The sequence below is a fragment of the Blautia sp. 2227st1_G12_2227SCRN_220401 genome (assembly GCF_039062885.1).
Lineage (GTDB): Bacteria > Bacillota > Clostridia > Lachnospirales > Lachnospiraceae > Blautia_A > Blautia_A fusiformis.
The window spans coordinates 57672-98320 of sequence record NZ_JBCLNI010000013.1; the positions used below are offsets into that span (position 1 = coordinate 57672).

Sequence of the window (40649 nt, forward strand, 5' to 3'; positions counted from 1 at the left end):
TCCCAGAAACGGATGATAATCGGCAAAAAAGGAAAAAGATTTAATTTAAAAGCAACATCTCCTTTTTCCAGTTCCTTTCCGGAAAGTGATATACAGGCATTACGCAATTCAATGGTTTTTCTGTTAAAAAAGTCAGCGGTATTCTGAAAAAATCCTCTGTTCGGCGAGAGATTTCCTGTTCGGACAGAGGAAAGGCTGTTTATATTTACAAATTCATGTGACAGATGGCATCTATCCTTTGAATAACATAAAACATCATAAATAGTCATTGCTTCATTATGATTGGCTTCATGAACTGTTTCAAAATCATTATCTGACCACTGAACACTTCCCGTTTTTCGGTTAATACGATAGGTACGGTTAATAAAAGTAATATATAACCAGTCAGAATTGTAATCTAATGAATATTTATGTATCATTGTAGCCTGATCATATTGCAGGAAAACATGTGCCATTGAAATTTTTGTTTTATCATAATTATTGATAGCTTTCGTCATATATTTCTCCAAGAATATTTTTGTTGTAGTTATTTACAAAATAGACTAATCGGTCTATAAAGTCAATACATTTTGCGTAACAAATAAAAATTAATGATCATGAAAAATAAATGACTAAGACTTCCCATACCTTATGATGGCAGATGACAGAATCCCGGCAGTCAACTGCTGCAAAACAGTATATAACAGTTGACAACAGTATTACACTGTTATATACTGTTTACAACAGGAGGAAACATATGAAGATTATAATCAATAATACATCGATGGTACCAATTTATGAACAGATCATGGAGCAGATCAAGGCGCAGATCATCTCCGGAGAGTTAAAAGAAAATGATATATTGCCGTCCGTGAGAACAATGGCAAAGGAACTGAAGATCAGTGCACTTACTGTGAAGAAAGCATATGACAATCTGGAAGCAGAGGGCATGACAGTCACAGTTCATGGGAAAGGAACGTATGTAGCGGCTTCGAATACACAGCTGATGGAAGAAGAGCGCAGGAAAGAGGTTGAGGCGGATCTGGAAGCAGCAATTCAGAAGGGAAGGCGCTGCGGAATGAAGGAGGAAGAGATCCGTTCGTTGTTTGAACTCATCATGGAGGATGAATGATTATGTTGGAGATCAAAGGAGTAAAGAAAAGCTACGGTGAATTTCAGTTAGACTGTTCGTTAAATGTAGAAAAAGGAAGAATCACCGGTCTGGTTGGAGAGAACGGAGCCGGTAAGAGTACTTTGTTCAAGGCAGTGCTCGGACTCATTTCTTATGATGCCGGTGAGATAAAGATCCTGGGAAAAATACCGGAAGAGTTAAGTGAAAAAGAGAAAGAAGAGCTGGGAGTTGTCCTGGCAGAAACCGGATTCAGTGGATACTTGAAAGGGAAAGATGTTGAGGCAGTCCTTGCCAAATTATATCCAAAGTTTGAAGCAGAAAAATTTCATCAGATGTGTGAAGAATATCAGATTCCGTTGGATAAATTTATAAAAGAGTACTCAACAGGAATGAAAGCAAAGCTGAATTTGATCATTGCATTGACACATCAGGCAGAATTCCTGATGCTGGATGAGCCGACAGCAGGGCTTGATGTCGGAGCGAGGGAAAGGATGCTGGATATTTTAAGAGAGTATATGGAAGAAGAGCCGGAGAGAAGTATCCTGATCAGTTCACATATTTCTTCGGACTTAGAACATCTGTGTGATGACATTTATGTGATACATAAAGGAAAGATCATACTTCATGAAGCGATGGATACGATTCTTGAAAAATATGCAGTGTTGAAGGTCAGTGAGGAACAATATCAGGCAGTGGATAAAAGGTATCTTTTGAAAGAGAAAAAAGAGTTTTTTGGAGTTGCCTGTCTGACGAACGAGAAGCAGTATTATATAGAAAATTATCCGGAAATCGTAGTAGAGAGCGGATCACTCGATCAGGTGATCCTGATGTTGACAGGGGGCGAAAGATGATGAAAGGAATCAGAGGGCTTTTGGAAAAGGATTTTCGATTGTTTTTTCGACAGGGTGGTAATCTTTTTTTGGTGTTAGTGTTTGTAGCATTGTTTTTTATACTTACAGGAAAAACGGCAGCTGCTTTCATTGCAATGTATATCCCATCTGTTCTGGCGATATATTCAGGTAATACGATCAGTTATGATGAAAATGGCCATGGTTACACATATTTATTTTCTTTACCCGTAAATAAAAAAATATATGTCAGAGAAAAATATATTTTTTCCTTTATCATGACAGCATGTGGATGGTGCATTGGAATGATCTGTGCAGGAATTATGGTACTCATAAATCCTGAAGAGGTGTTTGATCTGGAAATGCTGGCAATGGAGTTGATCACATTTTTTGTGTTTCAGGCAATTGCGGGAATTATGATCGCGATCAGGATAAGGTTCGAAGGAGAGAAAGGGCGAATTGTGCTGCCAATTGCAATTTTAATTATTTTTGCAATTTGTTATACAATTGGATTTTTTGTGAAGGCTAACTTGGGATTAAAAGAAATTATTCTGCATGTGATAGGTGGAATAGGGGATCTTGAAATTGCGATTGCCCTTATTGTGCTAAGTCTGCTTATATGGTTTGCTTCGTATAAGTATAGTATGAGCGCCATGAAGAAGAAAGAGTTTTAAGATAGGTGTGGCAAAAATAATCCATTAAAAATAATGATTATAAAGATGTAATAGCTACCAAAAATATGAGAAAAACTTTGTGAAAAAATAGGCTTGTGTTTCGTAAGAGTCCCTTGTAAAATAGCGGTCAAGGATGAAAAGAAAAGGAGACTCTTATGGGAACCAATGAAAAAGATATGACTGCCGGATCTCCCGGAAAACTGATCATAACTTTTGCCATACCGATGATGCTTGGAAATATTTTTCAGCAGTTTTATACAATGGCAGACACCATGATCGTCGGACAAGTGGTAGGAGTTAAGGCACTGGCGGCAGTAGGTGCCGGTGATTGGCTGGTATGGCTGGTGTTGGGGATCATGACAGGTATCACACAGGGTTTTTCTATTCTTGTATCTCAGTATTATGGAGCAAGGGAAAAGGAAAATCTGAAATGTGCAGTAGCGAAAAGCTATATCATGACAGCATTACTGTCTGTGGTCGTACTCGCAGTAAGTGAAGGTACAGTTTATCATGTTCTTTTATTTTTACAGACACCGGATAATGTCATTGATCTGACAATGCTATATTTGCGGCTGATCTTTGCAGGAATCCCGATCATAGCTGCTTATAATATATTTGCAGCGATCCTTCGGGCACTTGGAAACAGCAGATCTCCGTTGATCGCAATGACAGTGGCAGCAGTGATCAATGTGGGACTGGATCTGTTATTTGTGGCGGTTTTTGGCTGGGGTATAGCCGGAGCAGCAGTGGCAACCGTTATCGCACAGGGATTTTCAGCCTTGTACTGTTTGATCGTATTACGTAAAATCCCGGATATCCGCCTGGAAAAGAAGGACTTTTACAGGCAGCCCTCTATGAGCCTGCGGCTTTTGGAACTGGCGGTTCCTCTTGCGATACAGAATGTGATCATCTCCGTGGGAGGACTTGTGGTACAGTATGTGATCAATGGATTTGGTTTTCTGTTTGTGGCGGGATTTACGGCATCGAACAAGCTGTATGGGGTTTTGGAGATGGCTGCCGTTTCATATGGATATGCTATTACAACCTATGTAGGCCAGAATCTTGGTGCAAAGAAATATCAGAGGATTCGAAAAGGCGTGCGCAGCGGCACTTATATGGCAGTGCTCACTTCGGCTTTCATTTCCGGCATGATGGTACTGTTTGGACGTAATGTACTGTCCCTGTTTGTATCCGGTGAACCGGATCAGACCCGACAGGTATTGGATATAGCATATAAGTATTTGTTTATCATGGCTGTCTTTTTGTGGGTGCTGTATCTGCTGTATGTGTATCGTTCCGCTATCCAGGGCCTGGGTAATACTTTGATTCCGCTTGCCAGCGGCATTGCAGAATTTATAATGCGTGTCAGTGTTGCGCTGCTGCTGCCAAAACTGATCGGTGAAGATGGAATATACTATGCAGAGATCTGTGCATGGAGCAGTGCAGCTGTTTTATTATTCGTAAGTTATATGATCATTATACGGAAATATAAAGAAGTCACCGTTCATACATAATGTTATTTACTTAAGGGATCTATAATAATACAGGCAGAAAATATCCGGGTTTCACTATGAAATGTTCAGATATTTTATATTTGACAAAAAACTATTTATATAAAAAGAAAAGTATGATATTATAATATTTATTCATTGCAACTATGAAAATTGAATAGTCAGAAGGGTGTACAAAGTACTTAATAAGGAATCTGGTGAAATGCCAGAACAGCCACCGCTACTGTGACAGGGACGAAAACCAAAATATCACTGGAGAGATCCGGGAAGATGGTAAGTAGGAAGAACTGGAGTCAGGAGACTTGCCTTTTTGACAGAAGAATTCTGATTCGGATGGGATACAGAAGGAATAAGCTCTGCCTGAGGTAGAGGTTTGTTTTTTGTGCTGATATGATGCTGGATCATATCAGCTTTTTTTATTTTAACCGAATAAACAGATGAAAAATGAGGAGAAATGAAAATGGGAAAAGTAATTGCAAAGCGTTTTATATTTATGATTCCGGTAGTGCTGGCGGTTACATTTATTATTTTTATGCTGAGTTTTATATCGGCAGGTGATGCGGCCAGAGTGCTGGCGGAGAAAAAATATGAGCATCCGTCACCGGAGCAGGTAGAAGAAGTACGGCATGAGGAAGGACTGGATCAGCCGGTGCTGGTACAATACGGGAAATGGCTGGATCAGGCACTTCATGGCGATTTTGGAAAATCATATTCTACCAGAAAACCGGCTTTTGAGGAATTAAAAAGATATTTTCCACAGACATTTAAACTGGCAGTTACTTCGTTTTTATTGTTGATGATCGTGTCAGTCCCTCTTGGAATTTTGTCGGCAATTTATGAAAACAGAGTTCTGGATAAAGTCATTCGCATTTTGTCGTCCCTCAGTGTATCTATGCCGTCTTTCTGGATCGGTCTGATGCTGCTCTATATATTTGGAGTAAAGCTAAAAGTGATTTCCGTGATCGGAGGAGATGCCGGAGGCATCCCGATTCTTGCGGCATTTGCCATGGATATCAGTTTCTTTGGAATTATGACGAGATTGATCCGTACCAATATGATACAGGTGCTGAAGCAGGATTACATACGTGCCAGCAGAGCTAAGGGATTGTCATCTGTAAATGTAATTTTGCGTCATGGTCTGAAAAATATCCTGATTCCTGTGCTGACACGTCTGGTATCAATTGTGATCGGTTTTTTCTGTGGCTCAGCTGTGATAGAAAGTATTTTTTCAATTCAGGGAATCGGAAATCTGGCATTGAAATCCGTGATCTCAAAAGACACTCCGGTGCTGCAATGTTTTATCTTTATTCTGGCTGTTGGCATTGTAGTATTAAATTTTCTTGTGGATATCGCCTATTCTGCGATTGACCGGCGAATCCAGTTAAAGTAAAGGAGAGATCATAGAATGGGAAGCAGAAGAAAGCAGAAAACAGAAAAAAGCATGATCCAGAATCTGTACTGGAAACAGGTATTCCGGTCACCGAAAACAAAAATAGGATTGATGGTGGTCATAATTTTTGCATTGGCAGCTATTTTTGCACCTGTATTAGCGCCGCATGATCCACTGCTTGTGGATGTTTCGATAAAATTAAAGAATCCGTCGGCGGCATATCCTTTAGGTACTGATCAGCTGGGACGATGTATTTTATCAAGACTTCTCTGGGGTAGCCGGTATTCACTGAGCTATAGCTTTACGGTGCTTCTGATCACTGTATGTGTCGGGGTGCCGATCGGACTGTTTGCCGGATATGTAGGTGGAAAAATCGATTCCATAATTATGAGGATTATTGATGTATTTATGGCTATGCCGGTCTTTATTGTGGCACTTGCCATTGCAGGAACCGTAGGAGCCAGCGGCGCTCATCTGATCCTGTCCTTATCGGTCGTATCCTGGGCAGAATATGCAAGGCTTGCCCGAGCATTGACACTTCAGGAAAAAAATAAAAATTATATGACCGCACTAAAAGCCGGTGGCTGCGGCCACGCAAGGATCATATTTAGGCATGTATTGAGAAATATCCTGCCATCTGTGATCGCACTGGCAACAATGGAAATCGGTTCGATCATTCTGTCAATTGCCGGTTTTTCCTTTATCGGCCTTGGTGTGCAGGCACCGACACCGGAATGGGGGATCATGCTCAGTGACAGTAGAAGTTATATTCAGACTTATCCAAGACTGATGTTTTATCCGGGCATACTGATCATGATCATTGTTCTGGCATTTAATTATTTGGGGGAGGGAATACAGAATGGAACAGCCCAAAAATGATGTCCTAAAGGTAAAAAGACTACATGTGGAGTTTCAGACATCTCACGGAATGGTTCATGCAGTAAAAGATGTCAGCCTGGAAGTAAAACGCGGAAGGATCCATGCTCTGGTGGGAGAAAGCGGAAGCGGCAAGTCAGTTACCTCTCTGACGATCATGAATCTGCTTGCAGGAAATGGAAAGGTGATATCCGGAGATGTGACACTGAACGAAAAGAGTCTTCTGAAGTTATCAGGAAAAGAAAAACGACAGTTATACGGAGACAGGATCGGAATGATCTTTCAGGATCCGACCGCTGCTCTCGATCCGCTCTTTACAGTTGAACAACTGCTTCTGGAAGGACTGAGAAAACATCGCAGAATGAGCAAAAAACAGGCAAGGGAAGCAGCGTTGGAAAGTCTGCGGATGATGAATCTGCGTGATCCGGAAGAACTGATGAAGAAAAAACCTTACGAATTGTCTGGTGGTATGTGCCAACGTGTTATGATCGCCATTGCCATGTCCATGAAACCGGATTATCTGATCGCAGATGAGCCGACGACAGCCTTGGATGTAACCGTACAGAAGCAGATCCTGGAAGAAATCTATCAGCTATCCAGGAAAGAAAATCTGGGCGTGTTATTTATTACGCATGATCTGGGTGTGGTGGCAGAGATCGCAGATGATGTTTCGATCATGAAAGACGGCGAAATAGTGGAAAACGGAACGGTTGAAGAGATCTTTTATCATCCGCAGCATTCATATACAAAAAAACTGTTGGATGCAGTTTTATAGGGGAAAAGTATGAGTACGTTACTAAAGACAGAACATTTAAAAAAATATTATGGCAAGAAAAAAATTGTGAAGGCAGTGGATGATGTAAGTCTGGAAATCCATGCAGGATCATCCATGGCCCTGATCGGTGAAAGTGGAAGTGGTAAAACTACATTCGGAAAGCTGATCGCCGGCCTGGAGAAACCTACAGATGGAAAATTCTGGTTTCAGGGACAGGAAATGCAGGATTTGTCTGAAAAGCAGTTTCGTCCATATCGCAAGAATCTTCAGATGGTCTTTCAAAGCAGCAGCGGGGTATTTGATCCTGGTTATACCATTGGAGAAAATATTCTGGAAATTTTGAAATTACATGAAAAACTGCAAGAGGGTGAGTATGAAGAGCGAGTAAAGGAGGCTTTGATCCAGACGGGGCTTGATCCGGATATCCGCAACCGTTATGTTGGACAGATTTCAGGAGGTCAGTGTCAGAGAGCTAATATTGCGAGAGCATTGGTATTAAGACCGGAACTTGTGATCTGTGATGAACCGGTATCCAGTCTGGATTATTCCATACGAAAGCAGATCCTGCATCTGTTAAATGAGCTGCAGGAAAAATATGAGATGACCTATTTACTGATCACTCACGATCTGTCCAATGTTCCATATCTCTGCAAAGAGGTGGCTATTATGTATCAGGGACGCGTGGTCGAGTTTATCGATCATACGGACAGCTTAAAGGAGACTGCCGTGCATCCTTATACAAAAGATCTGTTTGATTCTATTCCGGTAAAAGAACCGAAAATGCGAAGAATCGGATCGCAGGAAAAGAAAATATTTTCAGATACCATTCCGGAACAGGGCTGCCCATACCAGAACCGGTGCAGAAGATGTACAAATATATGCAGAGAGCATATACCGGAATTGACAGAAATTGAAACAGGACATTTTGCGGCATGTCATATGTTGTAAAATATAAAACAAACAAAGGAGAGGAAGAAATGAAGAAAAGACGTGTAGCAAAACTGATAGCATTGAGCATGGTGGCGGCAACTTTACTGACAGGTGTCAATGTACAGGCAAAAGAGGAAAAAGTAGTTACGGCAATGACATCCATTGATCTGACTCCTGAACTTTGTGACCCTATAAAAAGTGGTCCGGACTTTCGTCTTTATGAAATGATCTATGATCCACTGGTGCGTTATGGAGAAAATGGAGAAATTAAACCGGCATTGGCAGAATCTTGGGATATCAGCAAAGATGGCACAACCTATACGTTTCATTTAAGAAAAGATGTGAAATTCTCAGACGGTACAGTGTTTAATGCAGACAATGTGATGTGGAATTATAACAGATGGGTGGAACAGGATGTGACCGGTAACTTTTCAGCCAAACTGGAAAATGTTACAAAGGTAGATGATTATACTGTAGAATTTAAGTTCGCAGAACCATGCTATACCCTGCTGATCGAATTCAGCTATCCAAGACCATTCCGTTTCACCTGTGAAAGTGCACTGGATGAAGACGGAGAATTTTGTCAGGAAGTGGGTACCGGAATGTGGATGATCGACAGTTATGAAAGCGGTCAGGAGGTTGTCCTGGTACCAAATCCTAATTATTACGGTGAGAAACCAAATATTGATAAAGTAGTTCTGAAACAGGTGGTAGACGGTGATGCCAGAGTGATGGCACTTCAGAGTGGAGAGGCAGATCTGAATCTTCAGGATATTCCATCCGAAAGCTTCAGTATTATCCAGGCAGATAAAAATTTATCGACAGAACAGCAGGTTTCCACACTTTCTTACTATTTGATCGAAAATTATGATACACCGGCGCTTCAGGATGTAAACGTACGTCAGGCACTGAATTATGCAACAAATAAAGAAAGCATTGTAAATGATCTGCTGGATGGTTACGGCAATCCGGCAACCGGACTTATGTCTTCGACAGTTCCTTATGTAACAGAAGAAAACAGCAAGGGCTATCCATATGATCCGGATAAAGCAAAGGAACTGTTAAAGGAAGCAGGATATGAGGATACAGATGGAGATGGTATTGTAGAAAAAGACGGAGAACCACTGAGCCTCAGACTGGTATTCCAGACTGAAGAATATGCTTCATGGAAATCTCTTTGTGAATTCCTGAAATCTGAATATGAGAAGGTTGGTGTAGGTATTGAACTGGTAGAAAAAGAATCCGCAGCTTACTATGATGAGATCTGGAACACCAGAGATTATGATCTGTGCATTTACCGCAGCTATGAAGATTCCTGGATGCCTCATGGATTCCTGAAATCAATGTTCTATGCGGAAGATGGAGCAAAGGCAGTAAACTGGTACGATGAGGAGCTGAACAAAGATCTCGGAGAAGTATTAAAGACACAGGATGAAGAAAAGCGGACGGAATTATACGATAAGATCCTCACACGTATCAATGATCAGGCAGTAACAGTGCCGCTGTATTATCCGAACCGTGATTATATCTATAACAATACCAGACTGACCAATGTAGAGCTTGCACCGACTGCCTATGAAGGCATTAACTGGGCAACACTGGATGTAGTGGAGTAAAAAATGTTTGAAAAGATCGAGAATAAATGGACAGAAGATTCCGGTGATTATGATGATATGATCCAAAAACAATTGAGTAACAAAAGAACGGTATCTTACTGGACAAAAGAATTGAAAAGACTTCTTGGACCTGAGCCCCTTCGTATTTTAGAAGTGGGCTGCGGCCCGGGTTTTATGAGCATCATAGCAGCGCGTCTGGGACATGATGTAAAAGCGATCGATGGTTCATCAGGAATGGTAGAAAAAGCCAGAAGGAATATGCGGCAGTATCATCAGCAGGTGGAAATCTGTGAGGAAGATGGTGTAACTTTGCCATTGGAACAGGAACAAAGCTATGATGTGATACTTTCCAGAGATGCGGTGTGGACATTATATGATCCGGAAAAAGCTTTTAGGCGCTGGAAGGCGGTATTAAAACCAGGTGGAAGGATCATTTATTTTGATGGGGATTATCGTACCATTGAACCCACGTTAAAAAATAAGATTCGTATGAAAATTGCTGATTTTCTTATTTATGTTACAGAAAGAAAAACATATGGATCTGACGTGAAGGAAAACAGCGGAATTTATGAAAAGCTGCCATTTACATCGCAGAAGCGTCCGGAAGCGGACTTTCAGATATTAAAGAAGGTACGCTTTGCCAGGATCCAGATCAGAGAGAACCGCTGGTTAAACAGACCATGGACGATGGATTTCTGGAAATACGGATATCAGGGAAAAAAATTTATTGTAGTAGCCACAAAGAAGGAGAAGTGACATGCAAAACGATAAGATCAAAGAGTACTGGGAAGGAGAAGCCGGCATTTACAGCGAAGGGATCAAGGCAGAACTGAAAAGTGAAACAGCAGAAAACTGGAAGAATCTGATTCTGGAGTATGCGCCGGAAAAAGAACATCTGGAAGTACTGGACGTAGGCTGCGGGCCGGGATTTTTTGAAATTATGCTGGGAAAAGAAGGACATCATGTGACCGGGATCGATATTACTGAAAATATGATCCATGAAGCAAAGGAAAATGTAAAGGCAGCAGGTTTATCCGCAGATCTGATGACTATGGACTGCCACAATCTGAATTTCCCGGATGAGACATTTGATATGGTTATCTGCAGAAATATCACATGGACGCTGGACGATCCACAGAAGGCTTACAAGGAGTGGCTGCGTGTACTGAAAAAAGGCGGACGTCTTTTGGTATCGGACGCCTGCTGGTATCTGCATCTTTATGATGAAGAAAAGAAAAAGATTTACGAGGCACATGATGCTGCTATGTGGGAAAAATATGGAAGAGGTATCCATGCTCATGAAGATGCGGAAACAGGGAAAGAGCTCAGCAGTAAGCTGTTTATGAGTGATAAAAAGCGTCCGGCATGGGATTTGGATTACATGATGGAGATCGGCTTTTCCAAAGTGTTTGCCCTGAAGGACATCAGTGATATTTCCAGAACTTCCATGGAACGTGAGCTGAACAAGCTGACACCTCAGTTTTTAGTGGGTGGAGAAAAATAAGCGGACCGGCGTTAAATAAAACGCTGGACCCGCTCCATTGTGGTTTTTAGAATAAAGATATCCGTCAGTACATCACCGGTTTCCAGAGAATGGTTGGCGTTTTGGGTGAGAAAGAGAGGTACATCTTTCTGCGCTGCCAGTTCCCGGATGGAATTGGTTTCGGCCCAGGGATCTGCGGTGCCGTGGAAGGCGATGCTTCCGGCAAGTGGGAAGGAAAAGGTCTCTGCAAGAGGCGTGAACAGGATGCTTTTTACAGTCAGATCGTGTCGGGAAGCATAGGCTGAGGAGATGACTGTACCAATGCTTTTGGAAATAAACAGAATGCTGCCATAGGAATTCCAGTCGATGCTGCCTAAGGAGCGTTCTGTTTGTTCCAGGGCAAGGTCAAAGGCCTGTTTCATTTTTTCAGGATCTCCTTTGACATTTTCCGGGAGGGTGCCATAGGATACAGTGCGGATTTTGTAACCGTGTTTGCTGGCAAGGCGGCTGGTATAGTACAGAAGCGGCTTGTCGGCAGTGTATCCGATGCCCGGAAAAACAACTGCTAATTTCGGGGCATTTTTATCTGCTCCGGCTGTATGAGCGGAAACTTTTGCATAGAGCATCTGCAGTTGAAGCTTTTCCTGAAGTTCCTTTAAGGTAATGGAGATCGTACAGGAATCGGATGGAAGATAATCATAATCAGTAACAACGCCGTCCTCTTCCATGGAATAAACAATGTGTGAGGAACCCATGAGCTCCATGTCTTCTTCAATATCTGAAAGTAATTCTTCGTATGATTTCATTTTAATTCAAACCTTCTTATTTAAAAAATCGTTTATTTTTACAGATTCTTCTATTATACTGGATTCATTGAATGACAGCAAGAGGTTACTGTTCACTGGCAATGTCCCGCGAGGTGTTTTTGTGAGAGAAGTTAAACCTTGCTTTTATCCTGCCTGCACGATATACTAATATAATACATATCTGATTAATGGAGGGTTTTACAAATGAAAATTGCAGCAACATACGACAACGGAAATATTTTCCAGCATTTTGGAAAAACGGAGTTTTTCAAGGTGTACGAGGTAGAGGATAACAAGGTTGTTTCCAGTGAAGTGATCAGCTCCAATGGCACCGGACATGGTGCACTTGCAGGACTTCTTGCAGAGCAGGGAATCAGCGTTCTGATCTGTGGAGGAATCGGCGGCGGAGCACAGAGTGCACTTGCTGAGGCTGGCATTGAGTTATGTTCCGGAGCACAGGGAGATGCAGACACAGCTGTGGATGCTTATCTGAAGGGCGAGCTGGTATCCACAGGTGTGAATTGTGATCATCACCATCATGAGGATGGACATTCCTGCGGAAGCCATGAGAATGGACACTCCTGCGGCGGTCATGAAGACGGACATTCCTGCGGAGGCTGTGGCGGAGGATGTGGTTCCCAGCCATCTATCACAGGCCCTAATGTCGGAAAAACCTGCCGTACACATTACAGAGGAACCTTTAATGACGGAACACAGTTCGATTCTTCCTATGACCGTGGCGAGCCACTGGAATTCATCTGCGGAGCAGGACAGATGATCAAAGGCTTTGATACGGCAGTTGCAAACATGGAGGTTGGCCAGGTGGTAGATGTTCATCTGATGCCTGAGGAAGCTTACGGTATGCCGAATCCGGATGCGATTTTTACACTTGAGATCGAACAGCTTCCGGGTGCTGAGGATCTTACTGTAGGACAGCAGGTATACCTCTCCAATCAGTATGGTCAGCCGTTCCCGGTTAAAGTTAACGCAAAAGATGAAAAAACCATTACTTTCGATGCTAATCATGAGATGGCAGGTAAAGAGCTGAATTTCAGAATTGAATTAGTAGAAGTGAAATAAGAAGGAACAGTGGGAGGTGCTGTATGGGAGCATATGGCATCTCCTTTTTTGTCTGAAGGGAGGAAGCTTTCCTTATGAGGATCGCTATGATACCATTTGGATTACTATCCGGTTTTATGGACAGCAAAGAAATCCGGATCACAGAGCTGGGTGAAGATGGATTTCGATTTCGGCTGGCAGAGGAATGCCCGGAACCGGAGCAGTTTCTGATCTGTTTTTACGATATGAAAAAAGCCGGGTACAGGAGAGTGGAGATCCGGAGGTTTGGGATGAGTGCAGCAGAGGAGCAATGCCTGCAGGATCAACAGCCAGTTGAAAAGAAAACCGGAAAATATTTTTACAGGGAATATTCTGTGAGAGTGGAACAGAAGGATTATGTACAGGAGGTTCGGCGTCTGGCCGGAGAGTACAACCGATATATCCGTCTGAAGCTGGATGGAGACGATGGAGAGCTGGCGAAATCACTGACCGGTTATCCTGCGGAGCTGGATGAGATGCACTGCAGGAGTCTGGAAGAACAGAAGAGACAGTGGTTTTTCAGAGAGGGTGAAAAGGCTTCCGGAAATCCACAGGATACAATGGGTGAAGAAGAATTAAAGCTTTTGGATAATACAGAGTTTGCCCTGGAATTAAACTGCACTTCCCTGTATGAAGAATATCTGCGCCAGCCGCTGCAGGCTTTTCTGGCGTCTTACTGGCAGAAGAATTATCTCACTCACAGTTATTTTGCAGGCCGGACACCGGACAGATTTTATATTGGAAATCAGTTCTGCCATAATCTGTTTCCGACAGAAGAGCAGCTTTTTTCTATCATGGATAAAATGTATTCGGAGGGATCAGAGATCACACTGGTATTTTCTTATATCCGGGAATTTATGCTTTCGTCTGTGGGAAAGCTTCTGGAAAAGGTGGATAACTGGTGCTGTATTCATGGGTTGAATGTGGAAATCGTAGTCAATGACTGGGCCATGATGGAAATGCTCTGTGGAAAAAAATCTCGCCTGCGTCCTGTTCTGGGGACATTGCTCAATAAACGAAAAAAGGATCCGCGAATGAAATATAAATCCGGTGATACCTTATTATTTCAGCAAAACAGCCTGAATGCGGGGTTTTATCGGGATTTTCTGGCTGAAGAATTTCATATCCACAGATACGAATGGGAGTCCTGCGGATATCCACAGGAGTTTCCGCCGGGAAAAAACAGTCTGCATCTGCCTTTTTATCAGACAAACACTTCGCAGTACTGTCCATTGTATGCTTTGTGCACCACTGGGGATCGTGGTACACAGCAGCTTGCGGAGCACTGTCCGAAATTTTGTGAAAAATACGCACTGCTTTATCCGGAACATTTACACATGGCAGGGCGGTATAACTCCCTGTTTGGTGTGGATAAAACACTTCCGGAGTCAACGGAAATGTGGAAAAATATAAAAGGCACAAAGCCGGATCGCATTGTTGTTAATATATGACAGGTGATGAGCAGGCTTCGAAGGTGGATCGCGAATATCCGTTTGACAAAAATACATTGCGGAAAAAAGGAACAGGACATGGAGAACAGTATGAAAATAACAGCCGGGTTAGGCTCCATAGATGAATATGAACGTTTCGTGCAGGCAGGAGCAGATGAATTTTTCTGTGGCTATGTACCCTTTTCCTGGGCGGAAAAATACGGCACAGTAATGCCGTTAAATCGCAGGGAGGTTCTCTGCTGTAATGTTCAGCTTGGAGCATACAGTGAGCTGGAGATCCTTTCCCGGATGGTAAAAAAATATAAAAAGCCGGTGCATCTCACCTTCAATTCCCTGTATTATCTTCCGGAACAGTATCCGGAGATCGGAGATATCATAGAAAAGTGCATGGGAATTGGATTTCGAAGCTATATCATTGCAGATCCGGCGCTTCTTGTTTATCTGAAAAACAGGGGGATTTCCTGTGAGATCCATCTCAGCGGAGAGACAGGGGAAGTGAACAGCGAAATGCTGAAGATGTTCCGGCGCTTTCCTCTGAAGAGATTGATCTTTCATCGGAAAAACACGTTCCGGGATATGCAGTCTGTTATTGCATCTCAGAGAGAAGTGGAAAAACAGGCCGGGATCCGACCGGAGGCGGGAATGGAGTTCGAGGCCTTTGTGCTGAATGAAATGTGCCAGTTTACGGGAGCATTCTGTAATTCTCTTCACTGTGATGAGATGGGATATCTTTGCAGGGTGTCCTATTGGCTTGGAACTGTACGGAATGGTGATGCTGTTCCGGAAAAAATAATGGCTCTTCAGGAGCAGGCGTGGGATCAGGAACCGGATCTGAAAGCATATGATGAATTCGGATATCTTTGTGGTGAGACAGGCTGTGGACTGTGTGCACTGTATCAGCTGAAGCAGGCAGGGATCACGCATCTGAAGCTGGTTGGCCGGGGAAACTATGTGGATCACATGGAAAAAGATATCCGGAATTTGCGAAAAGCGTTGGAAATTCTGGACGCTGCAGAAAATGAGAGGGAATTTCAGTATACATTAAAACGGACAGTGTTTCCGGCGGGGTGTAGCGGAAGATGTTATTATCAGTAACAAAAAGGGAAGCTTTTTTGAGTTAGAATAAATGATAAATGGGATGAAAACCAGAATCAGGAAAAGACATGGTGCAGATTGCAGATTTGACGGTCCTGGGAAAAAGCTATTTCCGGATTATTTGGGATCAATGGCGTGTGTCCTTCCTGAGTTCAGAGATCATTACATTTGCTGTGATCCTGATACTGGCGAGATCCGGGCGGAAAAAGAATGTATTTTCAGGAGAAAGGATATAAAATGAATTTCGAGCGTGTAAAAAGAGAAGAAGCAGATACAGTTCTGAAGCTGTACCGTTCATTGCTGGGGACGCCCTATTGTGTGTGGACAGAGGAGTATCCTTCAGAAAAAGAAGTGGAATTTGATCTTTCCAGAGATGCGTTGTTCTGTATGCGGGACGATGCGGGAAATATCGCAGGTGTGATCTCCATTGATGATGATCCAAATGTGGAATGTCTCACATGCTGGTCAGAAACCATGGTGCCGTCAGCGGAGGTCTCCCGGGTGGGAGTATGTCAGGAATTCCAGAATCAGGGGATTGCCGGGAAACTTCTTAAGGGTGTGATGGAAGAACTGAAGAAGCGGGGCTATAAAGCTGTACATCTTCTTGTTGCGAAGGACAATGTAAAAGCACTCCGTTCTTATGATAAGCTGAATTTTGAGAACGTGGGAGAGTGTGAACTCTGGGGACATATGTACTGGTGTTATGAGAAAGCATTATAAAAAATGAAAAACAGGTATCTTTTTGCCGGGCGGTAGATCGACCACCAATGTCAGATCGATAAGTGGTGGTCAATACACAGTCAGCAGAGAAGATACCTGTTTTTTGTTTGAAAGCAGATCAGATCCTCCGGCAGCTGTCCCTTTCGATCAGCTGGTGAGGTACAATGATCTTTGTGGCTGGAAGGCTCGGATTTTCGATATGACTGATCATCTGCGTGGCTGCTTCCATTCCAAGCTGCCCGGAGTTAATATCAATGGAGGTCAGCTGAGGCGAAGTCAGTCTGGCAAAAAGTGAGTTGTTAAAGGAAAGAATAGACAGATCCTCCGGTATGGAGATATCTGCTTCTATACAGATCCGCTCCAGGGAAAGCGCCAGAATATCATCACTGACAAGCACAGCTGTAGGGCGCTCCTCACTTAAAAGCAGCTTTCGAAGCTCCTGAAACTCATTCTGGGAAGCGGCAGGAACCTCTATACAGTATTCGGGCTGTACGGTTAATCCGTGGCTGATCAGCGCAGTCATGTAGCCGGTTTTGCGGTCTGCGGAAAAGACCAGGGAATTATCTACACCCAGATAAGCGATCTTCCGGTGGCCCAGAGCATAAAGATACTCCGTTGCCTCCTGTCCGGCCAGAAGGTTGTCATTATCGATATAGATCGTATGATTGGTGTATTGTGCCGGTTTTCCGATCAGGATATAGAGAAGTCCTTCACTGAAAAGAAAATCAATAACAGAATCATTCACACGGGAATAAAGAACAATAAATCCGTCAACCTTACCGCTTCTGGACATGGAACGTACTGCGTTAAGGATCTCTTCTTCATTCTGACCGGTAACAATGGTGCTGATATACTGATGTGCGTTACAGTAGTGGCTGATCCCCCGGATCGTCTCAAGGTAAAAGGAATTCTCGTATGTCTCCTTTGGGGATGGAGGCAGGATGATACCGATGGAGCGGGAAATCTGTGCTGCCAGGTTGCTGGCCTGGAAATTCGGCTCATAGCCAAGCTCCGCCATGGCTCTGCGTACACGTTCCTTGGTTTCTTCACTGATAGATGGATTATTTTTGCAGGTTCTGGAAACGGTGGACGGGGATACCCCGGCCAGAGCTGCCACATCTTTGATGGTTACTGCCATAAATTTGCCTCCTCACGGATATGCCGGATCAAAGCGGAAGTATGCCTCTGATCCGGCTTTTTTTATCTCAGTCTGATAGAGATATTGTAGTTCATAACAAGGATACTGTCAAACATATTGCACGGAAAATTGCATGAAATTGCGTAAAAACAGATGCACAGAAAATCAGGTAGTGAGATGCAGACAGATTCTGTTTGACATAATGAAAAACTGCACAAAATCAGGATGTAAAAATTGTAAGAAAGGTAGAAAAGACAAAAACGCATTGCACTTCATGCAAAATGGACGTATAATTTACGCAAACGATTGCGTAGATTATATGAATATGTATCCGTGAGAGGATAATAGATAAGATGCTCTGAGATGCAGGGCTCAACATAAGGAGAGAAAAGATATGGATAAAAGAGCAGCCGGCATTTTGATGCCGATCACAAGCCTGCCGTCAGAGTACGGCATCGGATGTTTTTCAAAGAGTGCCTATGATTTTGTGGACTGGCTGAAGGAAGCGGGACAGAGCTACTGGCAGATCCTCCCGCTGGGACCTACCAGTTACGGAGATTCTCCGTACCAGTCCTTCTCCACTTTTGCGGGAAATCCGTATTTTATCAGCCTGAAGGCACTGGTGGAGGAAGGCGTCCTTACAAAGGAGGACTGTGATAAGGTCAGCTGGGGAAGAAGAGCAGACAGCGTAGACTATGAAAAAATCTACAAAGGCCGTTACAAGCTTCTCCGCAAAGCTTACGAAAACAGCAACATCAGCGAGAATCCGGATTATCAGAAATTTGTTGCAGAAAACAGCTGGTGGCTTTCCGACTATGCACTTTTTATGGCAGTAAAGGATCAGTTCGGCGGTGTTGAGTGGACAAAATGGGCAGAGGATATCCGCCTTCGCTGGGCAAATGCCATGGACTACTATCGCAGAGAATTATATTTTGATATTGAATTCCAGCAGTATATGCAGTTCAAATTCTATGAGCAGTGGATGAAACTGAAAAAATATGCCAACGAAAAAGGCATTCAGATCATCGGAGATATCCCGATCTATGTAGCTATGGACAGTGCAGATACCTGGGCTCATCCGGAACTTTTCCAGCTGGATGAGGAGAATGTGCCGGTGGCTGTAGCCGGATGCCCGCCGGACGGTTTTTCCGCAACAGGACAGCTTTGGGGAAATCCACTGTACCGCTGGGATTACCACAGAAATACAGGATATCAGTGGTGGATTTCCAGACTGAGCTACGTATTCCGCCTTTATGACGTGGTAAGGATCGATCATTTCCGTGGCTTTGACGAGTATTTTTCCATTCCATACGGTGCAGAAAATGCCATTGGCGGTCACTGGGAAAAAGGTCCCGGGATCGATTTGTTCCGCAAAGTGGAGCAGGCCCTTGGCTGGAAGCAGGTCATTGCGGAGGATCTTGGCTATGTGACAGATTCCGTGCGTCAGCTTGTCCATGACAGTGGATTCCCGGGAATGAAGGTCCTGGAGTTTGCGTTTGATTCCAGAGATTCCGGTTGTGCCAACGATTATCTTCCGCACAACTATCCGGAGAACAGTGTGGCATACACAGGAACCCATGATAATGAGACCATCGCCGGATGGTGGAAGAGCATTATGGCAAAAGAGCGTAAGCTTGCCAGGGATTATCTCTGTGATAACTATACACCGGATAAAGAGCTGCATAAATGCTTTATCAGCCTGGTTATGAGAAGCAGTGCAAAGCTCTGTGTGATCCCTATGCAGGATTATATGGGCCTGGATAACAGCTGCAGAATGAACCAGCCTTCCACAGTAGGAAAGAACTGGAAGTGGAGGATCCGCAAAAGGGAGCTGACTGTGAAGCTTCAGAAAGAGATCCAAGGTATTGCACTTCGCTACGGACGTATGAACTGGTCTGATTAAAAGAGAGATCCAAGAGACATATTCCATTTAAACGGGACGTGAAAGAAAGTAGAAAGATTTTAGATAGAATCGTAATTTTTTATGTGATATAATGCTGTTTCGTGGAGGCAGCTGTCAGTAAAAGGTAAGGCTGACAGCTGCCTTATTGTATTTTTAGATCTGCGGTAAATGATAAAGTGATACATTTATATATGCAGAAGATCAGAAGAGAGTGTCTGATCTGTAGCAGTGGATAATCCTGAATAACGGAAGATTTTTTACAATAAGGGGAGAATTATGACAGGAAAAACACACGCGGCAGTCGGACTCGGAACAGTGCTGGCAGTTACACAGCCCTCTACGGTTTCCGGTCTGGTACTTGCGGCAGGAACAGGAATGCTTGGAGCATTGATCAGCGACATTGATGTAGGAACCTCCAAATCCCATAAGGATGCGAACCGGATCACGCTGATCGCGGTACTGCTTGTGGCAGCAGAGATCGCATTGAATTATTTTTATGATTTTTCTATCTGGGAAAAGGTCCGCAATAACCAGTCTATGGCGCCGGTTGCCATGGGAGTTATTATTTTTATTGCAGTCTGCGCCTTTGGAAAAAATCAGCCGCACCGGTCATTTATGCATTCGATCATGGCTATGGCCATTTTAAGTGCAGCCATATCCATGGTGTCCGTGAAGCTGGTCCTTTATTTTGTGGTTGGATTCGCATCACATCTGGTGCTGGACTGCTTTAACCGGAAACGGGTACGGATCCTGTATCCGCTGCCGGGCGGCATTGCGCTGGATTTCTGTAAGGCAGGAGGCTTTGTGGATTCCCTGCTTTTTAAGCTTGGATCTGTAGCTGTGATCTTTGAAATCGTATATCTGGCTGTGCAGATGGGAGAGAACTGGAAGCTTTTTCGAATGTAGAGGATGTTTTATTTACCGATTACGGATAATTTTATATGGGGCAGATATTGTTAAGCCAAAAAAGGAGCAGATTTTCCAAATACGGAAGATCTACTCTTTTTAACCGAATCAAGGGAGTTCCCTGTTTCAATTACGAATATCCGCCTGACGGTTTATAAGTGTGATCATTTATTCTTTCTGATCCTGCAGGCGCATGCTGTGTAAAGTACGTCTGTGGAAGAGTTCAGTGCTGTCTCACAGGAATCCTGGATCACGCCTACGATGAAACCGACACCAACTACCTGCATGGCAACATCATTGGGGATTCCGAAAAGGCTGCAGGCCATCGGGATCAGAAGAAGAGAACCGCCGGCAACTCCGGAAGCACCAGCCGCACTTGCAGCAGCCAGGATGCAGAGGATCAGAGCGGTCGGGAAGTCTACGCTGATACCGAGTGTATGTGCAGCTGCCAGAGCCATGATGGAAATGGTGATCGCTGCACCACCCATGTTGATGGTCGCACCAAGAGGGATGGAGATGGAGTAGGTATCCTCATCAAGTCCGAGATCCTTGCACAGCTCCATGTTTACCGGAATGTTGGCGGCAGAGCTTCTTGTGAAGAATGCTGTGATACCACTGTCCTTCAGGCAGCGCAGAACCAGCGGATATGGATTCCGGCGTGTGCAGATGAAAGTAATGATCGGGTTGATCACCAGTGCGACAAAGAGCATGGTTCCCACCAGTACACAGATCAGACGGCCATAGCTTAACAGTACACTAAGTCCCTGCTCGGAGATGGTTGTGAAGATCAGGCCCATGATACCAAATGGAGCAAGGCTGATGATCCATCTTACGGCTGTGGAGGTTGCATCGGAAATGTTTTCGATGACAGTCTTGGTAGTTTCACTTGCGGCCTTCAGTGCGATACCGAAGATGATGGCCCATGCAAGGATACCGATATAGTTGGCGTTGACAAGTGCGTCAACCGGGTTGGAAACAATGTTCATCAGAAGGTTTTTGAGGACCTCTGCAACACCGCTTGGCGGAGTGACGTCGGAAGTATTTGTACTTTCGGAAAAAGTCAGCATGATCGGGAACAGGCGGCTGGAGATCACAGCTGCCAGTGCTGAGAGTATATTTCCCAGAAGATAAAGTACAACAACGAATTTCATGTTTGTTTTCTGGCCTTTTCCCATGTGGCACAGAGAGCTCATTACCAGGAAGAACACCAGAAGCGGAGCAATTCCACGAAGAGCACCGACGAACAGATCACCGAGAATGGAGATCACAGATGCCTGAGGGATCGCAAGTCCGAGAATGATACCAACGATCAGACCACAGATGATGCGCTTGATCAGGTTGATGCTGTTCCATTTTTGAATCAGTTTTTTCATAACTAGTTTCCTCTTTCCTATTGTGTGAGTGTGCTAAAAAAATGCTGAGCCGCAAAGCAACGATCCAGTGTAAAGGGCGGATCGTTCTAAGCCGGTATTACTGCATCGCGTAAAAGCACAACAGGATAATTATATACAATTATGTCCGCCTTGTAAAGACAAATGTACATAAAACGCGAGAAAGATATAAAAAGCGCCAGATCAATGCTTCGTCTGGCGCTATATATTTGAAGTATCAGGTCCGAATTTTCCGGAAGCTTACAGCAAAGAACAGAACCTCCGCAAAGCCTGTAATTCCCCATGAGAAAATATACAGGAGATAAAGTGAGGAAATGGTTTGGAAGTGTGCGAACACCGTATAGAACCAGATGACACGGAATACACAGGATCCCAGAATGATGATGATGGTCGGTGGGATACTTTTTCCGATGCCACGGGAAGCGGCGATACTGCAATCCATAAAACAGCTGAAGGCATAGCTGAAGCCCATGATCCGGATCCTCTCCATGCCGGCATCGATGACTGCCGGTTCTGTGGCAAACAGTGACAGAAACTGCGGACCGAAAACAAGAAGCAGTCCACCAAGGATCGCGCCTGCGATGAAGGCATAGGTAAGGCTGATCCCATAAGTTTTCAGCATACGTTTTTTATTTCCGGCACCCCAGTTCTGACCGATGAAGCTTGCGCATGCAGTATAGAAAGCAAACATGACGTTGTAGATCAGAGAGTCTGCATTTGCGGCAGCGGCATTTCCGGAAACCGTGACTGCATCGAAGGAGTTGACACCGGCCTGTACGAACAGATTTGCAATGGCAAAAATCCCATTCTGCAGACCTGTGGGAATACCAAGAAGCAGTACTGCTTTACAGGCCTTCGGGTGAAGACGGAGCTTACGCAGGGATACCCTGCATTCGTCTTTTCTCCGAAGGAGGTGGATCATTACCAGCGCTGCGGAGATATACAGTGCGATCGCGCTGGCAGTTGCCACACCTGCGGCGGCCATATGACAGACGATAACGAAAAACAGGTTCAGAAGAACGTTGATCACTCCGGCAATGGAAAGATAGATCAGCGGTCGCTTCGTATCGCCGCGGGCACTTAATACGCCGTTACCGAAATTGTATACAGCCATGGCCGGCATACCCAGAGCATAAATCTTCATATATAAAACAGCCTGGTCCATCAGCTCCGGTTTCGTATTCATCATGGACAGCATCTGTCCGGAAAACAGAAGACAGACGACACAGACCAGAAGTCCTGCGATGGCACAGAGAAGAAGAGATGTATGAATCGTTTCTTCGGTACCTTTTCTGTTTTCGGCACCCAGCTCGTGTGCTACACGAACATTGACTCCGGCGCCCATGCCGATCAGGATTCCGGTAAATAAAGTGACCAGCAGAGTTGTGGAACCCACAGCTCCAAGTGCCATGTAATCTGCAAATCGCCCTACAACCGCAACATCACTTAAATTAAAAAGAACCTCCAACACCTGGGACCCCATCAGGGGAAGGCTAAAGAGGAGGATATTTTTCCAGAGAGAGCCGGAGGTCATCTCAATGGAAGACGTTTTCTTTTTTTCATTTTCACACATAGTTTACCTCATAAAAATTATAAAAAATTCCTTCATCCAAGGTATACAATACTATGTTGGAATAGGTTTGTAAAGAGGGGAAAATAGTTCTTTTACCAGGCGCAGAGGTTTGTTTTTATTTATAGATTCTACATTGATTTCAGTACGAACAATGATATAATAAATGAGAGCAATAAGAAAGTATTTTCAGAAATATTGGAAATATAAAATACAGCAGACCAAGGAGGAACTCAATACAATGAAAATCGGAAATGATATTTATTATGTAGGAGTAAACGATCATCAGGTAGACCTGTTTGAGGGACAGTATGTAGTGCCAAACGGAATGTCCTACAACTCCTATGTGATCAAAGATGAGAAGATCGCAGTTATGGACACTGTAGATGCCGGCTTCACAGAAGAGTGGCTGGGAAAAGTTGCAGAGGTTCTGGATGGTGCGAAACCGGATTATCTTGTAGTCCAGCATATGGAGCCGGACCATGCAGCAAATATTGAGAATTTCATGAAAGCATACCCGGATACAACTGTTGTTGCCAACACAAAGACCTTTACCATGATGGAGAATTTCTTCCGTGGAATGGATCTGGAAGGAAAGAAACATATTGTAGCCAACGGTGACATCCTGACACTTGGAAAACACGTCCTTACCTTTGTATTTGCACCGATGGTTCACTGGCCGGAGGTTATGGTTACATATGACAGCACAGACAAAGTTCTGTTTTCCGCAGACGGCTTTGGCAAATTCGGAGCTCTTGATGTAGAAGAGGACTGGGACTGCGAAGCACGTCGCTACTATATCGGAATCGTCGGAAAATACGGTCCGCAGGTACAGAAGCTTCTCAAGGCAGCAGCAACTCTTGATATCCAGACCATCTGCCCGCTTCACGGACCGATCCTTACCGAAAATCTTGGACATTATTTGGAGAAATATGATATCTGGTCTTCTTATAAAGTAGAGAGTGAAGGAGTAATGATCGCCTACACATCTGTATACGGACATACAAAGAAAGCAGCAGAGCTTCTTGCACAGAAGCTGGAGGAAAAGGGCTGCCCGAAGGTTGTTGTCTGCGATCTTGCAAGAGAAGACATGGCAGAGGCAGTGGAGGATGCTTTCCGCTACGGCAAGCTGGTACTGGCCAGCATTACATACAACGGAGAAGCATTCCCGTTTATGCGTACATTCATCGAGAACCTGACAGAGCGTAATTACCAGAACCGCACCATCGGCCTCATTGAGAACGGAAGCTGGGCACCGACTGCAGCTAAAGTCATGAAAGGAATGTTCGAGAAGAGTAAAAATATCACATGGCTTGAGAACAATGTAAAGATCATGTCCTCCCTCAGCGATGAGAATGTGGCAGAGATCGATGCAATGGCAGAGGAGCTCTGCAAGTAATTTCTGAATACCAGAACAGCTTATAAAAAATAAAGATATAACATAATAAAAAGACGTGGACCCGTAAGACCACGTCTTTTTTATTTACCGAGCAACAGTTACGTTACATCCTCTTACACCACATAAATCCATAAGCCGGAAGCTCCACGTCCTTAAGCTCCAGTGTCTGGTCAGTGATCAGATCGCGGAAGGTTCCTTCCTCCTGCATCCAGGCAGTTTTTTCACTGTCACTGAAATTGAAGATTCCGATGAAACGTTCGTTTCCTTTCTGGCGGAGGATGCAGAGAATGCTGTCATCATGAACATCGTATGTATATACATCACAGTCCTTATCAAAAACAGATTCCTGGCTGCGGATCTGCTCCATGCGGCTAAGAGTCTGGAAGATCTGTCCCTCAACGGAGGATTTGGAGTTTCTTTTTTCGGCAAGCTCCCACTGGAAAGCACCACGGTGGATATAGCGGGAATCTGCAGCCTTATCCGGATCCTCTTTATAGGAATAATCATTGAGACGTCCGATTTCATCGGAGCTGTAAAGCATCGGGATCCCGGACTGGGTAAGCATATATGCGTGAAGCATCAGATCCTCGCGGATACCCCTTTTCAGCTTCTCGTCATCTTTTTCAAAAAGAGCAGCCTCGATCCCGCACATGGAAGCAGTAGTTCCGCAGAAACGAGCATCCTGAGTTACCGGGTCATCATTATAGAGCTCTCCGCGGCTGTCGCTTCCCGGGTGCTTTCCTGTAAAGAAATCATTCAGGTAACGCTTATGAGATGGCTCATCCATGCCCCAGTCTTTCAGAGTGGCGAAATCAAGTCCCCAGCCGATATCGTCATGGCAGCGGAGATAATTCAGGAAGGTGTACTGCTTCGGAAGGCTGTTTACAATATCCATCTGTTTTTTCAGAAGTCGGATATCACGAGTGGCAATGCTGTTCCAGGTTGTAGCCATGGTTGTTACATTGTAAAGCATATGGCATTCCGGTTTCTCTACGGTTCCGAAATAGGGAACAACCTTCTCCGGCTCCATAACGACCTCACCCAGAAGTACGACACTTGGGCAGACGATCTCGGCGATCATACGCATCATACGAACGATCGTATGCACCTGCTTCAGGTTACGGCAAGGAGTTCCCAGTTCCTTCCAGATATACGGAACCGCATCGATACGGATCACGTCCATTCCCTGGTTTGCAAGGAAGAGGAAGTTGTACATCATCTCATTGAAAACACGGGGATTGCCGTAGTTCAGATCCCACTGGTACGGATAAAAGGTAGTCATGACATAGTGACCGATATCCGGAAGCCAAGTAAAGTTCCCCGGAGCAGTGGTTGGGAATACCTGTGGTACGGTCTTTTCGTACTCGTCCGGGATCTCACGGTTGTTGTAGAAGAAGTAACGGCTCATATATTCGCCGTCACCCTGGCGTGCTTTTTTGGCCCACTCATGATCCTCGGAAGTGTGGTTCATAACAAAATCCATACACAGGTTCATTCCGTTTTTGTGGCATTTATCTGCAAGGGCAGCCAGGTCCTTCATAGTACCAAGGTCCGGGCGGACTTTGCGGAAGTCGGCTACTGCGTAACCACCGTCGGAACGGCCCTTCGGGGTATCCAGGAACGGCATTAGATGAAGGCAGTTCACGTTGCATTCCTTGAGATATGGAAGCTTGGCAGAAACTCCCTTGATGTTGCCGGCAAAATTGTCAATGTAGAGCATCATGCCAAGCATATCCTTCTGGCGGAACCAGTCCGGATTTTTTTCTCTTTCCAGGTCGCGGTTTTTGAGCGCGCGGCGGCGTGCTGTAAAATACTGGTACATCTGGTCGCAGAGCTCTGCAAACATATCGTCATTGTGATAAAGCTCTGTGTACAGCCATCGAAGCTCGTCGTGATGATGGTTTAAACGTTCCTGAAAAATTTCCTGATCTTTTTTCATGATTTCCTCCCTGAATAGATATTTATAGATGCCGGGAAACCTGTAAAATATTTCCCGGCGGTAATGGTTATCTGACATTTTTCCACAGAATTATAGCATGAAGTTTCCGGTACATGAATATACGGGTTGTTATGGAATATGGAAAAATGTTGTAAGTATTTTCAGTCTCCGGTTGTCTGTCGTCGTATCAGAACCGGAGTGATCTTTTTGTGGATCGGTTTTTGAAGCGGTGCCGGTTTTCTTTTCTTCATTTCGTTCATCTGTTCCACAAGCAGTTCCATGGTAGTCTGTGCGATCACATCAATCTGCTGTCCAATAGTAGTGATCGGAATGATGGACTCCGCAGCAATGGGTGAATTATCGAATCCGATGATCTGATATTCATCCGGCAGACAGTTGTATTTCTGGAAGATCAGATTGAGAAATATATTTGCGTAAGTATCATTGGATAAAAATATGCCTTTTTTCTGACCGGAATATTTACTGTCAATATCCTGAAAGATCACACGCATCTGTTCAAAAAGCTCCTGATAGGAATCACCGGAAACATTAAGGTTCAGTTCATAAGGAACATGATATTCCCGGCATGTTTCCTCAAAGGCACGGATACGGTCATAAGCCGGAATATTCTCAGGTACATGGACATTGATGTGGATCAGTACATCACACTGATTACGTATCAGCAGAGAAGTAGCCTGCATGCCGCCCATGTAATTGTCTGTTGTAACGCTGCATATATGTTCTGCTTCACGTTCAATGGCGATCACAGGAATATTATAGGAAGCCAGTTTTTCAGAGGAAAGAGTATGGCTGAGAACAATAAGTCCTTCAATCTTATAAGCCATCAGCTCGTCCAGATACTGCATTTCTTTCTCCGGGCCGCCATCACTGACAAAAACCAGAAATTTGTAATGATAATCGGAGTAACTTCGAAGAAGCTGTGTCAGCATTTCGGAATAATAATGAAGATAAAGGTTCGGGACAATGATCCCTACAAATTCGCTTTTTCCATTGGCAAGAACCCTGGCAAGCTTGTTTTTTCTGTAGCCGAGCTCATCAAGGGCTTTTGCGATCTTTTCCTGATTTTCCAGGGTCAGAGAATCCGGATGATTGAAATATCTGGAGATCGTAGTCTTGGAAAAACCAGTGTATTCTGCAATATCGGCAAATGTTACCTGTTTTTTAGCCATAAAAAAATAGTCTCCTTTTAACAGCAGAAAGTTATGGTACGGAATGCAGATGTGATCATATAAGAGAAATCTGCAGACCGTACAAGATAATTGGATTGATGTAATTAAGTATAACAATACAGACGTTAAATAGCAATAAAAAAATAACCAGTTAAGTTACCGGTAACTTTTCTTGAATAAATTAACAAAAAAGGTTGACAGAAGCTATGTCATATAGTAGTATCAAATTATAAAGTAACCGGTTACTTTACCGGTTACTAAACAAGAACGAAAGAACAAAAAAGGGAGGAAAAGAGAATGAAAAAAGGTTCTGCGAAAGCTGTTCCGGCAGGAAAAAGAACTGCTGCAGAAAAGCTTCAGTATGTGAAAAAGAACTGGCAGCTGTATGTGTTTTTTCTGCTGCCTGCACTTCTTCTGACGATCATCTTCAAATACGTGCCCATGGGTGGCGTACTGATCGCTTTTGAGGACTACAATGTCATTGATGGTGTATTTGGAAGCAAATGGGTAGGACTGGAATACTTCCGGAGATTTCTGGCATCACCGGATTTTATGAATTATCTTGTGAACACTCTGAAACTGAGTATTTACGGACTACTGTGGGGATTTCCGATTCCGATCATCCTGGCACTTCTTCTGAATCAGATCCGGAGAGCTGGGATCAGGAAAAAAATTCAGCTTCTGATCTATGCGCCGAATTTTATTTCCGTTATCGTACTCTGTGGTATGGTTCGTATGTTTCTTTCACCGGTAGGTCCGCTGAATAAACTGATCGGTTCCGATGCCAACTGGATGACTATGCCGGCAGCATTTCGTACCATTTACATAGCCAGCGGAATCTGGCAGACAGCCGGATGGGCATCCATTATGTATACTGCAGCACTTGCCAATGCAAGTAAGGATCTGGAAGAGGCAGCAGTGGTGGATGGTGCAAATATCCTGCAGCAGATCTGGTATGTACAGCTTCCGGCTATTAAAAACATCATTGTGATCCAGTTTATCCTTCAGGCCGGAAATATTATGAGCATTGGTTTTGAAAAAGCATATGCACTGCAGACAGATATGAACCTTCCTGCATCTGAGATTCTTTCTACTTATGTATACAGAATCGGTCTTCTGAATGGAGATTATGGATATTCTACAGCAGTGGGGCTGTTTAATTCAGTGATCAATGTAATTCTTTTGATCTTTGTAAACTGGGTAGTCAAGAAACTGAATGACGGAGAGGGATTATAGGAGGTGCTGTTATGGCAAAAGCAAAGAAAAAGAAATATTCGGCATCTGATAAAGCCATTTTAGGAATCGGATACGTACTTCTGGGTGCATTTGTACTTTCCATTCTGGTTCCGCTTTTATATGTTGTGATCGCATCCTTTATGGATCCGAATGTGCTGAACAGCCAGGGGATCAGCTTTGATGTGCGGAAGTGGACGATCGATGCGTACCGCAGAGTTCTTGAAAATAATATGATCTGGAGAGGCTTTGCAAACTCATTTTTTTATTCCCTGGTGTTTACCATTATTTCAGTTCTGGTAACTCTGCTGGCAGCATATCCAATGTCCAAGAAAGAATTTGTGGGAAGAAATTTCTTCAATGTTATTTTTCTCATTACCATGTTTTTCGGTGGAGGAATGATCCCGACTTTTATCCTGATCAATCAGTTGCATCTGGTAAATACAATCTGGGCAATCCTGCTTCCGGGTGCGTTTAATGTCTGGAACATGATCCTTGCCAGAACCTATTATCAGTCTATCCCCAAGGAACTCAGAGAGGCATCTGCCATTGACGGTGCCACGGAAATCGAGCATTTTTTCAAGATTATGATGCCGGTATGCAAACCGATCATCGCAGTGCTTGCACTGTGGTCCTTTGTAGGAATGTGGAACAGTTATTTTGACGCTATGATTTATTTGAATGATGCGAAACTGCAGCCATTGCAGCTGGTACTTCGTTCCATCCTTGTACAGAATACACCGCAGCCCGGAATGATCGCAGATATCCAGAGTACTGCACAGATGGCAAAGGTAGCGGAACTTCTGAAATATGCTACGATCATTGTATCAAGTTTACCGCTTCTGATCATGTATCCATTCTTCCAGAAATATTTTGACCAGGGCATTATGGTTGGTTCTGTAAAAGGCTGATGACAGGAGGTTGATAATGATGAAAAAAAGAATGAAAGCATTATTGGCAATCGGGCTTTCTGCAATTATAATGGTATGCAGTGCCGGATGTGGAAATGGAAAAGAACACATGAAAGCAGAAACAGATCCGGATATCCCGGTGGAAGATGTGTCCTTTCCTCTGAAAGAAAAAGCAGAGCTGTCTTTTATTACCAGTGCACCTGCAACATCTACACAGGAACCTAATGAAAGAACGATTTTTAAAAGACTGGAAAAGCAGACCAATGTCCACATTGACTGGACCTGTTTTGTATCGGATCAGTTTGATGACAAAAAAAATCTGGCGCTGGCACAGTTCGGAAATCTTCCGGATGGACTTTTTAACGCAGGGATGAGTGATTATGATCTTCTTCGTTATGCCAAACAGGGAATCATTATTCCGGTAGAAAATCTCATTGATAAATACATGCCGAATCTTAAGGCTGTATTTGAAAAATACCCGGAATACAGAACAATGTGTACAGCACCGGACGGACATATTTATTCTTTCCCATGGATCGAGCAGCTTGGTGCGGGGAAAGAAGCCATTCAGGCAATTGGAGATATTCCCTACATTAATAAAAAATGGCTGGATTATCTGAAGCTGGACGTTCCGACTACAACTGAGGAACTGGAACAGGTTCTGGTCGCTTTCCGCGACAATGCAGATAAACTGGAAAAGAAATTCAACATTGAGGGTGGTGTGATCCCGATGTCCTTTATCATCAATAATGGTGATCAGGATCCTGCAATTCTCATCAACGGATTCGGAGAAGGATATGGTGACACCGGTGATCATTTTGCAGTGAAAGATGATGGAACCGTTATTTATACAACTGTACAGGAAGGCTATAAAGAAGGTATTCAGTGGCTCCATCAGTTGGTAGAAGAAAAGCTGGTGGATCCGGAGGCTTTTACCCAGGAATGGTCAACTTATGTTGCAAAAGGTAAGAACCACAGATATGGTCTGTGTTTCACCTGGGATATTGCAAATATTGATAACAATGAAGATTATGTAATGCTCCCGGCGCTGGCCGGTCCGGATGGTCTTGTAAATATCACAAGACAGAATAACAGTGAAACCAGTGGCTTTGACAGAGGAAGATGTGTTCTGACTACAAGCTGCAGAGACACGGCACTGGCAGCTGCATGGATCGATCAGATGTATGCACCGATCCAGTCTCCGCAGAATAACTGGGGTACTTATGGTGAGAAAGACTCCTTCAATATCTTTGAAATGTCTGAAAATGCAGAAGGTGGACAGATGCTGAAGCATATGGATCTTGGAGACGCATCTCCGGTAGAGGTTCGTGAAGCACAGTCTGTTAACGGACCGCTGGCAGTTCTTAATGATTATTATGATGTATATGTAACAGAGCCTGCAGATGCAAAATGGCGTCTCGACAATATGCATGAAACATATCTTAAGGATATGAACAGTAAATATGTGTATCCGAATGTATTTATGAGTATTGATGATACCAATAAGGTATCTCAGTACGACACGGATATCAAGAAGTATGCGGAACAGAAAAAAGCAGACTGGATCCTGAATGGCGGCATCGATAAAGAATGGGATTCCTATCTGAAAAAGATGGAGCAGTATGGACTGTCTGATTATCTGGCAATCAAACAGAAATATTTTGACCAGTATCAGAAGTCTCTTAGTGAGACAGAGAAATAAAAACAGAAAAAGATACCGGTCAGAAACATAAAAAAGAAAGAGAGAGCAGAGTATGAGTGAAAAACTTGAAAAAGCACGTCTTTATGAAATAGAGGAAGCAAAAAATATCCCGCAGGAAGAGAAACCGGCCTTTCATGTATCTGCACCGGTTGGCTGGATCAATGATCCCAATGGATTTTCTGTTTTTAAAGGAAAGGTACATCTTTTTTACCAGTATCATCCTTACAGCCGTGACTGGGGCCCTATGCACTGGGGCCATAGTGTGACGGAGGATATGATCAGATGGGAGCAGCTTCCTGCAGCGCTTGCACCGGATCAGGAATATGATCGAGAGGGATGCTTTTCCGGAAGTGCTATTGAAGCGGATGGAAAACAGGCTTTGATCTACACAGGAGTTACAACAGAAAAGCTGCCGGATGGAAAAGAAGAAGTCCGGCAGAATCAGTGCCTTGCCTGGGGTGACGGAAAAGATTATGTAAAGGTAGAGAAAAATCCGATAGTCACCGGGGATATGCTTCCGGAGAAATGCAGCAGAGTTGATTTCCGTGATCCGAAGGTATGGGAAGATAACGGAACATACCATATGCTCGTAGGATGCCGCAGCGAAGAAATTCCGGGACAGGTAGTTCTGTTTTCCAGTAAAGATCTGAAAGAATGGAAATTTGAAACAATTCTTGCTGAGAACTCCACAGGAGAAATCGGCGTTATGTGGGAATGCCCCGATTTCTTTCCGCTCGGGGATAAACATGTGCTGATCTGTTCTCCGCAGCATATGCGGGCAAAAGGGTATGAGTTTCATAATGGACATAATTCCCTGTATTTTACGGGAGATTATGACAGCGAAAAACATACATTTGAAAAAGACGCACCGGTAAGTCTGGACTACGGACTTGATTTTTATGCGCCGCAGACAACCCTTCTTCCAGATGGAAGAAGAGTGATGATCGCCTGGATGAAATCCTGGGATAGCTGTGTGATCAAGGAAAAGCAGAGATGGCAGGGAATGATGACTCTTCCGAGAGAGCTGGAATATCGTGACGGAAAGATCTGGCAGAAGCCGGTCCGGGAAATTGAGAATTATCGGAAAAACCGTTGCTGTTATGAGAATGTAAAAGTGGGTGAGAGCTTAAGCCTTGAAGGCGTCCGTGGCCGAATGATCGATCTGACTGTGGAACTGCAGAACGCAGATGGCATCATGGATGGAAGCAGGAACTCCGGAAATCCAAATCAGGAAGCATTGGATGTGTACAATGAGTTCCGGATCGAGCTTGCACGCAATGAAGAATATACAACGGTCTTTACCTATGATCGAAAAAGACAGATACTGGAGATCGACAGAACCTGGAGCGGGGTGCAGCGTGATGTTGTATGTACAAGAAAGCTCCAGATCACAGATGACAGACAAAATCTGAAGCTGCGTTTTATCCTGGATCGAAGCTCCATAGAGCTTTTTATCAATGATGGAAGCAAAACTGCGACTACCGTGATCCCAACACCGGTAGAAGCAGATGAGATCCTGTTTCACAGTGACGGAAATGCGGTGATCCAGGTTGAGAAATATGATATTGTGTTGTAGAAGCCTCTCAAATATTGACAATTTCTCCGTTTTTGTATAACATAGGGGAAGTTGCTTACGCCGGATCAGGAGTTATTCGTATCTTCTGATCCGGCATATATTTACAGGAGAGGAACACAGGAATGTTTTATCAGTTAAAAATCACAAGAAAAGGAACGAAACCGCCGGTATGGAGACGCTGTACTGTTGCGGCTGACGTTACATTTGCAAAGATGGCAGCCATGCTTGAAAAACTGGTTCAGTATCCGGCAGGCAGCCTATATGAGATTGAATTTTTTCAGAAAAAAGTACAGATCCGTGAGAATGGTGACGGAGAAGCAAAGAATAATTTCACATTATTAAATGCAGGCGAGACAGAGACTGCAGAGCTTATGGATTCCGAGAAATGGTTTACCTTCCGTCAGTATGGCGCGGATAAGGAAGCTCCGGAATACAGAGTTGATATTGAGAAGAAAGACGAGGGAACAGCAGAAGCTCCTTCTATTATAAAAGAAGTAAAGGGTGAGGATGATCCGTACTGGACAGAGGCACCGGAGCTGGGATGCACTGCAGCAGTTGAGACAGAGGCGGAAACAGCCAAAGCATCGGAAGACATTGCTGCAACAGTAGCAGCAGTAGAGGCAGCAGCCAGAGCTGCAAAAGCAGATGAGGCAGCCACAGGCAGCAGAAGAAATCCTACAGTAAAAGATTTCCTCATGTCCTATCGTAAAGAAGACCTTCTCAGCATTGCAGGTGAGCTTGGACTTCACTGCAGGGGAATGGAGCAGGAAGAGATCGCCGCAAAGGTTGCCGCAGAGGTTCTTAAACCGGAGGTTATGAAAGCAAGCTTCCTCGTAGCAGACGATCAGGAGGTACTGGCTTTTGAGGCGGCTATTCAGAGAAAATGCTTCCATGTTGCAGAGGATGAGTGGAATACATTAGAGCGGCTGAACGATATGGGCTACCTTGTTTCCTACAGTGATGATTACGCAGAAGTTCCGGCAGAGGTTGCAGCTGTTTACGACCAGATCAATACACCGGAATTCCGGACACTTCGCAGCCAGGTAAACTGGCTGAAGGATTGTCTTATTATGGTAAGCTATCTGTATGTATCTGCACCGGCAAAGACCGTATATGAGATGTTTAAGCAGAGAAAAGGCTTTGACATCGGATATGACAGCTTCATCGAGCTGTATCATACCATTCCGGAGAAGGCCTGCATCTGTGAGCTTGCGGAGGATCAGCTGATCCTGAAATCCGCACTGGTCAATAACATCTACAAGGATATCGAGAGACGTCAGGGCGGACGGAAATTCTATATTCCGTCAGTAGATGAGATCCTGGATTATTCCGAAAACGGTTATCCGACAAAATCTGCTTCTTACCAGAGACTGGGCAGATTCCTGCTGGATGAGATGAAGGTTTCCGATGCAGTGAAGGATCAGGTACTGTTCTTTATTTACAAAGAATGCTCCATGGATGGCAGAATGTCAGCGATCATGGAAAACCTGAACCAGAAGGGGATCCAGTTTAACGATGAGCAGCTTGAGAAATTTACAAAGCTGATCATGGAGGCAAACAATAACACAAGAATGCTGGAATTCCGCGGTTACACACCGAATGAGATCTCAGGAGCAGTATGGCCGTTTGCCACAGGCAAGCCGCACACTGCAATGCCGAACAGCTTTGTGCCGACAGCAATGCCGATGCAGCCGGCATCTGCAAGAAAAATCTATCCCAACGATCCGTGTCCGTGCGGAAGCGGTAAGAAATATAAGAAGTGCTGCGGAAGAAGATAGTTCCGCAGGAAATTTACAGTGGTTCCGGAGCTGATACAGTTGAGTTTTTGAGATAGTATCGCCGGGATATCATACAAATTAAATATAAGACAGTTCGTTTGTACCATCCTGTCTATAAATAAAACCAGGGCTGAAGAAGATGTGAGAATCAGGGCAGACTCGTGGCGGGTCTGCCCTTTTTTTACTTTAACTGGATCAAGGCCGGGAATCCCGGTTTTTTTTATTTATGGAAATATTCGGGTGGTGTGACAGATCCAGAAGGAGGAAAAATTTATGTATCAGTTAAAAACAGAAGCAGATTTCGATTCGGCACACTTTCTGTCCGGTTACACCGGCAAATGTTCCAACATCCATGGTCATCGCTGGCATGTGGAGATTGAGATCGAAAGCCGGAAGCTGGAGAAAAACGGTCAGGGGCGAGGGATGCTGGTAGACTTCGGAGATCTGAAAAAGGATCTTCGGGAGCTGGCAGATTCCATGGATCACACGCTGATCTATGAAGAAAATACATTACGTCCGAAAACGCTGGAAGCACTGGATGAGGAAGGCTTTCATCTGGTGAAGGTTCCCTTTCGCCCTACAGCAGAGAATTTTTCAGAATATTTTTTCAGGAAAATGGAAGAAAAGGGCTATCCTGTAAAAAGAGCTGTTGTTTACGAAACACCAAATAACTGTGCAGCTTACCGGGAAACGGAAGAAGAAACGGAGGCGGTATGGCTATGAGTACCTATCAGGTTGTAGAGAAATTTGTCAGCATCAACGGAGAGGGCAGACGGGCAGGAGAGCTTGCCGCTTTTATCCGGTTTAAGGGCTGCAATCTTCAGTGCAGCTATTGTGATACCAGCTGGGCAAATGAGCCGGGATGTGAGAGTGAAAGGCTGACAGAAGAAGAGATTCTTTCCTGGATCCGTGAAACAGGCGTAAAAAATGTGACACTTACAGGCGGGGAACCACTTTTACGGAAAGGCATGGAGGAGCTGATCGAGGCAATCCTGGAGGATCCATTCCGGCGGGTGGAGATTGAGACCAATGGAAGCGTAGATCTGAAGCCTTATCATATATTAAAAAAACGTCCGTCCTTTACCATGGATTATAAAGCACCGGACAGCGGCATGGAAAAAGAGATGCTCCTTTCCAATCTGGAGCTTCTGGGCAGTGAGGATACGCTGAAATTCGTGGTCAGCAGCCGCAGAGATATGGAAAAAGCTCTGGAAATCCTGGAAAAGTACAGGCTGGTCGGAAAAACGGCAGTTTATTTCAGCCCTGTTTTCGGCAGGATCCAGCCGGTGGAGATCGTGGATTTCCTTATGGAAAAAAAGCTCAACGATGTAAAGCTTCAGATCCAGCTTCATAAGGTGATCTGGGACCCGCAGAAACGGGGAGTATGACAGGAAAACATATCACAATATAACAAGAAATACCGCAGAAAAGGAGAACGCTATGAAAGCACTTGTACTTGCAAGCGGCGGTGTGGATTCCACCACCTGCCTGGGGCTTGCCGTAAACAAATATGGAAAAGAGAATGTAATTGCATTAACAGTAGCTTACGGACAGAAGCACACAAAAGAAATCGAGGCTGCCAGAAAAACAGCAGAATATTACGGAGTGGAGCATCTTTATCTGGATCTGGAGCCGATCTTCCGGTACAGTGACTGCTCGCTGCTGAAGCATTCAAACAGAGAGATCCCGCACGAAAGCTATGCAGAGCAGCTGAAGGAAACCGATGGCTCACCGGTTTCAACCTATGTGCCGTTCCGGAACGGATTATTTCTTTCCTCGGCAGCAAGTATTGCGCTGTCAAAAAACTGCAGTGTGATCTATTACGGAGCACATGCGGATGATGCAGCCGGAAATGCATATCCGGACTGCAGCAGTGCGTTTCACAATGCGATCAACGAGGCGATCTATCAGGGAAGCGGCGGCCAGCTGAAGGTTGAGGCGCCTTTTGTCAGCTGCACAAAGGCAGAGGTCGTAAAAACCGGTCTGGAGCTGAATGTTCCTTATGAACTGACCTGGAGCTGTTACGAAGGCGGCGAAAAGCCCTGCGGTGTGTGTGGAACCTGTATTGACAGAGCAGAGGCATTCCGGCTCAATGGAGTGAAGGATCCGGCACTTGACAGATAGATCGGATCATAAATATCCGTTTGACCATAGAAAGGAAAAAAATATGAGCAGAGAAAACCTGGAAAAAGAAGGGATCACCCTTCTCGGAAATCAGAAAGTAAAATATCCGGACAATTATGCTCCGGAGGTACTGGAAACATTTTTGAACAAGCACCCGGACAACGATTACTTTGTAAAATTTAACTGCCCGGAATTTACAAGCCTTTGTCCCATTACCGGACAGCCGGATTTCGCGACGATCACGATATCCTACGTACCCGGTGAAAAAATGGTGGAGAGCAAATCTCTGAAGCTGTATCTTTTCAGCTTCCGCAATCACGGAGATTTTCATGAGGATTGCGTGAACATCATTATGAAGGATCTGATCCGTCTCATGGATCCGAAATACATTGAGGTCTGGGGAAAATTTACGCCGAGAGGCGGCATTTCCATTGATCCATACTGCAATTACGGAAAAGCCGGAACCAGATGGGAGGAGATTGCCTGGAAACGTCTGACAGAGCATGACATGTACCCGGAAAAGATCGATAACCGGTAGAAAAACTAAAAGTCCCTGTTTTCACTGCGAAAAGCAATGAAAGCAGGGGCTTTTTGTTTAGGTGCGCCTAGCGGCGCAGGTTTATCTTTATGACAGCCGGATGCACTCCGATTCTGTGTCAAACAGATCAGCGATCACATCGTGCACGGTTTCGATCTTATCTGCCATATAGGCCTTTGCTCCGCAGAACAGCAGGCCGTTTTCCACGTCGCCCTTTACGGCGGCGATCAGCTTGTCTGTAATGCAGTAAGGGATCTCGCCGGGGGAACATTTGGCAAGGCAGCGGTGGCAGGGACTGTGCGGGATCTTTTCTCCGGCCATGACGTGCTGCATGAAGGGATTCATAATGGCACGTCCCGGCATACCTACCGGACTTTTTACAATGGCAATGTCGTCCTTTGCGGCGTGGATCAGGGATTCTTTCAGCCGGATGTCTGCGTCACATTCTTCCGTTGGGATAAAACGGGTGGCGACCTGAACGCCGTCCACACCAAGATCAAGGACATGCTTTACATCCTCGTGCGTGGCGATGCCGCCGGCAGCTACTACAGGGATTTCCGTGCCGAATTTTGCGGCATAGCTTTTTACAGTCTGGACGATCTTTCGGATCTCATTGTCGTAGGCTTCCGGTGTATAGGAATCCAGCTCTTCCTTGTGGAAGCCCAGATGACCGCCTGCCTGGGGACCTTCGATCACCACAAGGTCTGCAGTGCGCTTGTACTTTCTTTCCCAGTATTTCAGGATAACCTTTGCAGATTTGTCCGTTGAGACGATGGGGGCAATCTTTGTTTTGCTTCCGCTGACAAGAGCAGGGAGCTCTGTAGGAAGTCCTGCACCGGAGATGATCAGGTCAGCGCCGGCATGGACAGCGGCTTTTACATGAGATGCGTACTCCTTCAGTGCAACCATGATGTTGTAGCCGATGATACCGTCAGGAGAAATCCTGCGTGCTTTTTTCATCTCGGACAGGATAGCCCGCTGGTTGGCTTCTTCGGTATTCCGGTCGAAATCCTTTTCCCGGTAGCCGATCTGAGCGGTGGAAATGATTCCGATCCCGCCTTCCTTTGCAACGGTGCCTGCCAGACGGCCAAGGCTGATGCCGACACCCATTCCACCCTGGATCAGGGGAAATCTTGTAAGTTTATCACCGATTTTAAAATTCTTCATAATGATCAGATCCTCACATTCATTTGCGTTCTTTAAATGATTTTAATATAAAATAGTTTTATCATCAAAGTATATCATAACAGGGGAATTTGTCAATGTAAATGTCGGTGAATCAGGGAAGTCCTCTGCTTCAATTGCGAATAGCTGTTTGACCAGATTCTGTTAAAATCCACTTTGTTGACAGAACAGAAAATATCAGGCAAATTCACAGTGATATCAGCTTTACAGAAAACTGTAAAGTGAATTAGAGGAAAAGGGAGGAACAGGTATGCGAAAAAAGACGAGTACCATCATGGCCTGGCTGCTTGCGGCGTCCGTGACAGTCACATCTCTGTCAGCGGGAACAGTGACGGCCTATGCACAGGAGGAAATGCCGCTGGCGGAAGCCGGAACCGCGACAGAGAGTGCGGAAGAGTTTGGCGACAGCAGTGACAGCATTGCAGATATTGCGGAAGAGGGCAATATTGAAGCTAAAGAAAAGGGTGAGCTGACAGCATTATGCTGTGTAGTTTCACCCTTTTTATGTGTGATGAAATTTTTAAACTGTAAAGCAGTAGACTGTGTCCGGAATCCCTCTGGCAAAATCAGAATTTAAACAGATTCAGACCGATCTCCTGACTGAACTCACGGCCGATCTCTCCGTCGATCACCTGGATCTGGATCTCGGCAGTAGCGCTGATGATGGCACGGTTCAGATGACCGCCGTGTACATGGCCTTCCTCGTCACCGGCTGCGATATGGAGATGAAGATAAACGTCACCGTCTTTGCGGGTAACGGTACCGGTAAGTGATACGATCTCAAACGCTCCCTGGAACTGAATAGAGTGGTATTCCTTTGTCACTGTGTTGTATACGCCTGCAGTGAAATCATTGATGGCGCCAAGGCCTGTGACCTGTGCAAGGCGGATATTCTCTTTTTTTGCAACCTTGCCGATCTCCTCCAGGATCTCTTCCTTCGGATCAAGACGAAGATAGATCGTGTTTCCAAAACGTCTGTATTCCATGATAAAAACCTCCCTTTGTGTGATATTTGCCCTAAACAGCGGCGGATGTTTTTATCCGCTTGTCAATAAGTATAATACATTTTATTTTTTTTCGGAAGACCTGGGAAAGAGAATGCCGGAGTCTCATGCCTGTGCGAGAGATTTTTTTTGACGTCTGCTCTTAGCATTGGAGGCTGGCGGGGATACGTTTGAGGTTTCGTTAGGTGGATGTGGTTGAGGGACGCCAGAGGAAGGTGACATTGGCCCGGGAGTGGATGCAGTCGGGGATGTTTTTGCGGTTTTGTGGGTGGATGTGGTTGAGGGACGTCAGAGGAAGGCGGCATCGCTCCGGGAGTGGATGAAGTCGGGGATGTTTTTGAGGTTTTGAGAGGTGGATGTGGTTGAGGGACGCCAGAGGAAGGTGGCATCGCTCCGGGAGTGGATGCAGTTGGGGATGTTTTTGAGGTTTTGAGAGGTGGATGTGGTTGAGGGACGCCAGAGGAAGGAGGCATCGCTCCGGGAGTGGATGTAGTTGGGGGTGTTTTTGAGGTTTTGTTAGGTGGATGTGGTTGAGGGATGCCAGAGAAAGGTGGCATCGCTCCGGGAGTGGATGCAGTCGGGGATGTTTTTGAGGTTTTGAGAGGTGGATGTGGTTGAGGGACGCCAGAGGAAGGTGGCATTGGCCCGGGAGTGGATGCAGTTGGGGATGTTTTTTGAGGTTTTGAGAGGTGGATGTGGTCGAGGGACGCCAGAGGAAGGTGGCATCGCTCCGGGAGTGGATGCAGTCGGGGATGTTTTTGAGGTTTTGAGAGGTGGA

General features: G+C 44.7%; 36 protein-coding genes, 1 pseudogene and 1 riboswitch (1 of these 38 only partly in view). Of the genes and pseudogenes, 28 read left to right on the top strand and 9 right to left on the bottom strand.

Annotated elements, in window-relative coordinates; translation table 11 throughout:
* Positions 1 to 509 carry the 5' portion of a DUF3786 domain-containing protein gene (locus ABCM67_RS08510; protein WP_147603686.1) on the bottom strand. 142 nt of this gene lie to the left of the window's left edge, so 509 of the gene's 651 nt are visible here — the first part of the coding sequence; it begins with the start codon at positions 507 to 509; its stop codon lies beyond the left edge, outside the window.
* Between the two features lie 227 nt (positions 510 to 736).
* On the opposite strand from ABCM67_RS08510, the gene ABCM67_RS08515 reads away from it, so the two are divergent.
* The 11 genes from ABCM67_RS08515 to ABCM67_RS08565 all read left to right on the top strand — a co-directional run bounded on the left by ABCM67_RS08515 (position 737) and on the right by ABCM67_RS08565 (position 11235).
* A complete protein-coding gene (locus ABCM67_RS08515) occupies positions 737 to 1111 on the top strand; it encodes a GntR family transcriptional regulator (RefSeq protein ID WP_015526677.1) in 375 nt (124 codons plus the stop codon).
* A gap of 2 nt (positions 1112 to 1113) precedes the next feature.
* Positions 1114 to 1962 carry an ABC transporter ATP-binding protein gene (locus ABCM67_RS08520; protein ID WP_147603685.1) on the top strand — a complete coding sequence of 283 codons (849 nt, stop codon included), beginning with the start codon at positions 1114 to 1116 and terminating at the stop codon, positions 1960 to 1962.
* Positions 1959 to 2633, top strand: a complete 675-nt coding sequence (locus ABCM67_RS08525; RefSeq protein ID WP_147603684.1) for an ABC-2 transporter permease — start codon at positions 1959 to 1961, stop codon at positions 2631 to 2633. Before ABCM67_RS08520 ends, ABCM67_RS08525 begins: the two co-directional genes overlap by 4 nt.
* A 155-nt stretch (positions 2634 to 2788) precedes the next feature.
* Positions 2789 to 4147 (top strand): MATE family efflux transporter, encoded by a 1359-nt coding sequence (locus ABCM67_RS08530; protein WP_015526673.1) that lies wholly within the window; start codon positions 2789 to 2791, stop codon positions 4145 to 4147.
* A 147-nt stretch (positions 4148 to 4294) separates the two neighbouring features.
* Positions 4295 to 4469, top strand: a riboswitch (cobalamin riboswitch).
* Between the two features lie 135 nt (positions 4470 to 4604).
* Positions 4605 to 5534, top strand: coding sequence for an ABC transporter permease (locus ABCM67_RS08535; protein ID WP_015526672.1), 930 nt, complete (start codon positions 4605 to 4607; stop codon positions 5532 to 5534).
* Positions 5535 to 5549: 15 nt separating this feature from the next.
* Positions 5550 to 6413, top strand: coding sequence for a nickel transporter permease (gene nikC, locus ABCM67_RS08540; RefSeq protein WP_021650926.1), 864 nt, complete (start codon positions 5550 to 5552; stop codon positions 6411 to 6413).
* Positions 6394 to 7185 (top strand): ABC transporter ATP-binding protein, encoded by a 792-nt coding sequence (locus ABCM67_RS08545; protein WP_021650927.1) that lies wholly within the window; start codon positions 6394 to 6396, stop codon positions 7183 to 7185. The genes nikC and ABCM67_RS08545 overlap by 20 nt, the downstream gene beginning before the upstream one ends.
* Positions 7186 to 7194: 9 nt before the next feature.
* A complete protein-coding gene (locus ABCM67_RS08550; RefSeq protein ID WP_059086421.1) occupies positions 7195 to 8133 on the top strand; it encodes an ABC transporter ATP-binding protein in 939 nt (312 codons plus the stop codon).
* Positions 8134 to 8162: 29 nt separating this feature from the next.
* Positions 8163 to 9731, top strand: coding sequence for a nickel ABC transporter substrate-binding protein (locus ABCM67_RS08555; RefSeq protein WP_059086944.1), 1569 nt, complete (start codon positions 8163 to 8165; stop codon positions 9729 to 9731).
* A gap of 3 nt (positions 9732 to 9734) precedes the next feature.
* The gene (locus tag ABCM67_RS08560) at positions 9735 to 10487 is read left to right on the top strand and encodes a class I SAM-dependent methyltransferase (RefSeq protein ID WP_059086420.1); all 753 of its coding nucleotides are present in this window, start codon (positions 9735 to 9737) and stop codon (positions 10485 to 10487) included.
* A 1-nt stretch (position 10488) separates the two neighbouring features.
* Positions 10489 to 11235, top strand: a complete 747-nt coding sequence (locus tag ABCM67_RS08565) for a class I SAM-dependent methyltransferase (RefSeq protein ID WP_059086419.1) — start codon at positions 10489 to 10491, stop codon at positions 11233 to 11235.
* 11 nt (positions 11236 to 11246) lie between these two features.
* Here the strand turns inward: ABCM67_RS08565 and ABCM67_RS08570 are convergent, their stop codons facing one another.
* Positions 11247 to 12020 (bottom strand): alpha/beta hydrolase, encoded by a 774-nt coding sequence (locus ABCM67_RS08570; RefSeq protein WP_110925807.1) that lies wholly within the window; start codon positions 12018 to 12020, stop codon positions 11247 to 11249.
* Positions 12021 to 12224: 204 nt separating this feature from the next.
* Here ABCM67_RS08570 and ABCM67_RS08575 point away from each other — a divergent pair, with 204 nt between their 5' ends.
* The 4 genes from ABCM67_RS08575 to ABCM67_RS08590 all read left to right on the top strand — a co-directional run bounded on the left by ABCM67_RS08575 (position 12225) and on the right by ABCM67_RS08590 (position 16384).
* Positions 12225 to 13100 carry an FKBP-type peptidyl-prolyl cis-trans isomerase gene (locus ABCM67_RS08575; protein WP_059086418.1) on the top strand — a complete coding sequence of 292 codons (876 nt, stop codon included), beginning with the start codon at positions 12225 to 12227 and terminating at the stop codon, positions 13098 to 13100.
* Between the two features lie 74 nt (positions 13101 to 13174).
* The gene (locus ABCM67_RS08580; RefSeq protein WP_059086417.1) at positions 13175 to 14569 is read left to right on the top strand and encodes a hypothetical protein; all 1395 of its coding nucleotides are present in this window, start codon (positions 13175 to 13177) and stop codon (positions 14567 to 14569) included.
* Between the two features lie 90 nt (positions 14570 to 14659).
* Positions 14660 to 15664 carry a U32 family peptidase gene (locus tag ABCM67_RS08585; protein WP_059086942.1) on the top strand — a complete coding sequence of 335 codons (1005 nt, stop codon included), beginning with the start codon at positions 14660 to 14662 and terminating at the stop codon, positions 15662 to 15664.
* A 237-nt stretch (positions 15665 to 15901) separates the two neighbouring features.
* Positions 15902 to 16384: a GNAT family N-acetyltransferase gene (locus tag ABCM67_RS08590; protein ID WP_021650238.1), complete on the top strand. Its 483-nt coding sequence runs from the start codon at positions 15902 to 15904 to the stop codon at positions 16382 to 16384.
* Between the two features lie 118 nt (positions 16385 to 16502).
* Here ABCM67_RS08590 and ABCM67_RS08595 read toward each other — a convergent pair whose 3' ends face one another.
* A complete protein-coding gene (locus ABCM67_RS08595; protein ID WP_059086416.1) occupies positions 16503 to 17522 on the bottom strand; it encodes a LacI family DNA-binding transcriptional regulator in 1020 nt (339 codons plus the stop codon).
* Positions 17523 to 17916: 394 nt separating this feature from the next.
* Here ABCM67_RS08595 and malQ point away from each other — a divergent pair, with 394 nt between their 5' ends.
* Together malQ and ABCM67_RS08605 are read left to right on the top strand one after the other, a co-directional pair.
* Complete coding sequence (malQ, locus tag ABCM67_RS08600; protein ID WP_015526658.1) at positions 17917 to 19425, top strand: 4-alpha-glucanotransferase; 1509 nt, start codon at positions 17917 to 17919, stop codon at positions 19423 to 19425.
* A gap of 276 nt (positions 19426 to 19701) precedes the next feature.
* Positions 19702 to 20331, top strand: coding sequence for a metal-dependent hydrolase (locus ABCM67_RS08605; protein WP_059086415.1), 630 nt, complete (start codon positions 19702 to 19704; stop codon positions 20329 to 20331).
* Positions 20332 to 20495: 164 nt separating this feature from the next.
* Here ABCM67_RS08605 and sstT read toward each other — a convergent pair whose 3' ends face one another.
* On the bottom strand, positions 20496 to 21704 hold the full coding sequence (gene sstT / locus ABCM67_RS08610) for a serine/threonine transporter SstT (RefSeq protein ID WP_059086414.1): 1209 nt from the start codon (positions 21702 to 21704) through the stop codon (positions 20496 to 20498).
* A gap of 235 nt (positions 21705 to 21939) precedes the next feature.
* Positions 21940 to 23295 (bottom strand): MATE family efflux transporter, encoded by a 1356-nt coding sequence (locus ABCM67_RS08615; protein ID WP_059086413.1) that lies wholly within the window; start codon positions 23293 to 23295, stop codon positions 21940 to 21942.
* Positions 23296 to 23533: 238 nt separating this feature from the next.
* Here ABCM67_RS08615 and ABCM67_RS08620 point away from each other — a divergent pair.
* Positions 23534 to 24688 (top strand): annotated as a pseudogene (locus ABCM67_RS08620) (FprA family A-type flavoprotein); the annotation flags it as partial.
* 106 nt (positions 24689 to 24794) lie between these two features.
* Here ABCM67_RS08620 and ABCM67_RS08625 read toward each other — a convergent pair.
* Together ABCM67_RS08625 and ABCM67_RS08630 are read right to left on the bottom strand one after the other, a co-directional pair.
* Entirely contained in the window at positions 24795 to 26630 is a 1836-nt protein-coding gene (locus ABCM67_RS08625; protein ID WP_059086411.1) for an amylosucrase, read from the bottom strand.
* A 161-nt stretch (positions 26631 to 26791) separates the two neighbouring features.
* On the bottom strand, positions 26792 to 27820 hold the full coding sequence (locus tag ABCM67_RS08630) for a substrate-binding domain-containing protein (protein WP_059086410.1): 1029 nt from the start codon (positions 27818 to 27820) through the stop codon (positions 26792 to 26794).
* Positions 27821 to 28117: 297 nt separating this feature from the next.
* On the opposite strand from ABCM67_RS08630, the gene ABCM67_RS08635 reads away from it, so the two are divergent.
* The 9 genes from ABCM67_RS08635 (at position 28118) to queF (ending at position 37682) form a co-directional block, all read left to right on the top strand.
* Positions 28118 to 29056, top strand: coding sequence for an ABC transporter permease subunit (locus ABCM67_RS08635; RefSeq protein WP_015526649.1), 939 nt, complete (start codon positions 28118 to 28120; stop codon positions 29054 to 29056).
* Between the two features lie 11 nt (positions 29057 to 29067).
* Complete coding sequence (locus tag ABCM67_RS08640) at positions 29068 to 29964, top strand: carbohydrate ABC transporter permease (RefSeq protein WP_015526648.1); 897 nt, start codon at positions 29068 to 29070, stop codon at positions 29962 to 29964.
* 19 nt (positions 29965 to 29983) lie between these two features.
* Complete coding sequence (locus ABCM67_RS08645) at positions 29984 to 31666, top strand: ABC transporter substrate-binding protein (protein ID WP_147603704.1); 1683 nt, start codon at positions 29984 to 29986, stop codon at positions 31664 to 31666.
* A 52-nt stretch (positions 31667 to 31718) separates the two neighbouring features.
* Positions 31719 to 33242 carry a glycoside hydrolase family 32 protein gene (locus ABCM67_RS08650; protein WP_147603683.1) on the top strand — a complete coding sequence of 508 codons (1524 nt, stop codon included), beginning with the start codon at positions 31719 to 31721 and terminating at the stop codon, positions 33240 to 33242.
* A 122-nt stretch (positions 33243 to 33364) separates the two neighbouring features.
* Complete coding sequence (locus ABCM67_RS08655) at positions 33365 to 35020, top strand: SEC-C metal-binding domain-containing protein (protein ID WP_342992747.1); 1656 nt, start codon at positions 33365 to 33367, stop codon at positions 35018 to 35020.
* A gap of 273 nt (positions 35021 to 35293) precedes the next feature.
* Complete coding sequence (queD, locus tag ABCM67_RS08660; protein ID WP_021976186.1) at positions 35294 to 35743, top strand: 6-carboxytetrahydropterin synthase QueD; 450 nt, start codon at positions 35294 to 35296, stop codon at positions 35741 to 35743.
* Positions 35740 to 36408 (top strand): putative 7-carboxy-7-deazaguanine synthase QueE, encoded by a 669-nt coding sequence (gene queE, locus ABCM67_RS08665; RefSeq protein WP_021976185.1) that lies wholly within the window; start codon positions 35740 to 35742, stop codon positions 36406 to 36408. The genes queD and queE overlap by 4 nt, the downstream gene beginning before the upstream one ends.
* A gap of 19 nt (positions 36409 to 36427) precedes the next feature.
* On the top strand, positions 36428 to 37144 hold the full coding sequence (gene queC / locus ABCM67_RS08670; RefSeq protein ID WP_294409139.1) for a 7-cyano-7-deazaguanine synthase QueC: 717 nt from the start codon (positions 36428 to 36430) through the stop codon (positions 37142 to 37144).
* Positions 37145 to 37187: 43 nt separating this feature from the next.
* Positions 37188 to 37682 (top strand): preQ(1) synthase, encoded by a 495-nt coding sequence (queF, locus tag ABCM67_RS08675; protein WP_015526640.1) that lies wholly within the window; start codon positions 37188 to 37190, stop codon positions 37680 to 37682.
* An 87-nt stretch (positions 37683 to 37769) separates the two neighbouring features.
* On the opposite strand, the gene ABCM67_RS08680 is transcribed toward queF, so the two are convergent.
* Positions 37770 to 38849: a nitronate monooxygenase family protein gene (locus ABCM67_RS08680; RefSeq protein WP_118170140.1), complete on the bottom strand. Its 1080-nt coding sequence runs from the start codon at positions 38847 to 38849 to the stop codon at positions 37770 to 37772.
* 268 nt (positions 38850 to 39117) lie between these two features.
* Between ABCM67_RS08680 and ABCM67_RS08685 the strand changes: the two genes are divergently transcribed.
* Positions 39118 to 39444, top strand: coding sequence for a hypothetical protein (locus ABCM67_RS08685; RefSeq protein ID WP_342992748.1), 327 nt, complete (start codon positions 39118 to 39120; stop codon positions 39442 to 39444).
* Here ABCM67_RS08685 and ABCM67_RS08690 read toward each other — a convergent pair.
* A complete protein-coding gene (locus ABCM67_RS08690) occupies positions 39434 to 39853 on the bottom strand; it encodes a PPC domain-containing DNA-binding protein (protein ID WP_044962367.1) in 420 nt (139 codons plus the stop codon). The two genes, ABCM67_RS08685 and ABCM67_RS08690, sit on opposite strands and share 11 nt — an antisense overlap.
* Positions 39854 to 40649 lie beyond the last annotated feature (796 nt).

Bases quoted from the DNA above. Each gene is read 5' to 3' on its own strand.
- ABCM67_RS08650 (WP_147603683.1), top strand. From the start codon at position 31,719: ATGAGTGAAAAACTTGAAAAAGCACGTCTTTATGAAATAGAGGAAGCA.
- ABCM67_RS08560 (WP_059086420.1), top strand. From the start codon at position 9,735: ATGTTTGAAAAGATCGAGAATAAATGGACAGAAGATTCCGGTGATTAT.
- ABCM67_RS08570 (WP_110925807.1), bottom strand. From the start codon at position 12,020: ATGAAATCATACGAAGAATTACTTTCAGATATTGAAGAAGACATGGAG.
- ABCM67_RS08580 (WP_059086417.1), top strand. From the start codon at position 13,175: ATGAGGATCGCTATGATACCATTTGGATTACTATCCGGTTTTATGGAC.
- ABCM67_RS08590 (WP_021650238.1), top strand. From the start codon at position 15,902: ATGAATTTCGAGCGTGTAAAAAGAGAAGAAGCAGATACAGTTCTGAAG.
- ABCM67_RS08525 (WP_147603684.1), top strand. From the start codon at position 1,959: ATGATGAAAGGAATCAGAGGGCTTTTGGAAAAGGATTTTCGATTGTTT.
- queD (WP_021976186.1), top strand. From the start codon at position 35,294: ATGTATCAGTTAAAAACAGAAGCAGATTTCGATTCGGCACACTTTCTG.
- ABCM67_RS08625 (WP_059086411.1), bottom strand. From the start codon at position 26,630: ATGAAAAAAGATCAGGAAATTTTTCAGGAACGTTTAAACCATCATCAC.
- ABCM67_RS08630 (WP_059086410.1), bottom strand. From the start codon at position 27,820: ATGGCTAAAAAACAGGTAACATTTGCCGATATTGCAGAATACACTGGT.
- ABCM67_RS08605 (WP_059086415.1), top strand. From the start codon at position 19,702: ATGACAGGAAAAACACACGCGGCAGTCGGACTCGGAACAGTGCTGGCA.
- ABCM67_RS08595 (WP_059086416.1), bottom strand. From the start codon at position 17,522: ATGGCAGTAACCATCAAAGATGTGGCAGCTCTGGCCGGGGTATCCCCG.
- ABCM67_RS08635 (WP_015526649.1), top strand. From the start codon at position 28,118: ATGAAAAAAGGTTCTGCGAAAGCTGTTCCGGCAGGAAAAAGAACTGCT.
- ABCM67_RS08655 (WP_342992747.1), top strand. From the start codon at position 33,365: ATGTTTTATCAGTTAAAAATCACAAGAAAAGGAACGAAACCGCCGGTA.
- ABCM67_RS08645 (WP_147603704.1), top strand. From the start codon at position 29,984: ATGAAAAAAAGAATGAAAGCATTATTGGCAATCGGGCTTTCTGCAATT.
- ABCM67_RS08550 (WP_059086421.1), top strand. From the start codon at position 7,195: ATGAGTACGTTACTAAAGACAGAACATTTAAAAAAATATTATGGCAAG.
- ABCM67_RS08615 (WP_059086413.1), bottom strand. From the start codon at position 23,295: ATGTGTGAAAATGAAAAAAAGAAAACGTCTTCCATTGAGATGACCTCC.
- ABCM67_RS08640 (WP_015526648.1), top strand. From the start codon at position 29,068: ATGGCAAAAGCAAAGAAAAAGAAATATTCGGCATCTGATAAAGCCATT.
- ABCM67_RS08555 (WP_059086944.1), top strand. From the start codon at position 8,163: ATGAAGAAAAGACGTGTAGCAAAACTGATAGCATTGAGCATGGTGGCG.
- ABCM67_RS08690 (WP_044962367.1), bottom strand. From the start codon at position 39,853: ATGGAATACAGACGTTTTGGAAACACGATCTATCTTCGTCTTGATCCG.
- ABCM67_RS08520 (WP_147603685.1), top strand. From the start codon at position 1,114: ATGTTGGAGATCAAAGGAGTAAAGAAAAGCTACGGTGAATTTCAGTTA.
- ABCM67_RS08575 (WP_059086418.1), top strand. From the start codon at position 12,225: ATGAAAATTGCAGCAACATACGACAACGGAAATATTTTCCAGCATTTT.
- ABCM67_RS08545 (WP_021650927.1), top strand. From the start codon at position 6,394: ATGGAACAGCCCAAAAATGATGTCCTAAAGGTAAAAAGACTACATGTG.
- ABCM67_RS08680 (WP_118170140.1), bottom strand. From the start codon at position 38,849: ATGAAGAATTTTAAAATCGGTGATAAACTTACAAGATTTCCCCTGATC.
- ABCM67_RS08585 (WP_059086942.1), top strand. From the start codon at position 14,660: ATGAAAATAACAGCCGGGTTAGGCTCCATAGATGAATATGAACGTTTC.
- ABCM67_RS08535 (WP_015526672.1), top strand. From the start codon at position 4,605: ATGGGAAAAGTAATTGCAAAGCGTTTTATATTTATGATTCCGGTAGTG.
- ABCM67_RS08565 (WP_059086419.1), top strand. From the start codon at position 10,489: ATGCAAAACGATAAGATCAAAGAGTACTGGGAAGGAGAAGCCGGCATT.
- ABCM67_RS08530 (WP_015526673.1), top strand. From the start codon at position 2,789: ATGGGAACCAATGAAAAAGATATGACTGCCGGATCTCCCGGAAAACTG.
- ABCM67_RS08685 (WP_342992748.1), top strand. From the start codon at position 39,118: ATGCGAAAAAAGACGAGTACCATCATGGCCTGGCTGCTTGCGGCGTCC.
- queE (WP_021976185.1), top strand. From the start codon at position 35,740: ATGAGTACCTATCAGGTTGTAGAGAAATTTGTCAGCATCAACGGAGAG.
- queF (WP_015526640.1), top strand. From the start codon at position 37,188: ATGAGCAGAGAAAACCTGGAAAAAGAAGGGATCACCCTTCTCGGAAAT.
- ABCM67_RS08515 (WP_015526677.1), top strand. From the start codon at position 737: ATGAAGATTATAATCAATAATACATCGATGGTACCAATTTATGAACAG.
- malQ (WP_015526658.1), top strand. From the start codon at position 17,917: ATGGATAAAAGAGCAGCCGGCATTTTGATGCCGATCACAAGCCTGCCG.
- sstT (WP_059086414.1), bottom strand. From the start codon at position 21,704: ATGAAAAAACTGATTCAAAAATGGAACAGCATCAACCTGATCAAGCGC.
- nikC (WP_021650926.1), top strand. From the start codon at position 5,550: ATGGGAAGCAGAAGAAAGCAGAAAACAGAAAAAAGCATGATCCAGAAT.